Source organism: Flavobacterium sp. Arc3, from assembly GCF_041431375.1.
Taxonomy (GTDB): Bacteria; Bacteroidota; Bacteroidia; order Flavobacteriales; family Flavobacteriaceae; genus Flavobacterium.
Window position 1 is genome coordinate 1 of sequence record NZ_JASMRI010000018.1, and the last position, 57,671, is coordinate 57,671.

General features: G+C 33.4%; 41 protein-coding genes and 3 pseudogenes (1 of these 44 running past the window's edge). 23 read left to right on the forward strand and 21 right to left on the reverse strand.

Annotation, left to right across the window (positions count from 1 at the left end):
* Positions 1 to 259: 259 nt before the first annotated feature.
* The 9 genes and pseudogenes from QO200_RS13260 to QO200_RS13300 all read left to right on the forward strand — a co-directional run bounded on the left by QO200_RS13260 (position 260) and on the right by QO200_RS13300 (position 9,565).
* Positions 260 to 400 (forward strand): hypothetical protein, encoded by a 141-nt coding sequence (locus QO200_RS13260; RefSeq protein ID WP_371540930.1) that lies wholly within the window; start codon positions 260 to 262, stop codon positions 398 to 400.
* A gap of 19 nt (positions 401 to 419) precedes the next feature.
* Positions 420 to 686 (forward strand): annotated as a pseudogene (locus tag QO200_RS13265) (DUF2400 family protein); the annotation flags it as partial.
* 351 nt (positions 687 to 1,037) lie between these two features.
* Positions 1,038 to 1,364, forward strand: coding sequence for a PleD family two-component system response regulator (locus tag QO200_RS13270; RefSeq protein WP_371540931.1), 327 nt, complete (start codon positions 1,038 to 1,040; stop codon positions 1,362 to 1,364).
* Positions 1,365 to 1,603: 239 nt separating this feature from the next.
* Positions 1,604 to 2,806: a hypothetical protein gene (locus tag QO200_RS13275; RefSeq protein ID WP_371540932.1), complete on the forward strand. Its 1,203-nt coding sequence runs from the start codon at positions 1,604 to 1,606 to the stop codon at positions 2,804 to 2,806.
* 5 nt (positions 2,807 to 2,811) lie between these two features.
* Positions 2,812 to 4,239, forward strand: coding sequence for a glycosyltransferase (locus QO200_RS13280; protein WP_371540933.1), 1,428 nt, complete (start codon positions 2,812 to 2,814; stop codon positions 4,237 to 4,239).
* Positions 4,236 to 5,504, forward strand: a complete 1,269-nt coding sequence (locus tag QO200_RS13285; RefSeq protein ID WP_371540934.1) for a YaiO family outer membrane beta-barrel protein — start codon at positions 4,236 to 4,238, stop codon at positions 5,502 to 5,504. The genes QO200_RS13280 and QO200_RS13285 overlap by 4 nt, the downstream gene beginning before the upstream one ends.
* A complete protein-coding gene (locus QO200_RS13290; protein ID WP_371540935.1) occupies positions 5,464 to 7,740 on the forward strand; it encodes a DUF4838 domain-containing protein in 2,277 nt (758 codons plus the stop codon). The genes QO200_RS13285 and QO200_RS13290 overlap by 41 nt, the downstream gene beginning before the upstream one ends.
* A 9-nt stretch (positions 7,741 to 7,749) precedes the next feature.
* A pseudogene (locus QO200_RS13295) lies at positions 7,750 to 8,097 on the forward strand (response regulator transcription factor); the annotation flags it as partial.
* Positions 8,098 to 8,212: 115 nt separating this feature from the next.
* Entirely contained in the window at positions 8,213 to 9,565 is a 1,353-nt protein-coding gene (locus tag QO200_RS13300) for a DEAD/DEAH box helicase (protein ID WP_371540936.1), read from the forward strand.
* A gap of 66 nt (positions 9,566 to 9,631) precedes the next feature.
* On the opposite strand, the gene QO200_RS13305 is transcribed toward QO200_RS13300, so the two are convergent.
* Positions 9,632 to 10,747: a lactonase family protein gene (locus QO200_RS13305; RefSeq protein ID WP_371540937.1), complete on the reverse strand. Its 1,116-nt coding sequence runs from the start codon at positions 10,745 to 10,747 to the stop codon at positions 9,632 to 9,634.
* A gap of 226 nt (positions 10,748 to 10,973) precedes the next feature.
* On the opposite strand from QO200_RS13305, the gene QO200_RS13310 reads away from it, so the two are divergent.
* From QO200_RS13310 to QO200_RS13325, 4 genes are read left to right on the forward strand one after another with little or no spacing between them, the layout of a single operon-like run.
* Positions 10,974 to 12,902: a BatA domain-containing protein gene (locus QO200_RS13310; protein WP_371540938.1), complete on the forward strand. Its 1,929-nt coding sequence runs from the start codon at positions 10,974 to 10,976 to the stop codon at positions 12,900 to 12,902.
* A gap of 46 nt (positions 12,903 to 12,948) precedes the next feature.
* On the forward strand, positions 12,949 to 14,205 hold the full coding sequence (locus QO200_RS13315) for a dihydroorotase family protein (RefSeq protein ID WP_371540939.1): 1,257 nt from the start codon (positions 12,949 to 12,951) through the stop codon (positions 14,203 to 14,205).
* Between the two features lie 6 nt (positions 14,206 to 14,211).
* A complete protein-coding gene (locus tag QO200_RS13320) occupies positions 14,212 to 14,538 on the forward strand; it encodes a hypothetical protein (protein WP_371540940.1) in 327 nt (108 codons plus the stop codon).
* Between the two features lie 4 nt (positions 14,539 to 14,542).
* Complete coding sequence (locus QO200_RS13325) at positions 14,543 to 15,184, forward strand: alpha/beta hydrolase (RefSeq protein ID WP_371540941.1); 642 nt, start codon at positions 14,543 to 14,545, stop codon at positions 15,182 to 15,184.
* Positions 15,185 to 15,226: 42 nt separating this feature from the next.
* On the opposite strand, the gene QO200_RS13330 is transcribed toward QO200_RS13325, so the two are convergent.
* Positions 15,227 to 15,727, reverse strand: a complete 501-nt coding sequence (locus QO200_RS13330) for a hypothetical protein (protein WP_371540942.1) — start codon at positions 15,725 to 15,727, stop codon at positions 15,227 to 15,229.
* 12 nt (positions 15,728 to 15,739) lie between these two features.
* Entirely contained in the window at positions 15,740 to 16,504 is a 765-nt protein-coding gene (locus tag QO200_RS13335) for an MBL fold metallo-hydrolase (protein WP_371540943.1), read from the reverse strand.
* 96 nt (positions 16,505 to 16,600) lie between these two features.
* On the opposite strand from QO200_RS13335, the gene QO200_RS13340 reads away from it, so the two are divergent.
* A complete protein-coding gene (locus tag QO200_RS13340; protein WP_371540944.1) occupies positions 16,601 to 18,076 on the forward strand; it encodes a TonB-dependent receptor in 1,476 nt (491 codons plus the stop codon).
* A gap of 94 nt (positions 18,077 to 18,170) precedes the next feature.
* Here QO200_RS13340 and bcp read toward each other — a convergent pair whose 3' ends face one another.
* A complete protein-coding gene (bcp, locus tag QO200_RS13345) occupies positions 18,171 to 18,629 on the reverse strand; it encodes a thioredoxin-dependent thiol peroxidase (RefSeq protein ID WP_371540945.1) in 459 nt (152 codons plus the stop codon).
* 283 nt (positions 18,630 to 18,912) lie between these two features.
* Between bcp and nth the strand changes: the two genes are divergently transcribed.
* A complete protein-coding gene (gene nth, locus QO200_RS13350) occupies positions 18,913 to 19,563 on the forward strand; it encodes an endonuclease III (protein WP_371540946.1) in 651 nt (216 codons plus the stop codon).
* A gap of 91 nt (positions 19,564 to 19,654) precedes the next feature.
* Here nth and QO200_RS13355 read toward each other — a convergent pair whose 3' ends face one another.
* From QO200_RS13355 to QO200_RS13395, 9 genes are all read right to left on the reverse strand, one after another.
* A complete protein-coding gene (locus QO200_RS13355; protein WP_371540947.1) occupies positions 19,655 to 19,798 on the reverse strand; it encodes a hypothetical protein in 144 nt (47 codons plus the stop codon).
* Between the two features lie 49 nt (positions 19,799 to 19,847).
* Entirely contained in the window at positions 19,848 to 20,432 is a 585-nt protein-coding gene (locus tag QO200_RS13360) for an RNA polymerase sigma factor (protein ID WP_371540948.1), read from the reverse strand.
* 360 nt (positions 20,433 to 20,792) lie between these two features.
* Positions 20,793 to 21,548, reverse strand: a complete 756-nt coding sequence (locus QO200_RS13365; RefSeq protein ID WP_371540949.1) for a family 16 glycosylhydrolase — start codon at positions 21,546 to 21,548, stop codon at positions 20,793 to 20,795.
* A gap of 3 nt (positions 21,549 to 21,551) precedes the next feature.
* Positions 21,552 to 23,858 (reverse strand): beta-glucosidase BglX, encoded by a 2,307-nt coding sequence (gene bglX, locus QO200_RS13370; protein WP_371540950.1) that lies wholly within the window; start codon positions 23,856 to 23,858, stop codon positions 21,552 to 21,554.
* Positions 23,859 to 23,942: 84 nt separating this feature from the next.
* Positions 23,943 to 25,583 (reverse strand): family 16 glycosylhydrolase, encoded by a 1,641-nt coding sequence (locus QO200_RS13375; RefSeq protein WP_371540951.1) that lies wholly within the window; start codon positions 25,581 to 25,583, stop codon positions 23,943 to 23,945.
* 11 nt (positions 25,584 to 25,594) lie between these two features.
* Positions 25,595 to 27,145, reverse strand: a complete 1,551-nt coding sequence (locus QO200_RS13380; protein ID WP_371540952.1) for a hypothetical protein — start codon at positions 27,143 to 27,145, stop codon at positions 25,595 to 25,597.
* A gap of 13 nt (positions 27,146 to 27,158) precedes the next feature.
* On the reverse strand, positions 27,159 to 28,637 hold the full coding sequence (locus QO200_RS13385) for a RagB/SusD family nutrient uptake outer membrane protein (protein ID WP_371540953.1): 1,479 nt from the start codon (positions 28,635 to 28,637) through the stop codon (positions 27,159 to 27,161).
* Positions 28,638 to 28,648: 11 nt separating this feature from the next.
* Entirely contained in the window at positions 28,649 to 31,696 is a 3,048-nt protein-coding gene (locus tag QO200_RS13390; protein ID WP_371540954.1) for a SusC/RagA family TonB-linked outer membrane protein, read from the reverse strand.
* Positions 31,697 to 31,934: 238 nt separating this feature from the next.
* The gene (locus tag QO200_RS13395) at positions 31,935 to 34,736 is read right to left on the reverse strand and encodes a triple tyrosine motif-containing protein (RefSeq protein WP_371540955.1); all 2,802 of its coding nucleotides are present in this window, start codon (positions 34,734 to 34,736) and stop codon (positions 31,935 to 31,937) included.
* 207 nt (positions 34,737 to 34,943) lie between these two features.
* Here QO200_RS13395 and uvrA point away from each other — a divergent pair, with 207 nt between their 5' ends.
* Positions 34,944 to 37,730, forward strand: a complete 2,787-nt coding sequence (gene uvrA / locus QO200_RS13400; protein WP_371540956.1) for an excinuclease ABC subunit UvrA — start codon at positions 34,944 to 34,946, stop codon at positions 37,728 to 37,730.
* Between the two features lie 74 nt (positions 37,731 to 37,804).
* Here uvrA and QO200_RS13405 read toward each other — a convergent pair whose 3' ends face one another.
* The 5 genes from QO200_RS13405 to QO200_RS13425 form a co-directional block, all read right to left on the reverse strand.
* Positions 37,805 to 38,101 (reverse strand): hypothetical protein, encoded by a 297-nt coding sequence (locus QO200_RS13405; protein WP_371540957.1) that lies wholly within the window; start codon positions 38,099 to 38,101, stop codon positions 37,805 to 37,807.
* 314 nt (positions 38,102 to 38,415) lie between these two features.
* Positions 38,416 to 39,882, reverse strand: coding sequence for an oligosaccharide flippase family protein (locus QO200_RS13410; protein WP_371540958.1), 1,467 nt, complete (start codon positions 39,880 to 39,882; stop codon positions 38,416 to 38,418).
* A gap of 35 nt (positions 39,883 to 39,917) precedes the next feature.
* Positions 39,918 to 41,204, reverse strand: a complete 1,287-nt coding sequence (locus QO200_RS13415; RefSeq protein WP_371540959.1) for a glycosyltransferase family 4 protein — start codon at positions 41,202 to 41,204, stop codon at positions 39,918 to 39,920.
* Between the two features lie 58 nt (positions 41,205 to 41,262).
* Positions 41,263 to 43,695: a YfhO family protein gene (locus QO200_RS13420; protein ID WP_371540960.1), complete on the reverse strand. Its 2,433-nt coding sequence runs from the start codon at positions 43,693 to 43,695 to the stop codon at positions 41,263 to 41,265.
* A 47-nt stretch (positions 43,696 to 43,742) separates the two neighbouring features.
* On the reverse strand, positions 43,743 to 44,024 hold the full coding sequence (locus QO200_RS13425) for a DUF4834 family protein (RefSeq protein ID WP_371540961.1): 282 nt from the start codon (positions 44,022 to 44,024) through the stop codon (positions 43,743 to 43,745).
* Between the two features lie 133 nt (positions 44,025 to 44,157).
* Between QO200_RS13425 and QO200_RS13430 the strand changes: the two genes are divergently transcribed.
* Together QO200_RS13430 and QO200_RS13435 are read left to right on the forward strand one after the other, a co-directional pair.
* A complete protein-coding gene (locus QO200_RS13430; RefSeq protein WP_371540962.1) occupies positions 44,158 to 45,123 on the forward strand; it encodes a transporter in 966 nt (321 codons plus the stop codon).
* 9 nt (positions 45,124 to 45,132) lie between these two features.
* Positions 45,133 to 46,251, forward strand: a complete 1,119-nt coding sequence (locus QO200_RS13435) for a GTP cyclohydrolase (RefSeq protein WP_371540963.1) — start codon at positions 45,133 to 45,135, stop codon at positions 46,249 to 46,251.
* A 103-nt stretch (positions 46,252 to 46,354) separates the two neighbouring features.
* On the opposite strand, the gene QO200_RS13440 is transcribed toward QO200_RS13435, so the two are convergent.
* Together QO200_RS13440 and QO200_RS13445 are read right to left on the reverse strand one after the other, a co-directional pair.
* Positions 46,355 to 46,711 (reverse strand): hypothetical protein, encoded by a 357-nt coding sequence (locus tag QO200_RS13440; protein WP_371540964.1) that lies wholly within the window; start codon positions 46,709 to 46,711, stop codon positions 46,355 to 46,357.
* A gap of 121 nt (positions 46,712 to 46,832) precedes the next feature.
* Entirely contained in the window at positions 46,833 to 48,095 is a 1,263-nt protein-coding gene (locus tag QO200_RS13445; RefSeq protein WP_371540965.1) for an aminotransferase class I/II-fold pyridoxal phosphate-dependent enzyme, read from the reverse strand.
* A 216-nt stretch (positions 48,096 to 48,311) separates the two neighbouring features.
* Here QO200_RS13445 and QO200_RS13450 point away from each other — a divergent pair, with 216 nt between their 5' ends.
* Positions 48,312 to 49,109: an NYN domain-containing protein gene (locus tag QO200_RS13450; protein ID WP_371540966.1), complete on the forward strand. Its 798-nt coding sequence runs from the start codon at positions 48,312 to 48,314 to the stop codon at positions 49,107 to 49,109.
* On the opposite strand, the gene QO200_RS13455 is transcribed toward QO200_RS13450, so the two are convergent.
* Positions 49,106 to 51,475 carry a 7TM diverse intracellular signaling domain-containing protein gene (locus QO200_RS13455; protein ID WP_371540967.1) on the reverse strand — a complete coding sequence of 790 codons (2,370 nt, stop codon included), beginning with the start codon at positions 51,473 to 51,475 and terminating at the stop codon, positions 49,106 to 49,108. The two genes, QO200_RS13450 and QO200_RS13455, sit on opposite strands and share 4 nt — an antisense overlap.
* Before the next feature lie 171 nt (positions 51,476 to 51,646).
* Here QO200_RS13455 and QO200_RS13460 point away from each other — a divergent pair.
* The 4 genes and pseudogenes from QO200_RS13460 to QO200_RS13475 form a co-directional block, all read left to right on the forward strand.
* A pseudogene (locus QO200_RS13460) lies at positions 51,647 to 53,155 on the forward strand (FMN-binding glutamate synthase family protein).
* A 1,055-nt stretch (positions 53,156 to 54,210) separates the two neighbouring features.
* On the forward strand, positions 54,211 to 54,789 hold the full coding sequence (locus tag QO200_RS13465) for a non-canonical purine NTP diphosphatase (RefSeq protein ID WP_371540968.1): 579 nt from the start codon (positions 54,211 to 54,213) through the stop codon (positions 54,787 to 54,789).
* A gap of 203 nt (positions 54,790 to 54,992) precedes the next feature.
* Positions 54,993 to 56,918, forward strand: a complete 1,926-nt coding sequence (locus QO200_RS13470; RefSeq protein ID WP_371540969.1) for a DEAD/DEAH box helicase — start codon at positions 54,993 to 54,995, stop codon at positions 56,916 to 56,918.
* An 87-nt stretch (positions 56,919 to 57,005) separates the two neighbouring features.
* Positions 57,006 to 57,671: the 5' portion of a carboxypeptidase-like regulatory domain-containing protein gene (locus tag QO200_RS13475; protein WP_371540970.1), read on the forward strand. 102 nt of this gene lie beyond the right edge of the window; only the first 666 of its 768 coding nucleotides appear in the window; it begins with the start codon at positions 57,006 to 57,008; the stop codon falls past the right edge of the window.

The following is a 57,671-nucleotide window of genomic DNA, read 5'->3' on the forward strand; positions in this document are numbered from 1 at the left end:
TAGGGTGGTCAGTTTACTCCGGAACTGGTGGTCAATTTGCACTGGAATTGGGTGGTCAATTTGACCGGTTTTTCCAGAAAGCATCAAAATACATCATGCAAAGCAAAAAAAATCAGGCTATTATTTTTTAGTTATAAAATATAAAAATTACTCTGAGGAATCAACATTTACGACAGATTGGAAAGCTTTAACTTGGAATTGGAATTCTTATTATCGAGAAAAAGCATTAAATGAAGAACAACTTACAGAAGATATTGAGTTGCTTAAAGCTGATTATGAGCGTAGGGGGATACCCTTTAGTGAAGAAGACTTAATTGGTTTTGAAGGCAATACAACAATTTCGGGTTTGATTACAGATAGTATCGAATTAAATCCTAATGAATTAGTTTTATTTGATTAAAACCATCTTAATCACCCTCATCAACATGTATTTGAGATGGATGTGTCGTCAGGATAACAAAGGGGTTGATTTGGGAATATGGAAAAGCATTCCCACTGCAGTTTTGTCTTGCCCTTTAGACGTGCATTCTGGTAATGTAGCTCGAAAATTGGGATTACTTACCCGAAAACAAAATGATGGTAAGGCAGTAGCTGAATTAGACGCTAAACTTAGGATACTCGACCCTAATGACCCTGTTAAATATGACTTTGCACTTTTTGGATTAGGCGTTTTTGAAGGCTTTTAATTTTTTAATTTAAGGAGCGATTACTATTCAGTAGAAATTACTTGTTTAACAGTGATATACTTACTTAAACATCTTTTAACCGCATTTCATCGGCATATTTCGTGCTTTATCGTTTAATTAAAATAATTATACTACATTAGACTGAAACAAGTATTTAAATGTTGTCGTCTTTTTCACAATAGAATATTTTGATTAAATAGTTTAATAAAGCCACGTGAATCATTATTTAAAATAATATAAACGTAGAGAGAAATTATTATCTATAAAGTAGTAGAGTAGTTACTAAAATTTGAGCTAAAGTTATTATACAAAATTAACATGAAAAAAATTTTACTAGCCTAAGATAATTCAATGCTATCCTTATTACTTAAGTTCAGGTTAGAGAAAGAAGGGTACAAACTTTTGATAGCAGAAAATGGAAAAGAAACTATAGCCCTAATTGATGAACACAATCCTGAATTAATTCTAACAGATATTATGATGCCATATATCAGTGGGTTAGAAGTAATCACTCATGTACGTAATAAATTGAATGATAACACCCCTATCATAATTTTCGCCTCATCGGGTCAGGAAGAAGTAGTACTTAAAGCCTTCAATCTAGGAGCTACTGACTTTATGAGTAAACCTTTTAGCCCTAATGAATTAATGAATAGAGTAAATCGAATATTACGTTAAACAATATGGCAACTTATTCATGCGAATAAGATTACTCATAAAAAAACTAAAATTTTAAAAAATAGTAAAGTTTTAGAAAAGTCACAAAAACACTTTCTGCCTTAAAACACATAAAAAATAGTTAATTAATTGCGCTTTTTTTATTTGTATCTAAATATTTTACTCTTATCTTAGATTAGCCCAAAAGTCTACAAACCTGATCCTTACCTATTCAATTTAAAAATTAATTAGATATAAGTATGAGTAATATGTTTAGAAATGTCAGTCCCATTTATACCGTTTACTTTTCAAAATCAAATAAAAGTATTAGCTCTAGTAATGCTGAAAACGAATTATTCTCATTCAATAGTTACTTCCTTACGAATGAGTTTGTGTTTGATATAATGCAATATATCCTTGTTCCTTTGCTACTAGCAGTTATCATTACTATGGTCATATTATTAATTGCAAATCGCTTTTACTTCGAAAATAAAATACAACAAAAGAAAGACATAAGTAATAAAACTAATAATTTTCTTACTCAAATTATATTTTCAAATTATGATGCTAAAAGTATCAAGGAAAAAATAAAACTATTTGAAAAAGAAGTTCCTTTTAAAAAAAACTGGTGTAAAGGTTTAATTCTAAATACAATCCTATCATTTAAACGAAATGTTACTGAAGTGAATCCGCATCAAATGTTAATGATTTATAGATATTTTGGATTTCAGGAGTACAGCCGTAAATTGATTAAAAGCAGCAATTGGAAAAATAAATTATTAGCAATTTACCACTACCAGATATTAGACTATAAAATTAAAACCGGATACATAAGACCTTATGTACATGAGAAAAATAAATTTCTAAAGTCGAATGCATTAATTGCCATAATATCCCTTTCTGATCAAAAACTTGATTTTTTAAGCAATTATGAAAGTAAAATATCAAATGCTGATCAAATCAAAATACTCGATATCATTTATCAAAAAAAAACGGTACTACCCGAAAAAATCAATGAATGGCTCTATAATAAAAATAGTTCGGTAGTAGTATTAGCAATCAAGTTAATGATTCGATATAGTAAAACCTTAACCAACTCAGAAATAACGTACCTTTTTACAAGTGTTGACAATGAGATAAGAAAAGAAACTTTTGAACTTATCCGACATTTATATATCGTTGACGCAAACACTATCGTAATGAATCAATATAATCAAGAAACCGAGAAGTCTAATAAAATTACTGCTCTGAAGACAATGGCTGTTATAGGCGACGCTAACACTAAGGATTTTGCACTCAGCCTTATTTCTAAAGAAAAAGATTTAGAAATAAAATTTGAAATCATAAATTGTATTAATAAAATTGACTCGACTTTTTTTAAGACTTTTAAAATAGACGATCCTTTAGAAAACAACATCATAAATAGAATTCTTTTACATGTTAATAACCCATATCTTAATTAAATCCTATGGAGAATATTATTAAAACCTACGAAAATTTTCTCATATATTATTCAATTAGTTATATTTTAATTTACCTCTTTCTGGCTATTCTATCTTGGATCGCAATCAGAACTTATTTTCAATCTAAATATTTCTTGCTTAAGGAAGTATTGATTAAATCTAATCACACCGTTGGAGTTTCTATTGTGGCTCCGGCATTCAACGAAGCGGTTACTATTGTTTACAATGTTAAATCACTTCTTTCACAAGAGTACCCAAAATTTGAAGTAGTTATTATCAATGATGGAAGTACAGATGATACTCTTGCAATATTAATCGAAGAATTTAGCTTAGTTAAGGTGGACTTTTTTTACCAAGAAAAAATACCAACACAAACATTAAGAGGACATTACAAATCCACGAATCCCGTATACTCTAAACTTTTAATTGTAGACAAAGTAAATGGAAAGAGTAAAGCTGACGGATCAAATGCAGGTATCAACTCTGCTAAATATCCTCTTTTTATCTGTACTGATGTCGATTGTATTCTAAGAAAAGACACAATTTCAATGTTAGTAAAACCCTTTATTGAAAACACCGAAAAAGTAATCGCAACTGGAGCAGCAATACGAATTTCGAATTCATGCGAATTTAAAGACGGCATGCTCTATAAATCACATTTTCCTACTAACTTTTTTGCACGTTTTCAGGAACTGGAATACACACGCTCTTACTTATTTGGCAGAATGGCCTGGAGTAAAATAAACGGATTGTTATTAGTTTCCGGAGGACTGGGAATGTTCGATAAAGAAACAGTTATTCAGGCAGGTGGATACTGGCATCAATCACTTGGTGAAGATATGGAACTCATCACTCGAATGAGAAAATTAATGCATCTAAAAAAGGAGAAGTTCTTAATAATTTACATTCCAGAATCTCTTTGTTGGACTGAAGTTCCTGCAAGTATGAGAATATTTATAAGGCAAAGAATTCGCTGGGCAAGAGGGTTAATTCAAACACTTTATTTACATAGAGAGGTGCTTTTTAATCCAAAATATGGCAAAACAGGTTTACTTATTTTTCCCTATTATCTGTTTTACGAACTTGCAGTTCCGGTCTTAGAAACTTTAGGATTAATAGCACTACTAGTAAACATCATGTTCTTTGATATTAACTATCATTATTTATCAATTGGTAGTGCTTTTGTCTATTTATTTTATATAAGCATAACTCTAATTTCAGTTTTTTTAGATCAATTGATTTATAAACATTACACAGGTATGAAAGAAATAATTATACTAATTCTAATGGTTTTTATCGAGCCTATAATTTTTCACCCACTGAACGTTTTTGCTTCGATACAAGGATATTGGCACTTTTTACGCCAAAAAGAACGAAAATGGGGAATAATGATACGTAAAGGATTTACAACACCACAAAACCAAACATTATGAAAAAAAGTATCGTTTTAAATATCGTTAGTTCTTTCATTTTTATTTTTATTTTTTCAAGTCAAAAAACCACCGCTCAAAAAATTGATACAGACAGCCTTTTGTCTGTAATTATCAAGGACATGAAGGATGGCAAAAATTATGAAAAAAATATCGAGAGAGCATTGATTGCTAAAAAAATTGCTCCTGATTACCTTGATTATTATTTGTTATTAGGGAGAAACCATGATCTATTGAATAACAAAGACAGTGCTAGATATTACTATAATTATTATATAAAAAGAACAACTTATAATGAAGTTGCTTTCAATTATCTAATCAACATTGAATTAGATAAAAAAAACTATCTCGAAGCTGAAAAAATAATAGATCAAGCCATTGAGTTACACCCTGAAGATAGAAGTTTTGAAAAAAAGAAAATAGTGGTTTATCAGTTGCAAAAAGATACTAAAAAAGAATATAATTATCTAAAAACTTTGCAAGCTAAATTTCCCAAAGATGATGAAATCAAACAAACTCTATTTCTGGTAGAATCTAAAATAAACTCAGATAGAGTGGGCGTGAATTATAGTTATACTTCATTTGACAGAACTGCTTACGGCCCTTGGCACTTGGGAAGTATACAATATATTAGGGAACGTAGTTGGGGTTCTTTAATTGGCCGTGTTAACTATGTAAATCGATTATCATCTGGAAAAAGTGTTTCTGACGGAACACAATTTGAAGCAGAATCCTATTTTTTCACAGGAAAAACTAACTATTCCTATTTGGGAGTAGCCTATAGTCAAGATCCCGTTTTCCCTAAGTTAAAATTAGCTTACTCTTTTTACCAAAGTTTCAAAAAAGGATGGGAAGCTGATTTAGGTGTTCGATACATCAAACCCGAAAACACAGAAATTAAAACAATTGTTTTAGGAGTTGGAAAATACATTGGCTCTTATTGGATAAATTTTAGATCCTATATTCAAAATAGCAACAATGAATATAATCCGTCATTCACGTTAACGACAAGATATTATTTTGAAACTAAATATGACTATGTTTCGCTAATTGCAGGATATGGAACTTCACCAGACGAGAGAATCACTATTGGTCAATTAGAACAAAGAGTAAACCTTACTTCTTATAGAATCGGGGCTGGATATTTCAAATCATTCAACAACAAGTATCTGACAGGTATTCAAACAACCCTTAATAATCAAGAATACGTACCAAACAAAAAGCAAAATGAATTTGAAATTTCGTTACTATTCCAATACAAATTCTAATACGTTTGATAATAAATCATATCTATTTAGGATACTATTTTTTTTAATTTTCTTTAGCTGCAAAATGATGGCGCAATCTGATATTGTTATAACGAACAAACTAACTGAAACAAACACAATTAATATTGCCTCTGAGAGTGCAAGACCAGCTGCAATACTATTGAAGTCTTACTTAGATAAATCTTTTTCTAATGCCTTTGCGATTCAGACTAATAATAAAAAGAGCGAAGAAAGTTCAAAAATACTCCTCAAAATAGCAAAGGAAAAAAAATCAACTGACGACACTACCTTTATAATTAAAAGCAATTCATCCAGCATTTCCTTAATAGCTCCAAATGAAAAGTTATTACGTTACGCTGTTTATACCTTGTTAGAAACTTGGGGATTCAGGAAGTTTACAGCTAAAGACACATACATCCCTAAGATAGATTTAGTTAAATTCCCAAAAAACACGGAACAACATCATAAACCCTCATTCGAATATCGTGTATTACTATATCCGGATGCCTACGACGAAGACTTTAGAGATTGGCATAAGCTGGATTGGTACTTAAATGACTTTAGTGTTTGGGGGCATTCGTTTGATAAACTTTTACCACCGGCAACCTATTTCAAAACTAATCCAAAGTTTTTTGCTTTATATGAAGGCAACCGTAAAAGCGAATCACTCTGCATGACTAATGATACAGTTGTGAGTCTTGTCATTAAAAAAATGCAAGAGGTTATTGCTAAAAACCCCCATGCTACATTTTATTCTGTAAGTCAAAATGACGACGCTGTATACTGTGAATGTGAGGAATGCAGCTACCTAAACAATAAATATGGAGGCCCTCAAGGTTCCCTTTATTATTTTTTAAATAAAATTGCTAAACACTTCCCTAATACTAAAATAACTACCCTAGCCTATCTTCACACTTATAAGCCACCCGTAAATTTAAAATTAGAACCTAATATTTATACCTTGTTTTGCCCTATCGAGTTAAATCGGGGAAAATCTATTGTAAACGATAATTCTAGTACTTCTTTTAGAAAAACATTGCAAGATTGGGCTAAAACTACCTCGCATTTATATTTATGGGATTATACAGTACAATTTTCTAACTACCTATCGCCATTTCCTAACATCCAAACCTTTTCTGATAATTATAAATTTTTTAAAAATAATAATGTAACAGGGATATTTGCGCAAGGATATGCAGATGTGCCAGGAGATTTTTCAGAATTAAGGCAATATCTTTTAGCCAAATTATTATGGGATACAACTATCGATATTCAGGCAACAACAAATGATTTCTTGAGAGGCTTTTATGGTAAAGCGGCCCCATATATCAAAAAATATTTAGATCTTCTATCTGAAAATCAACAGAAATCTAATTCTTACTTAGACATTTATTCGGGCCCTGTTCAAAGTAGAAATACCTTCTTGTCACCCGAAGCAATGAATCAATACGATGAATTAATTGATGAAGCTGAAATGATCGTTAGTGAAGATACACTATTAAAACCTAGAGTTGCAAAAATACGACTTGCATTAGAGTATGTCTTTTTTGAGCAGTCAAAATTCTATGGTAAGGACAAGCACGGAATGTTTACAATTAATGAAGCAGGTCAAAAAGAAGTTAAAGACGGACTTACCAAAAGAGTGCAAACATTCTCAAAAAAATGTTCTGAATATGGAATTTACGAATTAAGCGAAGACGGGTTATCTCCAGAAAAGTACTATCAAGAATGGCTAGAAATTGCCAAAGACACGACAACACATCTTGGAGAAAACCTGAAAGTTAATTTTCTAACATTACCTGCGGCAGAATACAGTGGAAAAGGAAGTTACGGGCTGGTAGATGGTGCTAAAGGTCACAGAGATTACAACATAAACTGGATAGGTTGGTACGGCACTAATCCATCGATCGAGTTGATAACAAAAAAGCTAGAATTTAATCAAATAAAAATAAATTTTCTTGATGACCAGCGACATTGGATCTTTATCCCTAAGAAAATTACTGTCTATGGATTTAATGACAAGGAATGGGTTTTAATTACAGAAAAAGACCTTGAAGATTTAACAGAAAACCCTATAATAAAAACAGAATCTATAGAGATAAATAGTAAAAAATTTAGTAACTTTAATCGTATAAAAATAGTGATAGACAACCAATTAGAACTACCTATTTGGCGAAACCGGAAAGGAAAGAAACCGATGGTAATGATTGATGAAATTGAACTATACAATAAATAAAACTAAAAAATGGCTAAAAAGAAAATACTCATAATAGAAGATGACGAGCTTATAATTAAAATTATGGAGTTTATTCTAAAGAAAGAAGGCTATGAAACTTACGTATCAAAAGATGGTAATGACGGCGTAGAACAAATAGCGATTATAAAGCCTGATTTAATTATTACCGATATTATGATGTCCTATAAATCAGGACTAGAAATCACCGCCTATAGTAAAAAAAATTATCCTACTATTCCTGTTATTATAGTTTCTGCTCTAGGTAAAGAAGACCTAACTGTAATTGAAGGCTTTGAACTTGGCGTAGATGATTTTATCGCTAAACCTTTCAATCCTAAAGAATTAGTTCTAAGAGTAAATCGTTTCCTTTAGAAAGTTTTACTCTTGTTTAAACGGTTAAAAACGACAACAATAGCAGAGTAATAACCACTATCCTCATAAAAACACTATCTTTGCACAAAATATACGTTTTATGACCACTTTCGAGCAATTCAATCTTCCAAAATCAGTCCAAAAAGCAATAGACGATTTAGGATTTACTACCCCTACTCCTATTCAGGAAAAAACTTTTTCTGTGATAATGTCTGGCCGTGATATGATGGGAATTGCACAAACAGGTACTGGTAAAACATTTGCCTACCTATTGCCTTTATTAAAATTATACAAATTTATACCTGGACATACTCCAAAAATTGTAATCCTCGTTCCTACTCGTGAACTTGTAGTTCAAGTAGTTGAGGAAGTGGAAAAATTAACCAAGTATATGTCGGTTCGTACCGTTGGTATCTTTGGTGGTGTAAACATTAATACTCAAAAAACAACTATTTATCAAGGTTGCGACATATTAGTAGGAACACCTGGTCGAATCATGGATTTAACATTAGACAATGTGATCCGTTTTGAGGAAATGCAAAAACTAGTTATCGATGAGTTTGACGAAATGTTGAATTTAGGGTTTCGTACTCAGTTGACTGCTATTTTAGCAATGATGCCTAAAAAACGTCAAAACATCCTGTTTTCTGCAACGATGACAGATGAAGTGGATGCTATTTTAAATGATTATTTTGATTATCCACAGGAGGTTACTCTTTCAGCTTCTGGAACACCGTTAGAAAATATTCAACAAATCGCTTACAATGCACCTAATTTTAATACGAAAGTAAATCTATTAAAACACTTGCTACAGGAAAATGAAGACATGAGTCGTGTTTTAATTTTCGTAAACAACAAGAAAATTTCAGATATGCTTCATGTTCGTATCGATGAAGATTTTGCAGATCAATTTGGAGTAATCCACTCTAATAAATCACAAAATTACCGTTTGAGTACGATGGCTTCTTTTCAAGAAGGAAATCTACGCGGACTTATTACTACTGATATTATGGCTAGGGGTTTAGATATTTCTAATATCACCCATGTTATCAACTTCGAAATGCCAGCAATGCCAGAATTATACATGCACCGTATAGGTAGAACTGGACGTGCTGATAAAACGGGTACAGCAATTAGTTTTATTGCTCCTAGAGAGGAAGAAGCAAAAGTTGAAATTGAAGTCTTAATGAACATGGAATTACCTATTGAAGCATTCCCTGAAGAGGTAGAAGTTTCAGCAAAGTTAATTGAACCAGAAAAAGAGAGACAAGTCGTTAAGTTCTTAATGAAAAAGAAAACGCTTGATGGAGACGGTGCTTTTCAAGAAAAAAGTAAAAAGAATAAGAAAGTCAATTTAGGAGGTCCTGGTGTTACCAAGAAAAAAACACATGGATCTGTAAATCGTAATATGTTAAAAACGAGAGACAAGAAAAGGAAAGACAAAAACAAATAGTATAAAAAAGGCTATAAAAATGAAATTCATTTTTATAGCCTTTTCTCTTTGCAAGAAGATCTATTACTATTTATTTTCAGTAAAAACCAAGCATACCGGGGAACACAACTCTATTTTTTTTCCAGTATCCATTAGTTTGCCCGTAGTAGTATTTCTTTGAAATATGATAATGTCATTCGTATATTGATGCGCTACCAAAAGAAAGTTTCCAGTTGGATCAATTGCAAAACTTCTTGGTCCTTTACCTAAAGTACTTGTTTGTCCTTGAGACTCTAATTTTCCGTTTTTTAATATTTTAAAAATTGAAATAGTATTGGCATCCCCACGGTTTGTTGCATATAAAAATTTACCGTCAGGCGAAATATCTATCGCAGCTCCAGTGAAAGTCCCTTTAAAATCTTTGGCTAAAATGGTAGTTTGATCTACTTTTTTCAACTTCCCTTTCGAATAAGAAAACGTAGTCAAACCGCCGCTAAGTTCTTTCAAAAGATAAGCGTACTTCCCATCCTTACTAAACGTTAAATGTCTTGGACCACTTCCAGCTTCAACAGCGAAACTATCTTTTACTTTTAGAGCTGCATTGACTGAGTTTGGATTGTATACATAAGAATATACCTTATCGTTACCTAAATCATTAGCCAAAACAAACTTTTTGTCAGGAGAAAATTGAACCATATGAACGTGTGGCCCTTCTTGTCTTTTAGCGTTAATTCCTTTTCCGTAGTGCTGAATCACCTGTTTGGCTTCACCAATACTTCCGTCAGCATTTTTACCAAAAACACCTATATTTCCACCAGAATAGTTAGCAACAATTACATTTTTATCATCGTTAATAATATAACATGGATCTGCTCCCATTGCATTCTGGGAATTTAAAAAATCTATTTTACCATTAGAAGGAGTATAACCGAAAGCACTTACTTTACTCTCATTACCATTTTCATTTACAGAATAAATAAACTTATTATCTGCTGAAAAAGTCAAATAACTCGGGTTAACTGTACTTTCAGCTGCATTCTTAAAATTAAAATCACCCGTATTAGCATCAAAACTATAAACGTAGATCCCTTTGCTTTCGCACCCCTTTGTATAAGTACCTATAACTAGATTGAATTTATTATCCTGAGCTTGAATACTGTAACACATTAAAACTAACAGAAGGGCCGTAATTTGCTTTTTCATTTTCTTAAATTATTTTTAAAAGCTAAAATACATAATATATCGCAGTGTATTTGCAGCATTTAAAAAATATAAAGTCCTTTCAAAATTGATTTTTTTTAAATCGAAAAGAAAATCGGGTGTGCAATAAAAAATTTAAACAATAGCGTATTGCAACTGTTAACAAATTTGTATTTTTGGTTGCAACTTCATTGAGAATTTAATCCAATGCAGCAAACCTTACGTAAGAATGCAATTTAAACATCCTGAAATTTTATACTTTCTCTTCTTGTTGATCGTACCTATTTTGGTTCATTTATTTCAATTTCGCCGTTTTAAAAAAGAATACTTCACTAACGTTCGATTCCTATCCGCACTTTCTGTGCAAACCAGAAAAAGCTCCAAAATAAAGAAATTGTTGCTTCTTAGCTGCCGATTATTATTACTTTCTTGTATCATTGTCGCTTTTGCCCAACCCTTTTTTGAAGCAAAAGATAAAGAGAATGCAACAAACGAGATGTATATTATTTTAGACAATTCATTTAGTATGCAAGCCAAAGGAAAAAAAGGCGAATTACTAAAACGAGCCGTTCAGGAATTACTTGAAGACACTCCAGAAAACACTACTTTTTCTTTGTTGACGAATTCTGAAGATTTTTGGGACACTGATATAAAATCAATTCGGAGTTCCCTCCAAAATTTAAAATACAGCGCTACGCCATTTCAATTAGATCCTATTTTAGCAAAAATAAAAGGACATAAATCTGCTTTTAAAAAAGACATTATCATCATTACAGATGGAGTTGGTCTCACTGAACAACAACTTAAAAATAGGGATAAAAATGACGTACCCTATTTTATACTCCCAAAGGCAGAACAAAAAAATAACACTTCAATAGACAGCGTTTATATTAATGAAATCTCTGATGATTTCTATGACATAACAGTTGAGTTATCACATTATAGCGCTGATCTTAAAGCGATACCCATAGCGGTTTACAATGAGAACAAGATGGTCGCAAAAACAGCGGTTAACTTCGAAACTAAAAAGAAGAGTATCAATTTCACGATTGCAAAACAGCCCTTTCACGGTTATGTTTCTATCACTGATAACGGACTCAGCTATGACAATACGCTATATTTCACTATTTCGAAAATAAAAAAAACCAATATTATTAGCATTGGCGAACCCGAAAAAAGCAATTTCCTTAGTCGGATTTATACGGATAATGAATTCAATTTTGTTAATTCAACTATTCGCTCACTAGATTACAATAGCGTTGAAAAACAAGATGTAATCATTCTAAATGAACTCGACGATATTCCAGAAGCTTTGCAGACGACTTTACGATCTTTTGTAGAAAAGGGCGGTAGCCTTGTCGTAATACCTTCAGAAAGAGATACGGCAGCAAATCTAAATCAATTTCTAGGGAATTTTGGAGTCATCCAATTTAAGTCTTTTGAAAATGTAGAGAAATTGATCACTAAAATCAATTTCAATCACCCGCTGTTTAAAGCTGTTTTTGAAAACAGAATCACTAATTTTCAATATCCTAAAACAAACGGTTCCTTTACAATATCAAATACAAATGCCGCAGCGCTATATAATGATGATCAAAGTACCTTCTTAACGGCTTTACCAAATGCAATTTCTACCGTATATGTTTTTTCGGCTCCAATAAATACTAAAAATTCAAATTTCCAACAATCACCGCTTATCGTTCCCACCTTCTATAAAATGGCAATGAATAGCCAGCCAAAAGGCATAAATTTATTTACGATTGGAAATCCAAATCCGTTTCTCGTTGATGTTACACTATCGAAAGATGCAGTATTAACCGTTACTAATTCATCTGAAAGTTTTATTCCCATTCAACAAATCATAAATGACAAAGTGAAATTAACGTTTAATGACTATCCAGAAGAAGCGGGGAATTACGGAATCTACAACCAAAAAGAACTTTTGGAAAATATTAGTTTCAACTACGACAGAACCGAAAGTAACCTTAGCGCAGTCAATGAAAACGTACTTTCTGAGTATAAAATAATTGATTCCGTAGCAAATGTATTTGATACTTTACAAAGCAACCGATTGGATAATCAAATTTGGAAATGGTTTGTTATCTTTGCACTGCTCTTTCTAGTCACAGAAATGGCAATCATACGATTCATGAAATAAATTATTTGTTTTTAGAATACCGCATTAAAAAAAATAGTCTCTATATATGAAATTTATCCTCCGAAGCGCCAAAATTATCGATTCAAACAGTCCTTTTAACAATCAGACAGTAGATATTTTAATTGTAGATGGTTTTATAAAAAAAATAGCTGCATCCCTTCCCAATTCAGATAAAACCGAAGAAATAAAATTAGACAACCTCCATGTATCACAAGGATGGTTTGACAGTAGCGTTTCACTAGGTGAACCCGGTTTTGAAGATAGAGAAACGATACTAAATGGATTAAATGTTGCGGCAAAAAGTGGTTTTACTGCTATCGCTTTACAGCCCAACTCCTTCCCTATTATTGACAATCAGTCCCAAGTTAATTTTGTTCAGAATAAAGCCGTAGGAAGTGCTACGCAACTTTTCCCAATTGGTGCTTTGACAAAAGGTAGCGAAGGAAAAGATATGGCTGAATTATTTGACATGACAAATTGCGGAGCGGTTGCCTTTGGCGATTATAATAAAAGTCAGGACAATGCTAATTTGCTCAAAATAGCGTTGCAGTATGTACAAGATTTTGACGGCTTAGTGATCGCATTTCCTCAAGACGAAAAAATAAAAGGACAGGGCGTAGTTAATGAAGGCGTTGTTTCAACTCGATTAGGATTAAAAGGAATTCCAAATCTAGCTGAAGAACTACAAATTGCCAGAAATTTATTTTTACTAGAATATACTGGAGGTAAGTTGCACATCCCTACTGTTTCTACAGCAAAATCAGTTCAATTAATTAAAGATGCAAAAGCAAAAGGATTACAGGTTAGCTGTAGCGCTGCAGTTCATCATTTAGTAATGACGGATGAAAAACTGGAAGGTTTTGATACCCGATTTAAAGTTTCGCCTCCCTTGCGTACTGAAAAAGACCGAAAAGCATTGCTTAAAGGAGTATTAGACAATACCATCGATATGATCACATCAGACCATAACCCTATGGATATTGAACATAAAAAAATGGAGTTTGACATGGCTAAAAATGGAACTATCGGATTAGAAAGTGCATTTGGTGCTCTAATGACTATTTTCCCATTAGAAAAAGTGGTAGAAAAATTAACTTCAGGAAAAACAGTTTTCAGTATCGAAAACTACCCTATTACAGAAGGAGCTAAAGCAAATATGAGTTTATTTACACCAGAAGGAAAAGGCGTTTTCACCAAAGCGGCTATTTTATCTAAATCTAAAAACTCCGCATTTCTAGGAGCACAAACAAAAGGAAAGGTATACGGAATCGTAAACCAAGGAAAATTAATATTAGCACAATAATACAACATGAATAACACTATTGAAAAAGGAAAAACGGCAGCGATTACCAGCTATATTTTAGGTATAGGGGTTTTTATTGCGATGTCCATGAACTCTGAAGATAAAAATACATTTGCATCGTTTCACATCCGTCAAGGACTGGGAATAACACTTACTTTCATCTCACTAGGCTTAATAATCAGCAATTTTGACAGTCTGCTGATTTCAGCTCCAATGTGGATTTTCGTCTCTGTGCTATGGTCTTATGGAATTTTCAGCGCAATAAAAGGAGAAACAAAACCAATGCCACTATTAGGTGAGCTTTTTCAAAAATGGTTCGTAAAAATATCTTAAAAAAATGAATAAATTATCACTTGACTATCTCATTAGAGAGCCCAAAATAAAATTAGAAAAAAACCCACTTATACTTTTACTCCACGGATACGGCAGCAATGCCGAAGATTTATTTTCATTTGCAAATGAACTTCCAGACGAGTATTATGTGATCTCTGCGCAAGCACCTTATGACATACAGTACGGTAGTTATGCCTGGTATGCGATTAATTTTGATGCAGACCAAAATAAATTTTCAGATAATGAACAAGCAAAGTCTTCCAGAAATTTAATTGCCGGTTTCATAGACGAATTAATCCTCAATTATCCGATTGATGCAACAGCAGTTTCTTTGCTTGGTTTCAGCCAAGGGGCGATATTGAGTTACGCAATTGCGTTATCTCATCCAGAAAAAATTAATAAAGTAATTGCTTTGAGTGGCTATATCAATGATGAAATTTTTGAAGAAAACTACCAAAATAATAATTTCTCAAAACTAAGTATATTTGCTTCCCATGGAGTTGTCGATCAGGTAATTCCAATAAGTTGGGCTCGAAAAACAACGCCGTTTTTAGATGCTTTAGGAATCGAATCGATTTATAAAGAATATCCGATAGGTCATGGAATATCACCGCAAATTTTTGCTGATTTCAAAAACTGGTTATAAAACAAATCAAAAAAAAGGTTCCAAAATTGGAACCTTTTTTTATTATTTCTGATACAATAATGTTTGGTTTACTTCAAAAGAAATAGTTTCATCACTATTTACAAAATATTTTAGTAACACTTCACCCCACATTTCTCCGTCACTATAATCAGCGATAATCCATCTGTGGTTTAGAATTTTTACTTTATTAATTATAAATTTATTAGCTCCTATTTGATCTTGCCCAACATAAGGATTCCCTTTTGGGTTTGAATTATAATCTAATAATTTCTCTGTTACATAAGGAATTAATTCTTCATACTTAATCATTTTTTCTGAATCTGCCGAGTCAAAATAATTCTGGGCATTTTCATTTTTTTCTAAAGAAAAATAATTAGCATCATTCAATTTAGCAGTAACTGAAGTCAAACTATCTTTTAATTTTTTAGTTGTTTTTTCATACCTGCTTTGCTCGTAAGCGACCTCTTTACTATAAAAGCTATAGGTAAAAACGTTCATGAGGACTAGTATTATAAAGGCATAGAGCAGAAAAGATTTTTTCATTATTTATTTATATTAAAGTGTAATTTCTAAATTATCGTAAGCAACAAAGACATTTGCAGGCAACTTTTTTTGTATCTCTTCATGAAAGCCAAATAAATGACTTATATGAGTTAAGTACGTTTTTTCAGGTTGTAGCAGCGCAATTAAGGCTAAGGCTTCTTCTAGGTTTAAATGAGAGAAATGCTCCTCTTCTCTTAACGCATTAATTACTAATACTTTTAAGTTTTGAAGTTTAGGGATTTCACTATCATCTATTGTTTTTACGTCAGTAAGATAAGCAAAATCGTCAATTCTATATCCAAAAACTTGCAGATTACCATGCATAACATTTACTGGAATTGCTGTTTTATTCCCTATTTGAAATGGCTCGTTATTGACAACGGCATTGACTTTTACAGAAGGTGCACCGGGATATCGATTTTCTGTTCTAAAAATGTATTCAAAGCGTTCCTTAAGGTTATCAATCACTCGATGATGGGCATAAATAGGAATCTCTCCCTGTTTAAAATTAAACGGTCGAATATCATCTAAACCGGATGTATGATCCGCATGTTCGTGAGTAAATAAGATTCCATTTACCTTTTGACAATTAGACGCAAGCATTTGCTGTCTGAAATCAGGGCCGCAGTCAACTACATACGAATAGTCGTCCCAACTAATCCAAACAGAAACGCGAAGCCTTTTGTCTTTGAAATCAGTGCTTTTGCATACGGGGTGGTCACTTCCAATAACAGGAATCCCTTGCGATGTACCAGTGCCTAAAAAATATACCTTCAATTGCTCTTTTATTTTTTTACAAAAATAGGATTAATTCTCTTTCATTAGAAACCTATTTAATTAACTTTGTAACATATTAGCCATATTTAAAATATAATGGATACAGAGATAAAATTAAAAGGTGACAAAGTCATCGCACAAATACCCTCAATAAAAGACAAAGCCCTACGTATAAATTTGAACGAAAATATATATGGAACCTTTGCCGAGATTGGTGCTGGACAAGAAACTGTAAGACATTTTTTTAGATCTGGTGGTTCATCCGGAACTATTGCAAAAGCGATGTCAGCCTATGATAAAGATTTTAGTGATTCAATTTATGGTATAGAAAAAGACGGAAGGTATGTAACCGAAAGCCGACTCAAAAGAATGATCACCATGGAAGGTGAGTTAATTGAGAAGCGATTGAGTAGAGAAAAACATCCTAATAAAATGTTTTTTAGTTATGCCAATACGGTTGCTACCATTGATTTTGCCAAACAATTTAAAGGCCACGGATGGGTAGGTATCCGTTACCAAATTGAGCCAGACGAAGATTATAATGAAATTATACTTCATATTCGTTTTAAAGAAACTGATGCTCGTTTACAGCAAGAAACCCTTGGCATCCTTGGAGTGAATTTAATTTATGGTGCTTACTACAAGTACAATGACCCTAAAAGATTACTACGTTATTTATACGATCATTTAGACAAAGACCAACTGGAAATAGATACTATAAATTTCTCAGGTCCTCGTTTTGCAGATGTAGACAATCGCTTGATGAGTTTACAATTAGTAAAAAACGGAATGACTGATGCGGTTATGTTTGATCCTCAAGGCAGAAACATACTTCCAGCAGCCATATTGTACAAAAAGAATATTCTAGCTTTAAGAGGTAGTTTCCGTCCGGTTACGAAAGTAAACATGGACATGTACGAGAAATCCTTGAAGATGTTTCTTGAAGAAAATAAAGTGGAGAAAGATAATACACTAGTTGTTTTTGAAATCACCTTATCAAATTTACGTTCTGATGGTGAAATTGACGAACGCGATTTCATGGATCGAGCCGAGTTACTTTGTTCTCTAGGACAAACGGTAATGATTTCTAATTTCCAGGAATATTATAAAGTAGTCGAATATTTTGCTAACTATACCAAAGCAAGAATGGGATTAGCCATGGGAGTAAATAACTTAGTTGATATTTTTGATGAAAAATACTATCGTCATTTAAGTGGAGGAATTCTGGAAGCTTTCGGGAAATTATTCTTCCGTGATATGAAAGTATTTTTATATCCAATGCTTGACGAGAATGGAGACATCACTACTTCAGAAAATCTAAAAGTTCATCCTAGAATGAAAGAACTTTACAAGTTCTTTAAATTCAACGGAAAAGTAGTTGATATTGATGATTATGACCCTGCAATCTTAGAGGTATTCTCAAGAGAGGTTTTAAAAATGATTAGCGACGGAAAACAAGGTTGGGAACCAATGCTTCCTTCCGGAATTGCTGAAATAATTAAAGAGCATAGCCTCTTTGGTTACAATCCGACGAAAATTTTGAATGAAAATAATTTAAATCCTGATTGTTAATCTAAACGATTCGGTACTAATTAATAAAAAAGCCAAGAAAGTTAAATTTACTTTCTTGGCTTTTTTTGTATTAAAAAACAACTGATTTTTACTTCTAAATCTCTTTTAGAATTTGGTCAGCATGCGCTTTAGTTTTTACTTTTTCGATTACTTCATCGATAAGTCCATTTTCGTCGATGACAAAAGTAGTTCTATGAATTCCGTCGTATTCTTTTCCCATAAATTTTTTAGGTCCCCAAACACCAAAAGCTTCAATTACTGATTTATCCTCATCTGCTAATAGCGGAAACGGGAAATCATATTTTTCTTTGAATTTAGCTTGTTTCGCTTGTGCATCGGCACTTACTCCGAGTAGTTCGTAATTGTTTGCTTTAAAGCGCTCAAAATTATCTCTTAGGTCGCATGCTTCTGCAGTGCAGCCTGGTGTACTTGCTTTTGGATAAAAGAAAACAACTAATTTTTTTCCCTTGTAATCTGCTAATTTATGAGATTTCCCGTCTTGGTCTAATCCTGAAAAATCAGGCGCTTTATCTCCTTTTTTTAATGTTATCATCTTTTTTTTATTTAACCGCAAAGTGCGCTAAGGTTTTTAGCAAAGATCACAAAGCTTTATTATTGTTTATTACTATTTTAATTTACACTTCTACTGCCCCAGATGGTAATGGAAAGCCCGGACTGAAAAAATACATTTTTTTATTGTTTATAAAGAGCGACCGGCAGGAAGCTCCTTTATAAACTTAGAAAAAAAGTTTTTATGAAGGAGGACTTGTAATGAACAGCTGGATTAGGCACATCCTAAAATTTATATTATTTTTACAAGATATAAAAATACAAAAATGACGAAGCAAGAACGGGTAACGTTTGTTATAAATACGTTAAAAGAATTATACCCAACCATTCCCATTCCTTTAGATCACAAAGATCCTTATACTTTATTGATTGCAGTATTACTCTCTGCACAATGCACTGATGTGCGTGTCAACCAAATTACGCCATTGCTTTTTGCTAAAGCAGATAATCCTTATGATATGATAAAAATGTCTGTCGAGGAAATAAAAGAAATCATACGTCCTTGTGGGCTTTCCCCGATGAAATCTAAGGGAATTCATGGTTTATCTCATATTTTGATTGATAAACATGGCGGAGAAGTACCGCAGAGTTTTGAGTTTCTAGAAGAATTACCAGCGGTAGGCCATAAAACAGCAAGCGTTGTTATGTCTCAAGCCTTTGGAGTTCCGGCTTTCCCAGTCGACACTCACATTCACCGTTTAATGTATCGATGGAATCTGACTAATGGTAAAAATGTGGTTCAAACTGAAAAAGATGCTAAACGCATTTTTCCTGAGGAAATATGGAACGATTTGCACTTGCAAATAATATGGTATGGAAGACAATATTCGCCCGCAAGAGGATGGGATTTAGAAAAAGACATAATTACTAAAACTGTAGGAAGAAAAACGGTTTTAGATGGTTATTATAAAAAATAAATTTCACTAGTTTGAAATACAAATTAGTGAAATTTATCAATTCAAGTTCCGTAATAGAACTTGGTTTTTAAGCTTTTAAACTAATAATGGTTTAGTTAGAAATAATTTCGAAACTATGATTATTAATTTCAATCATGGTTAACGCCTTTGAATAATTTAATAAAAAAGAAACGACTTCTTTTCTTGGTTTCATTGCCTTAATGGATAATGATTTTTTAGAGTAAATTTTTGCCATGTTGTATTAATTAGTTTTTATTAATAACGCAGCATATATCTAAATATTGTTAATTAGTTAAAACAATTTGATGTTTGTCAATAACTTTTCTCAAGTTCATTAAAGCGTAACGCATTCTACCTAAGGACGTATTAATGCTAACTCCTGTAATTTCTGAAATTTCTTTAAAGCTCATATCCTGATACATACGCATCACTAAAACTTCCTTTTGGTCGAGAGGCAGCTCTTCGATAAGCTTCTTTATGTCGCTTTCTACTTGATCAGATATAATTTTATTTTCTATCGTAGGGGAATCATCAGACATTATCGAAAAAATAGAAAACTCTTCAGTTTCTCTAAACATTGGCATTTTCTTATTTTTTCTAAAATGATCGATAATAAGATTGTGCGAGATTCGCATAACCCAAGGCAAAAATTTCCCCTCTTCATTGTATGAATTAGACTTTAGCGTTTTGATTACTTTAATAAAAGTATCTTGAAAAATATCGTTTGAAATATCTCTATCCGAAATTTTTGAATAGATAAAGCCGTAAATTCTTGATTCATGCCTTTTGATTAATGTAGATAGTGCTTCCTCGTCACCTGCTACATAATTTTGTACCAATAATGCATCCGGGGGTTGTGTATGAGCCATAGTTATACCTTTTAGTCTAGTTTGAAATTTGGAGTAAATTTTCTAAAAAGTAGTGTTATACTATAGGCTGGATTTAATTATGGTTTCATTTAGTAGCCAAATTTAACAAATATTTACGCTAACAAACAAATAAATTTAAGAAAAATTAACGGCCTAAGCATTAAAGTATTAAAAACAAGGAGTTAAAGATTCTATTTAAACATTTTTAAAGGATCACAAAAAACTTGTGACCCATTAGCACCCTCAATTATAGCATCCTAAAGAGAAATAAATTAATTGTAAAAGAGCTGTTTTTACTCTAAAAAAAAAAGTAACAAGTTTAAATTTACTTGCTACTTTTCTTATATTTCCATCAGCTATTTATTGATATACTCTAATATAATCCACAGAAAAATCTTGTGGAAAAATGGAATCATCAACATCTGGCCCTCCAAAATTTCCTCCAATTGCCAAATTAATAATAAAATAAAAAGGTTGATCATACGGCCAGGTCGCTTCCGTCTTATGCTCTGGATTAAAAGTATATACTAAAATAGAATCTACAAAAAAGTCTATTTTATCTTTTGACCAATCCATAGCATAGATGTGAAACCCTTCTTCAATGTTTTCAAACTTTGTTTTTTTAGTGTTGATAGTATTTCCGTGACTATCCTGTGTATGCAAAGAAGTAAAAACCATATCTGGTTCTCTTCCTACATACTCCAAAATATCAATTTCTCCACATTTAGGCCAACCTACTTTATCAATATTAGATCCCAACATCCAGAAAGCTGGCCATATGCCACTCCCAACGGGTAATTTTGCTTTAGCTTCAAAGTACCCGTATTGAAATTCTTTTTTCCCTTTGGTTGTGATTCGGGTAGAAGTATATTTAAGCTCTTCCTTTTTAGCGGTAATTATTAATCTACCTTTTTCTAATTTATGATTTTCATTGGTATATAATTGACGTTCACTATTGCCCCAACCACAATTGGGGCAACCGTCTCCAAGTTCAACATTCCAAATTGCCTCGTTTAATTTTTTGCCATTGAAATTTTCCTCCCAAACCAATTTTTTTCCTTTTGGCTGTGCCAAAGAAATTGAACATACCATCAATAATATTAAAAATTTATTCATTTACTAGTTATTTAGATATTGAAAATCTCCTTCTAAGGTTTGAGCAGAACTACCACCAACAAATACTTTAAAATCGCCCGGTTCAGCTTCCCATTTTAAATTAGCAGTAAAAAACTCGATTGTTTTTTTGTTGATTACAAAAGACACTTTTTTAGACTCATTAGGTTGCAATTCAATCATTTCAAATCCCTTTAATTCTTTTACTGGTCGTGTTACCGAGGCAAACAAGTCACGAATATACAATTGAACAACTTCTTTACCTGTGTATTTTCCAGTATTTTTTATTGTAACAGATACTTCCATTTGACCATTGTCTGCAAATGATTTTTGACTTAATTCTAAATCAGAATATTTAAATTTAGAATAGCTTAACCCATAACCGAATGGGTATAACGGAGTATTCTCTACATCAATATAATGTGACCAAAAAACACTTTCTGGTTCATTCATAACTGGCCTCCCTGTATTTTTATAATTGTAGTAAATGGGTACTTGACCTACATTTCTTGGGAAAGTCATTGGTAGTTTTCCGCTCGGATTATAGTCGCCATACAAAACCTGTGCGATCGCATTACCGCTTTGAGTCCCTAAATGCCATGCTTCCACTATCGCGGGAATATTTTCGTCAGCCCATGGAATAGCGAGTGGTCGTCCATTATTTAAAACCAAAACAATATTAGGGTTCGCTTTAAAAATTGTTTCTAACAATTCTTGTTGTACTCCAGGCAATCCTAAATCTGTTCTACTTCTACCCTCTCCTGATTGCAATCCGTGTTCTCCTAAAACCATTATCACAACATCAGCCTGCTTTGCTGCAGAAATTGCTTCTGGAAAACCGCTTTTGTCTGTCATATTAATTTTAGTCTCCCAAACAAATTGGGTTCTTCCGACACTAACATCAGCTCCTTTGACATAGTTAAGTTGATTTCCTTTATAGCCTTGAAGTCCCTCTAATACTGAAACAGCACTTTCGTCATCTGCCGCAATTCTCCAACTCCCCAACGGACTCGTTTTATCATTTGCCAATGCTCCTATAAGAGCAATTTTTACGCCTGATTTTTTAAGAGGTAACAGTTCGTTTTCATTTTTTAATAAGACAATTGATTTTTTTGCCATATCCAAAACTTCTTCTTGAAACTTAGCACTTCCAACCGTTTCTTTTTCACGAGTTTCATCACAATACTTATATGGATTATCGAATAACCCCAATTCAAATTTCACTTTAAGGATTCTTCTAGCAGCATCATCAATTAGATTTTCGCTTACTTTCCCTTCTTGAACCAATGCCACCAAATGCTCTACATAAGCACTGGATTCCATATCCATATCAGAACCTGCATTAATCGCAATTTCGGCAGCTTGCTTGCTGTCTTTTGCATAACCATGAGCAATCATTTCGTTGATCGAACCCCAGTCAGACACTACAAAACCATCGAATTTCCAATCGCCTTTTAAAATCTGTCTTTGCAGGTATTTATTTCCGGTGGCAGGAATTCCGTTCAATTCATTGAAGGAATTCATAAAAGTTCTTACTCCGGCATCGACAGCCGCTTTAAAAGGAGGAAATATAACATTCTGTAGAGTAGTTTCACTTACATCAACTGTATTATAGTCTCTTCCCGATTCTGCAAAAGCATACCCTGCAAAATGTTTAGCACAAGCTAAAATAGTGTTTGTGGCAGCTAAATCAGTTCCTTGAAAACCTTGGACTCTTGCTACTGCAATTTTACTTCCTAAAAAAGGATCCTCACCTGCCCCTTCCATTACTCTACCCCATCTCGCATCTCGCGCAATATCAACCATAGGCGCAAAAGTCCAGTTAAGTCCTACTGCTGAAGCCTCCTCTGCAGCCATTGCAGCCGATTTTTGTATAGCTGCCATGTCCCAGCTTGCTGACTCAGCTAGTGGTATAGGGCTTATGGTTTTATAACCATGAATTACATCAAATCCAAAAATTAAAGGAATACCTAATCTTGTTTCTTCAACTGCAATTTTTTGCAATGCTCTTACATCCTTTACCCCTTTTACATTAAGCATTGAGCCTACTAAACCCTTTTTTAAATCATCATACTTTTTTGCAGCCTGTCCCTCTTTAGGAGAAGGTCCTGTTATTTCCCAAAAACCATTGTATTGATTGAGTTGCCCAATTTTTTCTTCTAAGGTCATCAATTTCAAAACCGAATCTACTCTGATTTCTAAAGGATTATCTTTCACGTAAGAAACCGATGGTTTCATTATTTTGTCACCACAACCCACTACTAAAAGGGAAACTGTAATGAAGGGTAACATCAATTTTAAATTATTTTTCATGTATTTCATTTTTTCATATTATTAAAATTAAAAGGCCGGTAAAACACCCGACCTTTTTAATCTCTTTAAATAAATACTTACTTATTATTGATAAACTCTTACATAATCAATCTCCATTGAAGATTGAGTAAATGCGGGATCTACCGTACCTCCAAAAGTCCCTCCCATAGCTACGTTTAAAATCATGAAAAAGTCTTTATTGAATGGCAGACTACTAACATTTGCCACAGTGTGGTATAACACATCATCTACATATATTTTTACTGATGCTGGAGTCCAAATAGTTTTATAAACATGAAATTCAGTAGAAGCATTGGTAATTGTTTTAGTACTTCCATTTGCATTACCGCCAGAAAAGCCTGGATAATGCAAAGTACCATGAATAACATTGGGCTCATTTCCTTTGTGTTCCATAATATCTATTTCTCCACAACCTGGCCATGTATTAGTTGCGTAATCTGAACCTAACATCCAGATCGCTGGCCATGTTCCTCCACCTGCTGGCAATTTAGCTCTTACTTCTACTTTTCCATAAGTAAACTTGTACTTACCTTCTGATTTTAATCGAGACGAAGTATAACCAACACCTACTTTTTTGGCAGTAATTTTTAAACTTCCACCCGCTACTATTACATTATCTGAACTATTAGTATAGGTCTGCAATTCGCTATTTCCCCAACCACCAGCACCTAAGTCATAAGACCATTTGGCTGGATCAGGTGCACCATCAGTATTAAACTCATCCGAAAATTTAAGTGTTGTATAATCAGTAACCGCTTGTGTTGGTTTTGTTGTGGTAAAAATCATATACCAAGCTAAACCTGTATTATTCGCCTGTACAAAACGCACAGCCATACGGTTATCTGTTATTGATAGAATTTCATAAGAGCTTTGTCCTACATAGTACCCCATAAATCCTCCGTCAGAGAAATTCATAACCGTACCTCTTGTTTGAGTCAAACGATCGGCATTGCGCATTATGACTGATTCTGAAGGGCTTAAAGCTACCGTTTTAAGTCCTCCTGTATTATAAGCCAAACAAGCATCATTACTTCCTGTTCCACCACCTACGCTTAAGTAAGCACTGTTAAAAAATGTAGAGCCACCATTATCTAATTTGAATTTCATGATACCGCCATCCAAACTGAACGTTAGCACATTATCATAAAAACAACTAGTCGCCGCTGCACCTGCTTTTTCAAACGCAACCGCTTGGTAATAATTTGGATAATAATTCTTAGTAGCGTCGCCATCATTCTGCCCTACACCTAAATGGCCTGGTTCTGACGCAGACACGTACCATTTTTTAGTAGTACCACCTGTCAAAAGCTTAATAGCCTCCGCATCTTCGAAATTACTTTGCACTTTTACTTCAACAGTACTATTCGTCGACACTCCCCCAGTACCTGAAGCAACCACAGTTACAGTATAAGAGTTAAGACCCACTTTTGTGAAAAGTTTCTCCAAAACACCACTTGGTGCGTTTGAAGACGTTCCATCAGGGAAAACAAATTTATAGGATATCGCATCATCTGCGGTTGCCGTAAATTTAACTTTACCGGAACCATCACCATTTGGGTTCGCTGCTGTTTTACCAATCAGCTCTACTGCTACTTGCAAATTTGTAGGAGCCTGTAATGAACCGAAAGTAAAATCATCTTTCGAACAATTCACCATTATTAACAATATAAAAATGGAGATTGTGTTTATAATTATTTTTTTCATCTTTTATGTTTTTAGTTGGATTGTTTAATATCGTCAAAATAATAGGTAGCTCCGGTTCCTGTTTGTCCAAAATCAAAGAACACAACCACTCTTTGATAATCATTAGAATTTATAACACCTGGAAAATCAAAAGTCAGTTCTTCCCAACCATTAGCAACTGTAGATGTAGCATCAACTTCAATATTTGTCGCATCAGTAGCTACTTTTTTCTCCAATTTCATTTTTACTACAATTCCAGCTTTTGGAGACCAAACTTTCATTTTAATCTTTTTCATCACCGCAAAATTTATAGGGCTATCTAAAGTCAATGAACTACCTGCCCATACTTCGGCTCCGCTTCCTTTTGTAAGGGCTCCTACTTTTGTAGAAGTATTGATTCCTGTAGCATTTTGATTAGCAATAACAGCTGTGTTTGCCCCGCCGAAATTCCCAAAATTATAGGTCAAAGTTGCTGACTCAAAAGAAAGAGGTAAAACTAAAGTTTCAGCACCACTAACTAATTCTATATCATCATAAAAATAATCAACACCTGTACCTGGCTTTCCGAAATCGAAAAACACTACAATTCTTTGGTAATTATTTGCATTGTTAATTGTTGTAAAATCATAATTCAATTCTTCCCATCCATTAGCAACGGTTGTAGTGACATCTACTTCGACATTAGTCGCGTCAGTAGCTACTAATTTTTCAAGCTTCATTTTTATCACAATTCCAGCTTTAGGTGACCAAACTTTCATTTTAATCACTTTTTTAGTTGAAAAATCGATAGGAGCAGCTAATTCTATTGTAGAACCAGCCCAAACTTCAGCTCCAACTGGCTTAGTTAATTTGGCTACTTTAGCACTTCCATTAACTACTCCAATACTTGGATTGTTTGCACCAACAGAAAAAGCGCCTCCAAAATTTCCAAAGGCAGGTACTGCCGTTTCAAAAGTGATTGGTAAATTGATAGGGTTTGAAATAACTACTGTTTGTGTACTGGTTGTTTTGGCTACTCCACCACTCAAAGCCACTATTTTTACTACATAACTTCCAACTGCTACATAAGTATGGCTAATGGCTTCTCCTTCCATGAAATCTACTGGTACTTCATTGGCTACATCTCCAAAGAAAACTTGGAAATAGGTTTCTAACTTGGCTGTAGCCGAAACTGTAATTGAGAAATTATCTCCTAAAACTGGACTAATAACTGGTGCTAAATTGGTAGGCGCAAGAAAAGACACCGTTACAACTTGAGTAACTTCAGTTTTTTTACCGTTTAACGTCGTTGCAACGATTTTTGCATTATAAACTCCTTCTTTATACGTATGATCTACTGTTGCACCCGCATTTACATATGCAGGCTCCGTTGTTCCGTCTCCAAAAAGTATTTCATATTGCGCAACTCCTTCACCTCGTGGTAAAAAAGTAACCTTTCCAGTATTATCTTGAGTCACTGTGGTTAATGCTGAAATGTTTTGTGGCGCAACTAAAGCGTCCAAATCAACGTCTAAGTTGTCTTCTGAACACCCTAAAAAGAGTGCAAAAACAATAAGACTTGCTATTAATTTTAAATTTTTCATAATTACTGTTTTTTTAATATCCAGGGTTTTGCGTCCAATTTCCGTTTGCAAATTGAATTTCCTCAATTGGAATAGGGAATAATTCATTTTTTCCAGCTGTAAATCCAGTTATTTCTTGAGCCGCTTTTTTAGTTCTCACTAAATCAAAGAAACGGTGTCCTTCACCAACTAGCTCTATTTTTCTTTCTGTCAAAATAAAATCAGTTAATGCTGCTCCTGATGCTGAAATGTCATGATTAAGATCTCCGAAAGCACGCCTTCTAACTTGATTCAAGTATCCTCTGGCTTTAACATCACTCAATCCACTTCTATTAAAAGCCTCAGCTGCCATCAATAAAACATCCGCATAACGTATCGATCTGTAATTATTAGGATTAGTCAAGTTTAAATCTCCTGCAGCTTTTGTGCTTCTTTTTCTTGGAATATACTTTCTATTAAAGTACCCAGTGTCTTCATACCCTTTACCATAAGTAGCACCTGTTTTTGTTGCCCAATCTTTAAAATCTAAAATGGCAACAGCCTTACGATTGTCTCCTACCTCAAAAGCATTCACAATTTTAGGTGTAGGAATATTAAAACTAAAACCAGATGTAAATAAAGTTCCAGTATAGTTCCTCGGTCCGCTAAAACCAACAGCTACATTTCCTTCACTACATTGTAAACAATCAAAACTAGCTCCTTTAACGTCAGAGTATTGTACTTCAAAAACGGATTCAGCTCCATTTTCACCCTCCGCTTCAAAAATCGAATTGTAATCTGCTACAAGTGAATAATTCCCTGCCGTGATTAAACTTTCTAAAGTAGTTGCGGCTTTAGGAAAGTTGTCTTGATATAGATACGCCTTCCCTAAAAGTGCCAACGCAGCTCCTTTTGTTGCTCTTCCCTTTTGTGAAGGCAAAGCGGCTAAATTTTCAGAAGCGTAGATTAAATCAGCTTCAATTGACGCATACACCTCTTTAACCGTAGAGCGTGGAATAGTTTTTTCATCTCCAACTTTGAAACGGGCATCCCCTTTCATAGGAATACCACCAAACCATTTTACCAATTCAAAATGGTAATATGCTCTAAGGAAACGAGCTTCAGCAATAACTTGCTTTTTACCATCAAAATTAGTTTTATTTTGAAACTCTAAGATGTAATTAGCTCTGTTCACTCCTGCAAACATCCAGTTCCAAACATCTCTTAGGTTACTGTTTACCGGAGTATGAATCATATCGTCAACTTGCTGAAAACCAATGACATCAGTTTGACTCTCTCCACCTGCTAAGGTATTGTCAGATGCAATTTCACCTAACAGTACATTTACATAAGAGGATTGTAGTAAGTCGTAAGTCGCCACTAGCGCATTATCATAATCGGATTTAGAATTAAAATAATTCTCAGAATCTATAGAATATGCTACATCTCGATTAACAAACTCATCGCTGCAAGAAACGGTAAGAGTTGAAAAGATTACTATAGTAGCAATTGTAAAAAATATATACTTTTTCATTTTAATATTACTTAAAAATTAATATTTAGACCTAACAAATAGGTTCTTGGAGTAGGATAAAAACCATAGTCAATTCCACTACCAATCGGATCTCCATTGGACGCTCCTGGATCAAAACCTCTATATTTTGTAAAAGTGTACAGGTTGTTTACTCCTGCATACAATCTCAACTTGGTAATACCTGCTTTTTCTGTATATCTTGAATTAAGTGAGTATCCTAATTGCACGTTTTGAATTCGCACATATGAAGCATCCTCTACAAAATAGTCCGAGAAAACATTATTTGCCGTAGCTCCTGTGGTAACTCTAGGCGTCACACTAGTTGTTCCTTCCCCTGTCCATCTATCCAAAACATAATTCAAACGGTTAGCATCAGAAAGTGTTCTTTCATAATTTCGCACCATATCATTTCCTACAGAAGCAAAAGTGAATACTGCAAGATCTAAGTTTTTATAATTCATCTGCAAATTGAACCCCATCGTCGCTTTTGGAATTGGGTTTCCTAAATTAGTCCTGTCTTTTGCATCTATAACATTATCTCCATTTACATCAACATAACGAATATCTCCAGGTGCTGCATTAGCTCCTAAACCTATCTGTGACGGATGTGCATTAATTTCAGCTTGATTTTGGAAAATACCATCCGTTTTATATCCATAGAAATAACCAATAGGAAGGCCTACTTCCATTCTTGATGGAGCAGGTTGGCCAACACCAAAGACTCCTCCTTCTATAAAACCGGTACCATTGTTTACTTCCAATACCTTATTCTCTAAGAAAGTAACATTATAACCCGCACTCATAGAAAAATTATCAGAAAATGAGTTTTTGTAATCAACAGAAAATTCAATCCCTGAGTTTTTTACTGTTCCAGCATTTACTGTAGGTGCGCTTGCTCCAGGAGCATAATTTCCCGTAATTCCAGAAACAGGAATATTTGGAATCAATAAATCTTTTCTTGTATCCGTAAAATAGTCAGTAACTATCGATACCTTATTATTAAATAATTTTAAGTCTAAACCAAGATCAAATTTTTGAGCTTGTTCCCACTTCAAATCTGGATTCGGTATTTGACCGCTTGCTGTTCCGTTTACTAAAGTACCATCAAAAACATAAGTACCTTGACCGCTAAGTTGAGAAACATAACCATTATTAGGGATTTGATCGTTTCCTAAGGTTCCATAACTACCTCTTAACTTCATGAAATTTACTAGTTTTGAATCACCGTAAAAACCTTCATCAGAAATTATCCAACCAGCAGTAAAAGAGGGAAAATAACCCACTTTATTACCCGGTCCGAATTTTGTGGAAGCATCACGTCTTAGCATTGCTGACAATAGATATTTCCCCTTGTAATCGTACTGCATTCTACCAAAATAAGATAGTCTTCTTTCATCATATACATAAGAGCCATTCGTTTTAGCTTCCAAAAACCCAGTAGTCAGTGAAATATCAGCATAATCCCAAGAATTGTTAGGTACGTCATAGCCTGTTGCGTTTAATGAGCTACCCCACTCTTTATAAATAGTATTTCCAATTGTTCCTACGAAATTATGATTCTCGCCTATTGTTTTTGTGTAAGTTCCAAAAATATCGAACGAATAATTATTATCATTTACATCTTTTTGAAAAACAGAACTTCTTTGCACATCAAAAACTTTTCCTCCATAATTAATTTCTTTAGCAAAAACTTTTTCTTTACTGTTAGATGTATTAAACCCCATAGAACTAGATAATACAAACCCATCAAAAAGTTTATATTCTAAACCAAAATTTCCATTTAACTTCTTGAAATTATAATCATTATAGGTATTAGCAACTTGAGCTAAAGGATTTATTATTTCATTTCCCAAACCTGTTGTGCTCGGCACTACAGTAAAATCTCCATTTGCACCGTAAGGATTTAACGTTGCAGGAGTATTTAAAGCATTAAACAAAACAGAACCTAATCCATCCTCACTTAATGTTTTACGATTAAAATAAGTATAAATAACGTTTGTTTTTAATTTTAATTTATCTGAAACGTCAGCCCCTAACGACACTCTAGCAGTATTTCTTAAAAACCCAGACTTGTTACCGCCAATAATACCTTCTTGATCTAAATGGGATCCACTTACGGCATATGTGACCTTGTCTGAACCTCCGGAAATTGATATATCATGATTAATAATTGGAACGCCTTTATTAAAAACCTCTTTTTGCCAATTTGTCCCCTTCCCAAGTCCGCTTACATTAGAAAAAGGAACTGGATTACCTCCGTTTGCATAACTTTCATTGAGCAATAATGCATACTCTGTCGCATTCAACAGGCCAAGCGACTTGGTTGTTTCCTGAAAACCTGTATAGGAATTGAAACTTATTCTTGGCTTTGAATTCTTTTTACCTGTTTTTGTTGTTATCAAAATAATACCATTAGCACCAATAGTTCCGTAAATTGCTGCTTGTGCATCTTTTAAAACGGTAATAGTTTCAATGTCATTTGGATTTAACAACCCTAGTTCTCCAACATACCCATCTATAATAGTTGTTGGTCCGTTTTCTCCGTTTGTTGCAATACCCCTGATACGAATATCTAGCTTCGCCCCTGGTGCTCCAGAAGTTGATGTCACATTAACACCAGAAACAGTTCCTTGCAAGGCTTGTTCAATTTTAATAGGTTTTAAAATTTCCAATGTCTTGCTATCTACAGTAGATACGGCACCCGTTACTTCTCTTCTTTTTTGACTTCCGTAACCAATAACTACTACTTCTTCTAAACTTTTAGCATCTTCTTCTAATATGATGGTCAGATTAGTATTGCTACTGTTTACTTTATATTCAAAATTTTTATAACCTATATAAGAGAATACAAGCGTAGCTCCTGATGAAATTTTCTTTAGAGAGAAAGCACCATCAAAATCGGTTACGGTACCACTAGCCGAATTTTTAACTTGAATATTAGCTCCTGGTATTGGTAGACCAGAACCTTTCTCCTTTACAATTCCTCCAACATCATAACTTTGGGCAAAACCGAAAGTCGAGAAAAAAAGGAAAATAATTAATAGATAATTTGATTTCATAATTTGTGTTTTTTGTGAATTATAAAATTACACTGCTAACACTAAATAATCATCAAAAAGAACCTTTACAAAAAACATACAATGCAAAAAAAACAGTATTTAATTCATAATAATATTATAAAACTAAGAAAACGGCCTGTTAAATAACAAAATACCCAAAAGCATAAAACAAAAAAACCACAACAATAACGTTAATGTTGTGGTAATGTATAGGTAATATACCGTAATAGTTACAATACTATACAGCCAAAATATATTCTGCAAGGCCTTGCTCGTGTACTAATCCCATCTTTTTACGCAATCTATACCTCTTTATCTCTACACTTCGTACTGAAATATTTAACATAGGAGCAATCTCCTTTGAAGTAAGATTCAGTCTTAAGTAAGCACATAATCTTAAATCATTTGAAGTCAGAGAAGGATGCAGTTGCTTTACTTTTTTGAAGAAATCCTTATCCGTATTTTCAAATGCTTCTTTAAAAACACTCCAAGAATCCTTTCCTGTTATATTTTTATTAATCGTAGAAATAACCGATTTAATACTTCTGTTTTCATCACTGTTTGTCTTTTTTAAATCTTCTTTTATAAACTCAAGCAGCTCGTTTTTACTATTCAAACTCATTGTAGAAGCGGCTAGTTCTCTATTTTTTACATCTACATCTTGAGAGAGTTGCTCATTTCTCACGCGCATTAATTGGTGCTCACTCTCAAGTTCTTTTATCTCTAACAAAAGGTTATTTTCTTCAATAAGCTTGTCTTTTTGCTTTTGATAATAACTTTTATATTTCTTGTGAATAACCCGAGCTAACAATAATAATAATATGAAATAGAGAAATAGCGCCTGATTAGTACCATACCATGGTTTTTGAATTCTAAAATTATAAACAACTACTTTTTCGAGTGTTGTATTCGCAAATCTTGCTCTCACTTTAAACACATAATCATGTGAAGGAAGGTTTTTAAAATTTACCGATGGTTTTGCACTCCAGTCGCTCCACTCGTTTTGAAAACCTTCTAGTAAATACTGATACTCTGCATTGATATACTTATTGTATTCTGGAACGGTATAACTAAAGGTTACGTTGTTTTCATTATAATTAAAAGAACCTTCTGTGGTTAACGTGATATATCTAGGCTCCTCATTTAATTTATTAGCGGTGACACTTGATAAAGAAATCCAATAATCATTAAAAGCAAGCTCATTAATATTCATAATATAATAACCATCAGTAGTGCCAAAAAGATAATCTGAATTAGAAATCTGAGCTATATTTTCGTAGCCCAACATCGAATTTGTTAAAGAAACAGGAATGGGAATACTATTTTTTTTAAGCTGATTACTTAATTTGCTTGAAGAGAAATAACTGATGTAATTTTTAGAAAACAACCAGATTTTATTCGTATTATCAACAATCATCTTTCCAGAAGTATATTCATCATTTTCAAAAACTGAACTTAATAAAGTATCTTTTTCAAATAGTTTGGTTTTATTATTTAATTTAAAAACACCTAATTTATAAGCATAATATATGACGTTATTAAACTTTACCAAGCAAGCATTTTTCCCTTTTTTAGGATTTGCATACGTTTTAATTACTTTTACATTATCTAATTTAACATTACAAACTAATCTGAATACACCTTTATATTCGTGGCTCACATAAATTTCATTGTCTTTTGTTATTTCGAAATATTTTGAAGAATAATCAAATCCTTTTATTTTATTTCTAAAAACCCACTGATTATTAACTTTTTGCAAAACAGATATTCCATAGTAATTTCCCTGTAACAATAATGCTTTGTTTCCTGGTACGGTTTCAAATTTCCAAGTTCCTGATTTAGAAAAAATAGGTTTAGCTGAACTATTTTCAATAATAAAAGTACCGGTATCGTGTCCGCAAAACAAAGTTTTATCGTATTCAAACAGTGACCAAACCTGACCTTTAGTACCTTTAATAAAAGTAAATCTATCTTGAGTATTATAGTTCCTATAGAACAATCCTTGATTTGTTCCTACATACAATTTTCCGTTAAAAAGTTTGGAACAATATACGGTCCCTAAAGCGCCTGTATCATCAACATAACTTCGAATAGGCGATTGCATATTGATACAGTTTATTCCGTTATCTAAACCTACCCAAAGATTTTTTTCGGCATCTTCAAATAATGAAAGTGCTGTATTATTACTTAACCCTTGATTTTGAGAAATATGGTACTTTATTTTTCCTTGATTTGATAAAACAAAAATCCCGTTAGAAACCGTTCCAATAGCGTAGCTCCCATCCGAAAGCAACTGACTACTATAAACACTACTATTTGATAACTCAGCATCAGCTTCGGTAATAAACTTAGTCCATTTTAATCCTACTAATTTATAAAAACCGTCTGTTTGTGTCTGAATTAAAAGTCCGTCATCGGATGCAAAAATATTAACTACTCTGTTATTTTTCAAAATTGTACTATTCGAAATCAACTTACTCTTTCCGCCTTCTATTTCGAACAAATCACCAGTGACCGTTTGGAAATAAATAGAATTTTTAGTTCTAAAAGATCGAAGTATGCCCGAATTAGGCTTAATAACCTTAAAAGCCTTCGTTTGGAGATCATAAATGTAAATTCTGTTCAACGATTGAAATAAAACCCAATGCTCATAATTTAAGATATTCCAAAATTGTTCGTCATCAAGAATTGTATTTTTTAATTTCTGACTTAAAGAATTGTATTGCAGCCTTCCATCCGTATTTCTTTTCCAGAAACCAAACTCCATGTAGCTCCCCGTAAAAACTTTTCCATCAATTACTTTAACGGATCTAATAATTGTTTCGTTAGAAGAAGGGTACAACTGCCAGCTAGCACCATTGTATTCTAAAAGCCCTTCGTTATTGGCAAAAAAAACATATTGATTTTGATCCTGAGATATCATCCAATTTTGATTTCCTGCGCCATAATGATTCGGGGCATATTTCACTATTGGAGGCAACTCCTGCGAAAAAGCAAAAGAAGAAACGAAGACGAACAGAATATATAATTTTGTTTTCAATGGGTTTGGGATTTATTATATTTCAAAAATAAAACTAAAAACGGCATTTATCATCCGAAAAGAAATAATTAAACTATACAGCATGAAAAATTAGGATGCAAAAACCAAATCTAATTTAAAATATTAGAATTAGCTAAAATTTGTGATTCGTTCAATCCCTTTTCTCTATTCAAAATTGATTACTTTTGTGAAAACACATTATTTTTTATGCAAGTTGACTTTTCCAAAATAGATCCAAAGAAAAATATAATAATAAAAGGGGCACAAGTACACAATTTAAAAAATGTGGATGTTGTGATTCCGCGCAATAAATTAGTGGTAATCACTGGTCTTTCTGGCTCCGGAAAATCCAGTTTAGCCTTTGACACCTTGTATGCTGAGGGACAACGCCGTTATGTAGAAAGTTTGTCTTCTTACGCCAGACAGTTCTTGGGAAGACTAGACAAACCTAAAGTAGAGTACATTAAAGGTATTGCACCTGCTATTGCCATTGAGCAAAAAGTAAACACTACTAACGCTCGTTCTACAGTAGGTACTTCTACTGAGATTTACGATTATATGAAATTGTTATTTGCCCGAATCGGGAGAACCTTTTCACCAATTTCTGGTCAAGAAGTAAAAAAGAATACGGTTACTGATGTTGTTGCTAATGTCAAAAAACTTGATTTAGAAAGCAAATGGCTACTCCTCGCACCAATTCATCTCGAAGAAGGTCGTAAACTAGAGGATAAGCTTAAAGCATTGTTACATCAAGGGTTCGCTCGAATTTTAGTTGACAATCAAATGATTCGTTTAGACGAAATCGATCAGCATCCACTAGACAAAAAAGATATATTACTAATAGTTGATCGAATTGTAGTAAAAGACGAAGAAGAATTCTTTAATCGTCTTGCTGATGCGGTGCAAACTGCTTTCTATGAAGGAAAAGGTATCTGTTATTTACAAGAATTAAATTCTGATAAAAGGTTTTCTTACTCCAATAATTTCGAACTCGACGGAATTACTTTCCTAGAGCCAAATGTTCATTTGTTTAGCTTCAACAACCCTTACGGCGCTTGTCCAGTATGTGAAGGATATGGAAACATTATAGGTATCGATGCTGAACTAGTTACCCCAAACACTTCTTTATCTGTATATGAGAATGCCATCTTTCCTTGGCGAGGCGAAAGCATGAGCTGGTTCCGCGATGAACTGGTCAACAACGCTTACAAATTTGATTTCCCCATTCACAAACCTTTCTATCAGTTAACCGACGAACAAAAAGAGTTAATATGGCAAGGAAACCAATATTTTCAAGGTCTAAATGACTTTTTTAAAGAATTAGAAGAAAAAAATTATAAAATACAAAATCGCGTGATGCTTAGTCGTTACCGTGGCAAAACAAAATGCCATGCTTGCAAAGGAAAGCGTTTGCGCATTGAGGCTTCTTATGTAAAAATCAATTCAAAAACGGTTTCTGACTTAGTCGATTTACCAATTAAGCATTTAGTTACTTTTTTCGAAGGAATCGAATTAGACGTCTATGAAAAACAAATTGCAAGACGTTTGCTACTAGAAATCAATAATAGATTGTCTTTTTTAACCGAAGTAGGTTTAGATTATCTAACCTTAAATAGAAACTCTTCCACTCTTTCCGGTGGAGAATCACAACGCATCAACTTGGCTACTTCACTGGGAAGTAGTTTAGTGGGGTCGATGTATATCTTGGATGAGCCAAGTATTGGGTTACATCCAAAAGATACCGAACGCTTAATAAAAGTATTGATTTCGCTTCGTGATTTAGGAAATACTGTTATAGTCGTTGAACACGATGAAGATATTATGAAAGCCGCCGATATGATTATCGATATTGGTCCTGAAGCCGGCTCCTTCGGTGGAGAATTAGTTGCTCAAGGTACCTATGAGGAAATTTTAAAATCTACTTCATTAACCGCGCAATATCTTAACGGAGATTTAGAAATTTCAGTCCCAAAAAAGCGTAGAAAATTCAAAAATTTCATCGAAATAAAAGGAGCTAGAGAAAATAACCTGCAAAATATTGATGTTACTTTTCCATTAGATGTACTTACGGTAATCACAGGTGTTTCTGGAAGTGGAAAAAGTACGCTGATTAAGAAAATATTATTTCCTGCCATGCAAAAGAAACTAGATAATGCAGGTGAAAAAGCAGGTCAGTTTAGCGAGATCTCAGGCTCTTTTTCTCAAATAAAGCACATTGAATATGTAGATCAAAACCCGATAGGGAGAAGCTCCCGTTCAAACCCTGTGACTTACATCAAGGCGTATGATGACATAAGAGAATTGTATGCCAAAGAAAAATTGTCTAAAATAAGAGGTTACCTCCCAAAACACTTTTCTTTTAATGTCGATGGAGGCCGATGCGAAACCTGTAAAGGAGAAGGTTCCATCAACGTAGAAATGGTTTTTATGGCCGATGTTCAATTGCCTTGCGAAACTTGTAATGGTAAACGATTTAAGAAGGAAGTACTTGAAGTTACTTTTGCAGGAAAAAACATCAACGATATCCTGACCATGACTATCGATGATGCGGTAGCATTCTTTGAAACTAACGAGCAACATAAAATCACACAAAAACTAAAACCATTGCAAGATGTAGGTTTGGGCTATGTTCAATTAGGGCAATCCTCTTCTACTTTATCCGGTGGTGAAGCCCAAAGAATAAAACTAGCTTCTTTCCTTGTAAAAGGAGCAACAAAAGAAAAAGCATTGTTTGTATTTGACGAACCCACAACGGGATTGCATTTCCATGATATAAAGAAACTTTTAGCCTCTTTTGACGCCCTGATAGAAAAAGGACATTCGATACTAGTTATAGAACACAATCTGGATCTTATAAAATGTGCCGACTGGATCATTGATTTAGGCCCTGAAGGTGGCGAAAACGGAGGACAATTACTAGCCGTTGGAACTCCGGAAGAAATTGTAAAAAACAAAAAGTCAATTACCGCTCATTATTTAAAAGACAAACTGTAAGCAAAATAATATAGACAAAAAAAATAGCCTTGTATAAAATACAAGGCTATTTTTTTTTTACTTAAAACAGTTAATTAGTTGTAGCATTTATCTTCAAATGCATTCCCATCTTCATCAATGGCAACTAATATTCTTTGCTCACGCGAAGAAATAAAGCTTCGGTACATCCAAGGAATTGACCATAAACCTAATGTAGCACAAGAATAAAGAAAATTGATATTATGATTTACTTTAATTCCTTTTTTTGATAAAACAGCGAAAGGTAATTTATCATTTCTCTCTTCTATCACAAACCCTTTATTAATTTTTTCCTTAAGAATTTTAGAGAATTTAATTTTATTCTCATCGTTGGTTAACTCTTGGTTTTTCATAATAATCAAATGATTAAATTTCAATATTGTTGTATTAAGTCAAACAATAATGATATAACAAATTTATGCCGTTATTCACTCTCCTACAATACCCACTTTTAGTGATATTTTAAAAAATTGTATCTCTAACAAAGTTTATATATTTCAATCACAAATGTATTTATCAAAGCAATCAATCTTGTTATGTAATAATCCTATAAGTTTATAAAATTTACATAATCTGTAAGTTAGAAACCAAAAAAAAACTTGTTAGAGAAAACTATTTATAAAATAATTTCCTCTAACAAGTTTTTATAATTTAGACCTAAAATGCGTTAACGAATTCCTACTTTCTTTAATAAACTAGCCAACACTCCGTTTATTTCTTTAGAAACTTTAAACTTATAATTGAGATAAACATAAGCAATAGTAACTAAAACCGACTTCATACCAATAGCAATTATAGGATGTAAAGGAAACTCCCAGAAATAAAATGCTAAAAACAATATAAAAGTCAATATTAATGAAGTCACAGTTTGTTTTGTAAAAGGGTATAAATGCATCCTCTTAACTACAAAAAGTAATTTAGCTAAACTATATAAGGTTATAGACAATAATGTCGCAAAAGCAGATCCTAGGATTCCGTATAGTGGTATAAAGATCATATTTAAAGCTATTGTAATAAACACTAAGAACAGCCCTAAAAACAGCACCATACGATAGTATTTTGAATTAAATATTATCGCGTTATTATTCCCTAAAATTAAATCAAAATATTTTGACATACCAATCATAAAAACAACTGATATTCCGCCGCTATACTCCTTTGGGACTAACTCATATAACTGATTGATATTAACAAAAATACAAAGCATTACAAAACCACCTACTACTTGAAGATTGATCGAAGTTTTTTTATACAAATCATTCAGTTCATCATGCTTATTTTCATGCATCAACTTTGCTGTAATGGGATATACAATTTGGTGCATAGCACGACTAGGAACTGAAATAACTAATGCAATGTATGTTGCAACAGAATAATACGCTATGTTTTCAATCACCATGTATTGATTTAGCATTAACTTATCACCATCCAAAAGTAAATTAGCCACACTACCTGACAGAATAATATAAAAAGTGTATTCTAACACCTCTTTTACATTATCTGGAATCGTAAATTGAAATCTAGGTTTCTTTATTTTAAAGGCATAAAACATTGTAATTACTAAGGCGAAAAAGTAAATTCCAGACGTCACATATACAAAATCAACAACAGTTATCCATTTAAAATATACTCCTATTAAAGCAAACAACGAAAATAATCGCAAACCAACTTCTTTAATAAAATTTCCAAAAACAGAATGCATGTGTACACGTGCCCAAGCATAAAAAATTTCGAAATACGCCATACATAATCCGGTAAACGGAATTAGCCAAATAAAAGTTTTAACAATTGGATTCTTTTTAGAAACAAAAAAAACCAAATCATCAAAGAAAAAAAGGCCAATAAAAGCTAAGGGGATGCATAGTAGTATAGGAAATAATACCGTAAAAGATAAAAACCGCTCTCGCTCCTCCTCTGTATTGTATTGAGAATAAAATTTTACTAAAGTATTTTGCATACCAATAGCAAAAAGTGGCATAATAACATTAGCCGCCGATAAAATATAATTTGTTACCGCATAATAAGTAGCACCAAGAAAAATTGGGTATAAATAAAGTGTATTAATAGCTCCTACACCAAAACCGATGTACGTTATTATTGTATTTTTTAAGGACTGATTTAATACTATTCCCATTCTTACTTATTGTGAGATGCAGTAATCTCTTTATATTATTTATTAAGCAGTTTCACCAGTTCTTTAGTGAGATTCTTTCTAGAATATTGTTGTAAACCAACGCCATTTGCCTGTAATTTGCCTTGCAAAAATTGATTGTAAAAATCCAAAATTACACTTTTTAATTTCACTTTCTCTGAATAATCAAAAAACACCCCAGTATTTGTATTTGTTATTATTTCTGCAAAATCAGAGCTCTTGGGTCCGATAGCAACAATTGGTCTGTTCGAAACCATATATTCAAATAATTTCCCCGGAATAATGCTCTTAGTATCTTCAGAATCAATTTCGATTAATAACAAAACTTGCGATTTACGTTGATGAGCAATCGCTTCCTCATGCGAAACATACCCCAGATTATTCAGATAAGGATTTAATCCAAATTGCGAAATAGTTTCCAGCACTTCCTGACTTACGGCCCCTATCAACTTAATCTCTAAATGTGATTTAAACTCCGGAATATCTTTAATCAACTCTACGAAGGACTCCCATAAAATCATAGGGTTTCGCTCAGAAAGAAAAGAACCAATGTGCGCCAAACTGAATTTATTATCCAATGGCTGTGTTTCTATATTCTCGACATCATATCCATTTGTAATTACCGCAATAGGCTTGCGTGTAATGGCTTCAAATTCTGTTTTTGTAGTCTTGCTCGTAACAATAATCGTATCTGCCGTATTCAAAACTTTACGTTCTAACATTTTATGCTTTTTAGTGGCATAATTTGATAATCGTAACGATTTATGATAACCAATAGTCGTCCATGGATCTCTAAAATCAGCAAACCACTTTAAATCTAATTTTTTCTTCAATCCCAATCCTATAAGGTGCAAACTATGCGGTGGTCCTGAAGTAACAATAGTGTCAATATTGTTTTCTACGATGTATTTTTCTAAATAAGAAATAGAGGGCTTAACCCATAAAAAACGAGCATCAGGAATAAACAAATTACCACGTATCAAAAGAAAAAGTTTATCGATAAAAGATTGTTTTTTTTGATTTGGAATAATTCCAGAACTTATCTTCTTGGTTTTATTTTTCGAAAAAAAAGAAGCTAATTGGTAAGGTTCAAAAATTTTCTGCTTCAAGACAATTGCCTTATCTGAAACTTCTTTTACTAAGTTTTCATCAACAATAGGATACGTAGGATTCTCCGGAATATAAACTATAGGCTGAATTCCAAAATCCGGCAAATATTTTACAAATTTAAGCCAGCGTTGAACACCTGGTCCTCCTGCTGGTGGCCAGTAATAGGTTATGATAAGGACTTTCTTTGATTCCAAAGTTTAAGGTTTAAGGTTTAAGGTTTCGAAACCCAACAAAATCGATATTAAAAAAACTTTAAACTTTAGACTTTAAACTTTTTTTCCTTTCATAATAAATTCCTCCCACTAAAAGCAATAACATCCCTACAGCACTAATTAAAGTAATAGTACTTCCAGTTTTTATTACTTGTGGTTCAAACTTAAACTCAATAGTATGTTCTCCCCCAGGAATAATCAAAGCTCTCAATACATAATCAACAGGGAAGTGCTCTGTCTTTACGCCGTCAATGTAGGCATTCCATCCATCTTCATAATAGATCTCAGAGAAAACCGCTAAGCCTTCGTTTTTATTATTAGAAGTGTATTTTATATAATTGGGTTTGTATATGTCTATTTTAATTGTTCCTGATGTGTCTAAATTTCTTTTTAAACGCGCATTTTTAAATTTATCACCATACAGATGAATATTGAAAATAGCTGCTTTCTTAGTATCCACTTCGTTTAGCAATTTCATTTCATCATTAGACTTATTTACTAATTTGACATCATTAACAAACCAGGCATTTCCATTAGCATTTGGATTTACCGTTGGGAATTCTTTTCCTTCTTTATCGGTCTGAATGATATATTTAACATTCAACATGTTTAGGATTTCCATGTTGTTTTTAGCGATTTGATAATCAAACAGCTGCTGTACTTTTCTAGGTTTTGCAGCGTGATACCCTCCAATAGATTTATGAAAATATGAAGCTCTCGCACTCGAAAAATTACCGCTCACCTCAAAAACACGATAATGACTCGTGTCTTTTAATATCATGGCATCTGAAGGCGTTTCCTGAAAAGGTACTTCAACTTCTCTTCCGCTGACAAAATCTTTAGCAGAAACATAATTCTTATCCACAAAAAACAAGTCGGAAACCATAAATAATCCAACAAGTATTATAGCCGTATTCTGAGCAATTTTGTTTTTTATAAATAACCAAAGAACTCCGGCAGACAGAAGAATAAAAAATCCAGAACGTAACAAATCTGCACTATACAAACTCATCCTGTCGCCTTTAAGGGCATCAACAAATCCAGGTCCGTAACTTTCTCGATAATATCCGTCATTAGCACCTGAAAAGCTAAACATACTTTTACTTAAAAACAAAACTACGATAAGTCCTAAAGCCACTGCTCCTGAATGCCAAAGAGCCTTCCATTGCATTTCTTTATCTAATTTAAAAAATGACTGTAATCCAATAATTGCTAAAACAGGGAAACATAATTCTAAAATTACCTGTATTGAAGAAACTGCTCTAAACTTATTGTACATGGGTACATAGTCAATAAAGAAATCAGTCAATACTGGAAAGTTTTTCCCCCAGGAAAGTAATAATGCAGTAATTGCTCCAGCAAGAAAAACATATTTAATTTTTCGCTCATCAATAAATAAAGCTATAATTCCCAAAAAGAAAACTACAACCCCAATATAAGCTGGTGCTGCAACAATAGGTTGGTCTCCCCAATAAGTTGGCATCCCTTTTACATAATCAGCTGCTTGTGCTTCAGGAACTCCTTGCCCAATCATGAATTCATACATTTTACTATCTGGACCTAGCGCTTCATGGTTTGATCCACCAAAAAGTCTTGGCGCAATCAAATTGAAACTTTCTGCTAGTCCGTAGCTATATTCCGTAATATAATCCCTAGTCATAGCGCTTGAAGAAGTGCTTTTTGAACCATCAGGATTAAAAGTCAATTCGCTTTTTCCCCTAGTACTAAAAGTGGCATATTCAGAAGTAGCCAGTAAATTGGTTGCATTGGCACCGATGGCAAATATCCCTGCAATTGCCAAGACTCCAAGTGAATTTAAAAGTGATTTATATGATTTGTCTTTAATATCTAAATAGATAAAGTAAGCCGAAAGTATCAGCAAGAAAATCAATAAATAATAGGTCATTTGAAAGTGATTGGCATTAATTTCCAATGCTGTCGCAAACATAGTAAGCAACCCACCCACAACATATTTTTTTCGGTATACCAGTATAAAACCAGCAATTACAAGTGGCATATAAGCAATAGCATGTGCTTTAGCATTATGTCCTACACCAAGTATTATAATCAAATAAGTAGAAAACCCGAAAGCTAGGGCACCAAAAAAGGCCTTTAGTGGATCTGTTTTTAAAACTAATAGTAAGCCATAAAACCCTAAGAAGTATAAAAATAAATAATCTGCCGGACGAGGTAAAAAACGCAAAGCGTCATCTATTGCACCTATAAAATCGTAAGGATACTTTGCCCCTAATTGATAGGTTGGCATTCCTCCAAAAGCACTGTTTGTCCAATAGGGCTCCACATGTTCAGCAGCTCTAAAGTCATTTTGCTCTTTGGCCATACCTGTATATTGAGCAATATCAGATTGGTAAATTTGTTTTCCCTGCAAAACGGGATAAAAATAGATTAAAGAGACGAGAACAAAACCAAGAATGGCTAAAGCGTGCGGGTAAAATTTATTGATAATTTTCAAATTTCCAGATTTATTTTTAAAATATGAGACTGTTAATTAGGGCAAATCTAATCTATTTCTTCGTAATCGACATAATCCCCTACTTTTTTGGTTTCCCTTGGTTTCGTGGAATTAGAGGTATTATAAATTACTTCGTCATTAGACTGTGCTTTCTTCCAAGAAGTATCTTGAGTTTTATTTTGCTGTTGCTGAAAATTCTCTCCTGCTTTTTGTACTACTTTTTTAACGAGTAAAGGCAAAAATAACTTCGCCAAAAACTTAAAAATATAATAGAAAGCCAGAATGTAAAACAGTACTCTTATAAAACCCGTAAAGGAGGCAGTTTGCATAATCAAATATTTTTTAGCAAAATTAATAAAACCATCTCGAAATTTCGGGACAAAATTAAAATATCATTCTTAAATAAATGATAAAATATAGTACATTTGAACAGCGTTATTACTTTTAAACCCAAAAAACAATATGTCAAAACTTAAAATAGTACTTGCTGCTGTGATTTTTATGTTTCCAATAATTCACTATGGTCAACATACTGATCAGATTAATTCAAATAGACCTGGTGAAACAATGTCTGCCTTTGCTGTTGGAAAATCCGTGATTCAAGTGGAAACCGGAATTTACGGTATTCAAGAGAACCACCGCTTATTAGGGTATGACGCTAAAGGATTTGGATTAGATTTAACTTTACGATATGGCGCATTACTCGAGCGCTTAGAATTTATAGCCGATTTGCAATACCAAAATGAAGACTTCACAACTCCATATAGCAATACTAAGAAATCCGATTTAAAGCAAACGGTTTTAGGTGCAAAATACCTAATCTACGATCCGTTTAAAAATCACGAAAATAAAATTAATATTTATAGTTGGAAAGCCAATCATTCTTTCAATTGGCATCAATTAATTCCTGCAGTGTCTGTATTTGCCGGTGCAAACTTCACGATGAAAGATAACCCCTATTATTTTTCTCCTGATGCCAGTATCTCGCCAAAAGCCATGCTGATAACACAAAATCATTTAGGTGATGGAACTTGGGTTTTTGTGACAAACATAATAGCAGACTATATAGGTACTGATTATCCAAGTTACAGCTATGTACTAACATTGACAAAAGGATTCAATGATAAATGGTCTGGGTTCGTTGAAAACCAAGGATTTAAAAGTGATTTTTACAGTGACGCCATCCTTAGAGGCGGTGCTGCTTACTTGCTAAACAACGACATGCAAATTGACGCTTCAATAAGCACCAATTTTAAAGATACACCAACCGTCCTTTATGGAGGAATAGGATTTTCTTGGCGCTATGATGCGCGTTATAAAGAAGTGCGAATGAGCATCGACAGTGGTGACAATTCCAAATCAAAATCGCAGAAGAAAGTGGAAAAAAAGAATAAAAAACGCAAAGATCAAATTCAATCTACACAATAAAAAAACATAATGATTACTATAAAAGAAGCTATTACAAAAAAGGAATTAACGACATTCATAAAATTCCCTTTTTCACTATATAAAGACAATGAATTCTGGGTGCCACCAATTATTGCCGATGAATTAGAATCATTCGATAAAACTAAAAATCCTGCCTTTGAAAATGCAGAAGCTTATTTTTACATCGCGTATAGAAATGACGAAATAGTAGGTAGAATTACCGCTATTATCAACTGGAGCGAAGTAAATGACCAGCAAAAAAAGAAAGTCCGCTTTGGATGGTTTGACGTTATAGACGACATTGAAGTAACCAAAGCCTTACTCGAAAAAGTTTATGAACTAGGTCGCAAAAACAATCTAGAACACGTAGAAGGACCTATGGGTTTTTCTAATTTAGATAAAGTAGGCGTGCTTACTGAAGGCTTTGACCAACTAGGAACCATGATCACTTGGTACAACCCTCCTTATTACGCTACTCATTTTGAAAAACTGGGTTACGTAACTGAAAAAGAGTATATCGAAAGTAAATTTCCTTTTAAAAATGTAAAGCTTGAAGCTTTTGATAAAGCGCAAGAAATAATCAAAAGAAGGTACCAGCTTAAAGCACTAAATTTCAAAAAAACAAAAGACGTGATGCCTTATGTAGACAAGATGTTTGATTTATTCAATGCTTCTTACGCTAGTTTATCTTCATTTGTTCCAATAACCGACATTCAAAAAGAGTATTTTAAGAAAAAATACATCAGCTTCATCAATCCCGAATACATAAAATTTGTAGAGGATAAAGACCAGAATCTAGTTGCTTTTGCCATCGTGATGCCTAGTTTTTCTAAAGCATTACAAAAAGCAAACGGCAAACTTTTCCCTTTTGGATTTTACCATTTATTAAACGCCAGAAAAAATAGTAAAGACGTTACTTTTTACCTGATTGGAGTTCATCCAGACTACCAAAGCAAAGGAGCGCATGCTATAATTTTTAAAGAGTACCATACTACTTTTACCGAAAAAGGAATAGAAAACTGTATTAGAACCCCAGAATTAGCCGATAATCATGCGATTCATGCAATTTGGAAAAACTTTGACCCAAAAATTATTTGTCGAAGAAAAACATTTAGAAAAGAACTTTAAAAAAAGTTTTTAGTAATCAGTTCTTCTTTCGATTTTCTATAAAAACACAATATCCATTAGCGCAAACTAATGGATATTTTTTTATTTTTTATTTAAGTCAAAGCTATTCTTTGCAATCAATTTTATTGTACACTAAATTTCCGTCAAATTTGATTTTCGTTTTATCTTTAAAAGCCATTTTCCCATTGATTTCAATAATTTCACCACAGCCCTCCACATAAGTATTTGCGTCTTTTTTTAGAAAAACCAATTTGCCTTTAAATTGATTGATATCATTTATATCAGCAGTAAGTGTAATGGTGTCCTTTTCAATTATGGCTTGGCAACATTCTTTGGCTGCTGTTTCCAGAGGCGCTTCAACTTTTACCTGAGGAACACTCACTTCTTCTTTTTTACTATTCATACAATAGGTAGACAAAGCCAATATTATAACAGTAGAAACCAAATATACATTTTTCATGTTTATTTTTTTTTACTATTAATAGACTAGTAAATTTAGCTAAAAAAACAAAAAACCATTCATAAAACGAATGGTTTTTGTTATCACATTCCCATAAAGAGAATCTAAAAATAGTAGAGTATTATGCGTCTAAATCAACTTTTGTTTTAGATGCAATCTCTTTATAAGTACCATTTTCTAATTTCTCACGTATAGCTTCAAACGCAACAAGAGTCTCATCAATATCAGATAATGTATGAGGAGCCGTTGGAATTACACGCAATAAAATCATTCCTTTTGGAATCACAGGATAAATCACAATCGACAAGAAAATACCGTGATTTTCTCTCAAGTCATTTACCATTACCATAGCTTCCGGAACACTTCCTTCAAGATAAACAGGTGTCACACAGGTATTTGTGTCCCCAATATTAAATCCTCTGCTTCTTAAACCGCTTTGTAAAGCATTAACATTCTCCCAAAGTTTAGCTTTTAATTCTGGATGATTACGCAACAAATCTAAACGCTTCAATGAACCAATTACTTGAATCATTGGTAGTGATTTAGCAAACATTTGAGAACGTAAGTTGTATTTTAGATAATCAATAATGTCTTTATCAGCTGCAATAAAAGCACCAATGTTAGCCATTGATTTTGCAAAAGTCGAAAAGTAAACATCAATATCATCTTGAACTCCTTGCTCCTCACCTGCCCCAGCACCTGTTTTTCCCAGTGTACCAAAACCATGTGCATCATCAACCAGTAAGCGGAAATTGAACTTTTGCTTCATCGCAACAATCTCTTTCAGTTTACCTTGTTGACCGCGCATTCCAAAAACACCTTCAGTAATAAAAAGAATTCCTCCCCCTGTTACTTCAGCTAATTTAGTAGCACGCTCTAAGTTTTTTTCCATACTTGCAAGATCATTGTGACGGTATGTAAAACGTTTCCCCATGTGCAAACGGACACCATCAATAATACAGGCATGAGCATCAACATCATAAACAATTACATCATTTTTTGTAACCAATGCGTCAATTGTTGACATAATTCCCTGGTACCCAAAATTCAATAAATAAGCAGATTCCTTCATTACAAAAGCAGCCAATTCATTCTCTAATTGCTCATGGTATTTTGTATGACCACTCATCATTCTCGCGCCCATAGGATAGGCTGCACCATATTCACTCGCTGCATCGGCGTCTGCTTTTCTCACCTCTGGGTGATTCGCTAAACCTAAATAGTCATTCAAACTCCAGTTCAAAACCTCTTTTCCACCAAACTGCATTCTAGGACCTAATTCACCTTCTAACTTAGGAAAAACAAAATATCCCTCCGCTTGCGAAGCCCATTTCCCTAAGGGTCCTTTATTGTTCTGAATCCTTTCGAATAAATCTTTTACCATAATATATTTAAGTAATAATTTTAATTTTAAGAAGTTGCAAAAATAAATATTTAAATCTTAAAAAAGGATTTTATGTCACTTTTTTTTAGTACCCGTCCTGCGCGTTCGTATTTTCGTTATGAAAAACGACTGTTATACCATGGTCAGAACCGCAAAAATTCGTTTTCAATAATAAACTTTGTACCTTTGAATAAATATTTCAATTCGACTTAATTTATGGCACTAGATACAAAAGAATTAAAATTGGCTGTTCTAATTGACGCAGACAATGTTCCCTATAGCAATGTGAAAGGAATGATGGAAGAAATAGCTAAATACGGAACACCTACAACCAAACGTATATATGCCGACTGGACGAAGCCTAATGCTGGAGGCTGGAAAAGTGTTTTATTAGAACATGCAATTACGCCAATTCAACAATACAGCTATACAGTTGGAAAAAACTCTTCAGATTCGGCAATGATTATTGACGCTATGGATTTATTGTATTCTGATAAAGTAGATGGATTCTGTATCGTTTCTAGTGATTCTGACTTTACACGATTAGCGATACGATTAAGAGAATCTGGAATGAAAGTTATTGGAATTGGAGAGAAAAAAACACCTAATTCCTTTATTGTTGCCTGTGATCGATTTATTTATATCGAAGTTTTAGACGGTGCTATTCAGAAAAAAGCAAAAAAACGCTCTGCAGACACTAAAAAACCTGCTGGAAAACCTGCTGGAAAAACGATCGAGAAACCTGTTGAGAAATCATTAAACAAAATAGATACACAAACCATAGAGCTAATAGAAACTACTATAGAAGACATTTGTGATGATGACGGTTGGGCGTTTCTTGGTGATGTTGGAAACCTCATCGTAAAAAGAAAACCCGAATTTGACCCTAGAAATTATGGTTTTGCAAAATTGACTCCAATGTTAAAATCTTTGACTGATATCCTAGAAATCGACGAAAGAGAATCGGAGAAAAAAGGAATCAAACACGTTTATGTACGATTGCGTTTCAGCTAGACGAATTGTTTAACTATAGTATATAAGTCTTCTTTTTTAATTGGCTTAGATAAATAATTATTCATTCCTATTTCTGCAACTCGTGCTTTTGTGCTTTCCATAACATCAGCTGTTACCGCAATAATAGGAATGTTCACATTTTCTACTCCTACAGCACCGCCTCTTATTGCGATTGCTGCTTCGTAGCCATCCATAACTGGCATTTGAAGATCCATCAAAACAATATCAATCTTATTTGTTTTAAATACATCCAATCCTTCCTGACCATTATTTGCATATAAAACAGTGGTGTTCAACCATTTTTTAGTAATCATTTTAATCACCATCTGGTTCATTGCATTGTCTTCAACCACTAAAATAGTTTTTCCGCCCAAGTCATAAACAACTATTTCAGCAGGTACTATTTCACTTTTTTTAATTTCAACTACATCCAAATCAATTGTAATTTTACAACTTGTACCTTTATCCACTACACTTTCTATTTTTATTATTCCATCCTGCATATCCACCAACGTTTTTACAATGAACAAACCTAAACCAAGTCCCCCGAATTTTCTTTTGTTATCAATATTATTTTGAGAAAAAGAATCAAAGATACTTTCCATTTTTTCTTTTGGTATTCCCACTCCTGAGTCAGAAACATTCATTATCAAACTAACCTTATTATCATCCTTCAGCAGAACACTAACATTAAAATTCACAAAGCCCTCTGATGTAAATTTAATAGCATTACTTAGCACATTATTTACAAGCTGTACTAATCTAGTTTCATCCCCTTTAACAATCTCAGGAAGATCATTTGTCATCGAAAATTGAAATTCTAATCCTTTATCTTTCGCTCGAATTTCCGCACTATTCTTTAAACCCTGAAAAAAATTCATTGGGCTAAAATCCACTTTTTCTAATTTCAATTCCTTTTTTTCAATTTTAGAAAAATCTAAAATATCATTTACTGAACTTAGTAAACCATGGGAAGAATATTTTATGACTTCGCAATTCTTTCTAATTTTTTCATCTTCTACTTCACTAGCCACAGAATCTATTAAATTTATAATAGCATTTAATGGTGTTCGCAACTCATGACTGATATTAGATAAAAAATAAGTTTTTAGATCATTCATCTCCTCTGAACGAATCAAAGCAATACGATTCAGCTCATTTTTTTCATTTTTCAAACTTCTTATTAGATTAGACATTGAAAGCGAAAGAAAGACAACTTCCATGCCAGTACCTAATTTTGAACTATTTTGAGTCAAAAAATTGCTAGGTAGTATTCCAAAATTATGCAATATAAACACGGTAAATCCCACAATCAAAAACAAAATACCTGCCGAGAAAAAAGAGTCTACTGGTTTCCGTTTGTAATACAGGTAAATTATAGAGTACACAATCAATACTAGAAATACTAATGTCAGAATGTTTATCAGTAGGTAACTTAGCAGCAAAAGTGACGGAAATAAAACCACGCAGACAAATAACAGCAAAAGCAGCATATAAGAAACATTAAACAAAATGTAAATCGTTTTACTGTGCTTTTTAACTTTTAAAAATACTTCGCTATATTTTCCAGAGAAAAAAACTGCAATTATAGCAATAAAAAGCAAGGCATGGTCTGAAAACCATCCTGCATAAGGGGTCACAAATTCGTAGAAAAAACCATCTAAAGCGAATTGCAACAGCCCTACAAAAACAACATACAGACTATAATATAAAAAAGTTTTATTCCCTAAGGCAAAAAAGAAAAAAAAGTAAATAACAGCTACGATTGCCAAAATGCCGTAAAAAAATCCAAAAACTAACTGCTCAAAAGAAATCTTCCGTATAAAATTATCTGCATTGCGTAAAGTTAGTGGGATTTTCAGCACCTCTCCATCACTTTTTAAATGTAAAAAAAAAATTAAATTTGAATTAGGTTGGATGTCAATCTTAAAAATTGTCCTGCGATTATCATATGTTCGTTTAGAAAAGGGAATCCCATCTCCACTAACTGCTTTAGAAACCTTACCAGACACCTGATCAATCGTATATAACTCAGCAAGATTAGTTATGGGCAAAGCTGTTTCCAAATAATAATGTAAATCTGAATCAGTGGGGTTTTGAAGTCCAAAATTTGCCCAAAAATTATTTTGCGTAAAACCTAAATCATCAATTGCCGTTTTTAATGCTTTAGGATCCAATGCATCATAATGCATCATTATATATTTAATATCTAATTCTCTTTCACCGACATCTGTTATAGAAGTATAGCTATGTAAAGATATTTCCTCAGGCAATGCATCCGCCTGAAATATATATTGCGAATATGCATTGGAAAAAATGAAAAAGAAAATTATAAAAGCATTAATGAGGGTAGTGTTTTTCTTCATTCTTATATTTTATTCTTTGTATTTATCGTATTTAAGTAAAACTAATTTTTCAGATTTCCTTAGCTGTTTTCCACGGTGCGAAATATATAAATATTTTTTTTTTTTATAATAGTAAAATATGCGAAAGAACTTATATTCTTACTAAATTAGAGGTCTACAAAAAACTTTAATATGAGAATAAAATTTTTTACTTATGGAATTGCCGTCTTTATTAGTAGCATGGCATCGCATTTTTACTTCAACACGGGGTTGCTCTTCCCTATTATTATTCTACTCCTTTTAGTTATTGGCTTTTTTAATATCATACAACCTAAACATGCCATTCTTAGAAATTTTCCCGTTTTGGGTTATTTCAGGTATTCTTTTGAAAGCATAGCTCCTGAGATACAGCAATATTTCATTGAACGAAATACAGATGGAAAACCATTTTCAAGAAGTGAACGCGCCCTTGCTTACCAAAGAGCGAAAAACATAGATGCCACTACTCCATTTGGAACACAATTAGACATTAATCAATCCAATTATGAAGGGATTAAACATTCTGTCTTTCCAGTTAAAGTCAATCACGATTTACCGCGAATTCTAGTGGGCGGGCAAGATTGCACGCAGCCGTACTCTGCTTCGTTGCTAAATATTTCAGCAATGAGTTTTGGTTCCTTGAGCGAGAATGCAATCGTAGCGCTTAACAAAGGAGCACTTAAAGGAAATTTCTATCATAATACTGGTGAAGGCGGGCTAACCGAATTTCACCTACATGGTGGTGACGTAACTTGGCAAATAGGTACTGGATATTTTGGCTGCCGCAGTGATGAAGGAAATTTTGATGCTGAAAAATTCACCGAAAAAGCCAATACCCCTTTTGTAAAGATGATTGAAATAAAATTATCACAAGGAGCAAAACCAGGTCATGGAGGCGTATTACCCGCAGAAAAAAACACAGAGCAAATCGCAAAAATAAGAGGAGTTAAACCGCACACAACCATTCTTTCTCCTCCCAGCCATAGTGCATTTCATGATGCTAGTGGCTTAATATAATTCGTTGCTTTACTACGCCAATTATCTAATGGAAAACCTATTGGCTTTAAGCTATGCATAGGGCAGACAAACGAGTTTGAATCAATTTGCCAAGAAATGATTCTGCAAAATTGTTTTCCCGATTTCATAACAGTTGATGGAGCTGAAGGTGGAACGGGCGCTGCGCCATTGGAGTTTTCAGATGGAGTAGGAATGCCATTTGAACCTGCACTTATTTTTGTGAACAAAACATTAATTAGGTTAAACATTCGAGACAAAATACGCGTAATATGCAGTGGCAAAATAATCTCAGGTTACTCCATACTAAGAGCAATAGCAATGGGAGCAGATATGTGCAACAGCGCCAGAGGTTTTATGTTTTCCTTAGGTTGTATTCAAGCATTGCGATGCAATAACAATACTTGTCCTACTGGTGTTGCCACTCAAAATAAAATGCTAATGAAAGGCTTGGTTGTGACAGATAAATCAGAACGAGTTTATCATTTCCATAAAAATACTTTGCATGCGGCAAATGAACTTCTTGCCGCAGCAGGAAAGTCGAGCTATGAAGAAGTTGACGGCAGTATTTTTATGCGTGGAGATGAATTCTCGCATCTGGCTGATCTGTATTTCCCAGACAACTTGGGAAGCGTTACGCAGTACTAAAAGAAAATTAATATCCACAAAAAAGAGGGCTATTGAAGCCCTCCAATTGTTAATTCTGATTTACCATTATCAACTCATACATTAAAAAAGTATAGCTGAATATTGCAATGTCATTCTCATGTGAAGATTGACATACACAAGTAATTAATCAAAACCACATATCAAAGATATTAAAAATTATCTTAAAATAACTGTAAATCAATAGTTTAACTAACAATTAACCAAATAGCAAGTTGACTTTAAACAATCTTTAAGTTTACTTCTACTTTATTAATAAGTTCACATCAATCACGTCTTTTTTAAGTGTTTTCCAAATTACTATTTCATTACCAAATTAAAACGAAAGTCAGTTCCTCTGATATTCCAATAAAAAAGGAGGCCTTGTTACAGACCTCCAATTTTCAGATTTTGGTTTATCTTCATCAACTTATACCTTTTGATACAACCAACTATTAAATACACTACTCCTTGCAGATGGCCATACTCAATAACAAACCAAAATCATACTCAAAGATAGCAAAAAAATAAAATTAATATACTGAAATACAGTGCGTTAAATACTAATTAACATTATTACAATTATCGCTAAACATATCGCAATAAATTTTGACAATATCCCATTTATGTCTAAAAATTAAATCCAATAAATTTGCATTAAATACAAATTTCAAGACATGCACTGATACCCCTTAGCTAATTAAAATTATGCCCCATGGACAAACCGCACAAAAAAACACTTTGTTACAGCCATCTAATTTTCAGACTTTACTTCATTATGATCAATTTTATCTTTTAATACAGTTGGCTATCAAATCGACTACTCTTGAATACGGCTGTAAGAAATCATATTCAAAGACTTAAACAAATAAGAACTTAACTTATTGTTAATAAGATCTGCACCACCACCGTAAGCTGTTTTAAAAAAGTTAGAATAAAAGGCACTTACAATCTATTTCACCTACCACTTCTCATTCTAATACTATTAAAGGATACCTATATAACAGCTCTTTTTTTTTTAAAAACACTTACCTTTGATACATCCTAAATAAAAATAAATGAAACTCGTCTTTGCTTCAAATAACAAAAATAAAATAAAGGAAATTCAACAACTACTGCCATCAACTATAGAAATAGTAAGCTTGGAAGATATAGGTTGCCATGAAGAAATTCCAGAAACTGCCGATACTATCGAGGGAAACGCCATTTTAAAAGCCAATTACGTCACTGAAAAATATGGTTACGATTGTTTTGCTGATGATACAGGACTGGAAGTAGAAGCCCTGAATGGAGATCCCGGAGTATTCTCAGCCAGATATGCTGGCGAACAACGCAGTTCTGAAGACAATATGGACAAACTATTGCTAGCTTTATCTAATAATCCAAATCGTAATGCCCATTTCAAAACAGTAATTGCTTTAAATGTAAACGGGGGACAACATCTATTTACAGGCATAGCAGAAGGCCACATCACTATAACCAAAGCCGGAAGCGAAGGTTTCGGTTACGATCCTATCTTCCAACCTGAGGAGTATCTACAAACTTTTGCCGAATTGTCCTCTGCAATAAAAAATCAAATCAGTCATAGAGGAAAAGCCACCCAATTACTAATCAGCTTTTTAAAAAATAAAAAGTAAGTGTTAAAATTCAACGATTTTGATTGGGATATTTATTATCTCCACCGTTATTTCTTTATCTAATTCCAAATTCAAACTGATAAATCTAAATTTAAAAATATAACTTTCTGATAATCAAATAACAATAAAAAGACAAAACTTTAGACAGCATTAGTTTATCTCAAATATTAACAGTACTTTTGCACACTATTTTAAAAACACATATGAATAAATTTGAACAATTAGGATTGAGTGAATCGTTACTGAAGGCGATTTTAGATCTAGGATTTGAGAATCCGACCGAAGTACAGGAGAAAGCGATTCCCCTATTATTGGAAAAAGACACAGATATGGTTGCGTTGGCTCAAACAGGGACAGGGAAAACGGCAGCATTTGGATTTCCAGTTATTCAGAAAATTGATGCCAACAACAGAAATACTCAAGCATTAATTTTATCTCCAACACGCGAACTTTGTTTGCAGATTACCAACGAAATTAAAAACTACTCTAAATACGAAAAAGGTATTAATGTGGTAGCAGTTTACGGTGGAGCTAGCATAACAGACCAAGCAAGAGACATTAAGAGAGGCGCACAAATTATTGTGGCAACTCCAGGAAGAATGCAAGATATGATTAACAGAGGATTAGTAAACATTTCTCAAATTAATTATTGTATTCTTGACGAAGCTGACGAAATGTTGAACATGGGTTTCTACGAAGATATCGTAAACATCCTGTCAACTACGCCAGACGAAAAAAACACATGGTTATTCTCGGCTACAATGCCTGCAGAAGTAGCTAGAATTGGAAAACAATTCATGAAAGATCCTATTGAAATTACAGTAGGAGCTAAGAATTCAGGTTCTGCAACAGTATCACATGAGTTTTACCTTGTAAACGCACGTGACCGTTACGAAGCTTTGAAACGTTTAGCTGATGCTAATCCAGATATCTTCTCAGTAGTTTTTTGTAGAACAAAACGTGATACACAAGCTGTTGCTGAGAAATTAGTAGAAGATGGATATAGCGCTGCTGCATTGCACGGAGATTTATCTCAAGCGCAACGTGATGGCGTAATGAAATCTTTTAGAGGAAGACAAATCCAAATGCTTGTAGCTACTGATGTTGCTGCACGTGGAATTGATGTTGATAACATTACTCACGTAGTAAACTATCAACTACCTGACGAAATAGAAACTTACAATCACCGTTCAGGTCGTACTGGTCGTGCTGGTAAATTAGGTACTTCTATTGTAATTGTAACTAAAAGCGAATTGCGTAAGATTTCTTCTATTGAAAGAATCATCAAACAAAAATTCGAAGAAAAAACAGTTCCTTCAGGAATCGAAATCTGCGAAATCCAATTATTACACTTAGCTAATAAGATTAAGGATGTAGAAGTTGATCACGAAATTGACAACTATCTGCCTGCAATCAATAATGTACTTGAAGGCTTATCGAAAGAAGAGTTAATCAAAAAAATGGTTTCAGTTGAATTTAACCGTTTCATCAACTATTACAAGAAAACTAGAGATATCTCTAATCAATCTTCAGGTTCTGAAAGACGTGATGACAGAGATGGTGCTCCAAGAGACAATAATGGTGGTGCAACAAGATATTTTGTGAACATCGGTTCTAGAGATAACTTCGATTGGATGTCATTAAAAGACTACTTGAAAGAAACATTAGACTTAGGTCGTGATGACGTTTTCAAAGTAGACGTAAAAGAAGGTTTCTCTTTCTTTAACACAGATCCTGAGCACACAGATAAAGTTATGGAAGTATTGAACAACGTACAATTAGAAGGACGTCGTATCAATGTTGAAATTTCTAAAAATGATGGTGGCGGAAGACGTGATCACAACGGAAGAAGTTCTGGTGGTGGTGGTTTTGGTGGCGGAAGAAGTTCTGCTCCAAGAAGAGAAGGTAGTTTCGCACCAAGAAGAGAAGGTTCTGGTGGTGGTTTTAGAAGCGACAGAAACTCTGCTCCAAGAGAAGGCGGTTTCGGTGGAAGAAGCTCAGCTCCTAGAGAAGGTGGTTTTGGAGGAAGAAGTTCAGCTCCTAGAGGTGAAGGTTCTTCAGACAGAGCTCCTAGACGTTCTGAAAGTTCTAGTGACTCATCTAGACCAAGAAGACCAAGAAGAGACTAACATTTACTGTTAATTTTCTTATAATTATATAAGAGAACTATAGAATATTTGATCTTGTTTACTACTTTTAAAGTTTTAAATCAGTTTATGAAATATTTTATAGTTCTCTTTTTTTTAGCACTATCCTTAACCGCATCATCCCAAGAGATAGTTCACTCCCAAAAAGTATCTGGCTTTATCTATAACGACAACAATAAGTCGCCATTGATTAATGCTAATATCATCAACATCAATAAAGTTAGAGGAGCGCGAACCGACTCTAACGGTTATTTTGAAATTGACGTTCAACCTACAGATACGTTACATATTTCTCTTTTAGGTTTTCAATCACTGAGAGTTAAAGTCACCAATGACTGGATAAAAAACAAAGTAGCTAAGATTTTTCTAACCGAGAGTGCTATTGCATTGGAAGAAGTGGTTATTAGACCATTTAACCTAACAGGTTATCTCGAGGTAGATTCAAAAACAATTCCTACAAGTGAAAATTACCGATATAGTATTTCTGGCTTAACCCATGGATACGAAGCTGGTGAATACTCTCCAAATGCATTTGGAAGGGTTCTCGGCTCCATTTTTAACCCAGCGGATATGCTTTATAATTTCTTTGGTAACAACCCAAAAGAATTAAAAAAGTTAAAAGAAATGAGGAAAGACGATACGGTACGCAACCTTCTAGAATCGAAGTTTGACAGAGAAACCCTTGCTGTTCTTCTAGGGATTGATAAAAAAGAAATCCCAGAAATATTGCAACGT

Excerpts from the sequence above, each read along its gene's own strand:
- QO200_RS13270 (WP_371540931.1), top strand. The coding sequence starts at position 1,038 with ATGCTATCCTTATTACTTAAGTTCAGGTTAGAGAAAGAAGGGTACAAA.
- QO200_RS13275 (WP_371540932.1), top strand. The coding sequence starts at position 1,604 with ATGAGTAATATGTTTAGAAATGTCAGTCCCATTTATACCGTTTACTTT.
- QO200_RS13280 (WP_371540933.1), top strand. The coding sequence starts at position 2,812 with ATGGAGAATATTATTAAAACCTACGAAAATTTTCTCATATATTATTCA.
- QO200_RS13285 (WP_371540934.1), top strand. The coding sequence starts at position 4,236 with ATGAAAAAAAGTATCGTTTTAAATATCGTTAGTTCTTTCATTTTTATT.
- QO200_RS13290 (WP_371540935.1), top strand. The coding sequence starts at position 5,464 with ATGAATTTGAAATTTCGTTACTATTCCAATACAAATTCTAATACGTTT.
- QO200_RS13300 (WP_371540936.1), top strand. The coding sequence starts at position 8,213 with ATGACCACTTTCGAGCAATTCAATCTTCCAAAATCAGTCCAAAAAGCA.
- QO200_RS13305 (WP_371540937.1), bottom strand. The coding sequence starts at position 10,747 with ATGAAAAAGCAAATTACGGCCCTTCTGTTAGTTTTAATGTGTTACAGT.
- QO200_RS13310 (WP_371540938.1), top strand. The coding sequence starts at position 10,974 with ATGCAATTTAAACATCCTGAAATTTTATACTTTCTCTTCTTGTTGATC.
- QO200_RS13315 (WP_371540939.1), top strand. The coding sequence starts at position 12,949 with ATGAAATTTATCCTCCGAAGCGCCAAAATTATCGATTCAAACAGTCCT.
- QO200_RS13320 (WP_371540940.1), top strand. The coding sequence starts at position 14,212 with ATGAATAACACTATTGAAAAAGGAAAAACGGCAGCGATTACCAGCTAT.
- QO200_RS13325 (WP_371540941.1), top strand. The coding sequence starts at position 14,543 with ATGAATAAATTATCACTTGACTATCTCATTAGAGAGCCCAAAATAAAA.
- QO200_RS13330 (WP_371540942.1), bottom strand. The coding sequence starts at position 15,727 with ATGAAAAAATCTTTTCTGCTCTATGCCTTTATAATACTAGTCCTCATG.
- QO200_RS13340 (WP_371540944.1), top strand. The coding sequence starts at position 16,601 with ATGGATACAGAGATAAAATTAAAAGGTGACAAAGTCATCGCACAAATA.
- bcp (WP_371540945.1), bottom strand. The coding sequence starts at position 18,629 with ATGATAACATTAAAAAAAGGAGATAAAGCGCCTGATTTTTCAGGATTA.
- nth (WP_371540946.1), top strand. The coding sequence starts at position 18,913 with ATGACGAAGCAAGAACGGGTAACGTTTGTTATAAATACGTTAAAAGAA.
- QO200_RS13355 (WP_371540947.1), bottom strand. The coding sequence starts at position 19,798 with ATGGCAAAAATTTACTCTAAAAAATCATTATCCATTAAGGCAATGAAA.
- QO200_RS13360 (WP_371540948.1), bottom strand. The coding sequence starts at position 20,432 with ATGGCTCATACACAACCCCCGGATGCATTATTGGTACAAAATTATGTA.
- QO200_RS13365 (WP_371540949.1), bottom strand. The coding sequence starts at position 21,548 with ATGAATAAATTTTTAATATTATTGATGGTATGTTCAATTTCTTTGGCA.
- bglX (WP_371540950.1), bottom strand. The coding sequence starts at position 23,858 with ATGAAAAATAATTTAAAATTGATGTTACCCTTCATTACAGTTTCCCTT.
- QO200_RS13375 (WP_371540951.1), bottom strand. The coding sequence starts at position 25,583 with ATGAAAAAAATAATTATAAACACAATCTCCATTTTTATATTGTTAATA.
- QO200_RS13380 (WP_371540952.1), bottom strand. The coding sequence starts at position 27,145 with ATGAAAAATTTAAAATTAATAGCAAGTCTTATTGTTTTTGCACTCTTT.
- QO200_RS13385 (WP_371540953.1), bottom strand. The coding sequence starts at position 28,637 with ATGAAAAAGTATATATTTTTTACAATTGCTACTATAGTAATCTTTTCA.
- QO200_RS13390 (WP_371540954.1), bottom strand. The coding sequence starts at position 31,696 with ATGAAATCAAATTATCTATTAATTATTTTCCTTTTTTTCTCGACTTTC.
- uvrA (WP_371540956.1), top strand. The coding sequence starts at position 34,944 with ATGCAAGTTGACTTTTCCAAAATAGATCCAAAGAAAAATATAATAATA.
- QO200_RS13405 (WP_371540957.1), bottom strand. The coding sequence starts at position 38,101 with ATGAAAAACCAAGAGTTAACCAACGATGAGAATAAAATTAAATTCTCT.
- QO200_RS13410 (WP_371540958.1), bottom strand. The coding sequence starts at position 39,882 with ATGGGAATAGTATTAAATCAGTCCTTAAAAAATACAATAATAACGTAC.
- QO200_RS13425 (WP_371540961.1), bottom strand. The coding sequence starts at position 44,024 with ATGCAAACTGCCTCCTTTACGGGTTTTATAAGAGTACTGTTTTACATT.
- QO200_RS13430 (WP_371540962.1), top strand. The coding sequence starts at position 44,158 with ATGTCAAAACTTAAAATAGTACTTGCTGCTGTGATTTTTATGTTTCCA.
- QO200_RS13435 (WP_371540963.1), top strand. The coding sequence starts at position 45,133 with ATGATTACTATAAAAGAAGCTATTACAAAAAAGGAATTAACGACATTC.
- QO200_RS13440 (WP_371540964.1), bottom strand. The coding sequence starts at position 46,711 with ATGAAAAATGTATATTTGGTTTCTACTGTTATAATATTGGCTTTGTCT.
- QO200_RS13445 (WP_371540965.1), bottom strand. The coding sequence starts at position 48,095 with ATGGTAAAAGATTTATTCGAAAGGATTCAGAACAATAAAGGACCCTTA.
- QO200_RS13450 (WP_371540966.1), top strand. The coding sequence starts at position 48,312 with ATGGCACTAGATACAAAAGAATTAAAATTGGCTGTTCTAATTGACGCA.
- QO200_RS13455 (WP_371540967.1), bottom strand. The coding sequence starts at position 51,475 with ATGAAGAAAAACACTACCCTCATTAATGCTTTTATAATTTTCTTTTTC.
- QO200_RS13465 (WP_371540968.1), top strand. The coding sequence starts at position 54,211 with ATGAAACTCGTCTTTGCTTCAAATAACAAAAATAAAATAAAGGAAATT.
- QO200_RS13470 (WP_371540969.1), top strand. The coding sequence starts at position 54,993 with ATGAATAAATTTGAACAATTAGGATTGAGTGAATCGTTACTGAAGGCG.